The following is a 55,808-nucleotide window of genomic DNA, read 5'->3' as shown; positions in this document are numbered from 1 at the left end:
CGCGCAGGTGCGCGCGGTCAACGTGATTGCCCGAGAAGGCAAGATGTACTTCACGGTGATGCGCGAAGACGCGCCGTCGCTCGACATCGTGCTGAATCTGCCGGGCACGCACAACGTGCAGAACGCGCTCGCCGCGATCGCGATCGCGACCGAACTCGAAGTGAAGGACGCCGATATTCAACGCGCGCTCGCGGAATTCAACGGCGTAGGCCGTCGTTTTCAGCGCTATGGCGAGATTCCCGTCAACGGCGGCGGCGCCTGGACGTTGATCGACGACTATGGCCATCACCCGGTGGAAATGGCCGCGACGATCGCAGCGGCGCGCGGCGCGTTTCCCGAGCGCCGTCTCGTGCTGGCGTTCCAGCCGCACCGCTATACGCGTACGCGCGACTGTTTCGAAGACTTCGTGCGCGTGCTGTCGACCGTCGATGCGCTCGTGCTGACCGATGTCTATGCGGCCGGCGAAGCGCCGATCGTCGCAGCCGATGGCCGCGCACTCGCACGCGCGATTCGCGTGGCGGGCAAGGTCGAGCCGGTGTTCGTCGAGACCGTGGATGAAGTGCCGGAGGCGCTCGCAGCTGTCGTGCGCGACGGCGATGTGGTGATTACGATGGGCGCGGGTTCGATCGGCGGCGTGCCGGGTCGAATCGCCCAACAGGAACAGAAGGCGTGAGTGACATGAGCAGTATCGATCCGAAACAATTTGGCAAGGTCGCGGTGCTGTACGGCGGCGTGTCCGCTGAGCGCGAGGTATCGCTCAAGTCGGGCACGCTGGTGCTGCAGGCGCTGCAGAGCGCCGGCATCGACGCGCATCCATTCGACCCGTCCGAGCGCCCGCTTTCCGCGCTCAAGGACGAAGGTTTCGTGCGCGCGTTCAACGCGCTGCACGGCGGCTACGGCGAGAACGGCCAGATCCAGGGCGCGCTCGACTTTTACGGCATTCGCTATACGGGCACGGGTGTGCTCGGCTCCGCGCTCGGGCTCGACAAGTTCCGCAGCAAGCTCGTGTGGCAGCAGCTCGGCATTCCCACGCCGCCGTTCGAAGCGGTGTTGCGCGGCGACGACTACGCGGCGCGCGCGCCGCAGATCGTCGCGAAGCTCGGCCTGCCGCTCTTCGTGAAGCCCGCGAGCGAAGGCTCGAGCGTGGCCGTGATCAAGGTGAAGGCGGAAAGCCAACTCGTGCCGGCGCTCGAAGAAGCCGCGAAGTTCGACAAGATCGTGCTGGTGGAAAAGAGCATCGAAGGCGGCGGCGAGTACACCGCGTGCATCGCGGGCGACCTCGATCTGCCGATCATCAAGATCGTGCCGGCGGGTGAGTTCTACGACTACGACGCGAAGTACATCCTCGACACGACGCAGTATCTGATTCCCTGCGGCGTCGCGCCGGAGAAAGAGGCGGAACTGAAGAAGCTCGCGCGCCGCGCGTTCGACGTGCTCGGCTGCACCGACTGGGGCCGCGCCGATTTCATGATGGACGGTGCAGGCAACGCGTACTTCCTCGAAGTGAACACGGCGCCGGGCATGACCGATCACTCGCTGCCGCCGAAGGCCGCGCGCTCGGTAGGCATCGAGTATCGCGATCTGGTGGTGCGCGTGCTGGCACAGACGCTAAAAGATTGAACCCCTGATTAATCTCTGACTGACGAATTGCCGAACCGGAAGTGAACCGACAATCTCGAAATGTGGAATAACGTACGCCAGCTCAACCTTGCCGCCAACGCGTTGCACGCGCTGCTCGCGCTCGCGCTGCTGGCGGCGGGCTGCTACTGGCTCGTGCAGCGTCCGAACTTCGCGCTGCGAGAGATCCGCATCGAGGGCGATACCGAGCACATCAACTCGCCCACCGTGCGTGCGAGCGTGGTCGGCCGGCTGAAGGGCAACTTCTTCACGGTCGATCTCGATACGGCGCGCGCCGCGTTCGAGCAGATGCCGTGGGTGCGTCATGCGAGCGTGCGCCGCGTGTGGCCCAACGCATTGGCTGTCACGCTCGAAGAGTACAAACCGCTGGGCACGTGGGGCAGCGATCAGCTCGTGAGCACGGACGGCGAGCTGTTCACGGCGAACCAGGGCGAACTCGACGAAGAGTTGCCCGCGTTCGACGGCCCCGACGGCACCGCGCCCGAGGTGGTTGCGCGCTACCGCGACCTGGAGAAGTGGTTCGCGCCGCTCGGGCTCACGCCCGACGAAGTGACGCTCTCGCCGCGTTACGCATGGACGGTGAAGCTCTCGAACGGCATGCAGGTGGAGCTGGGCCGCGAGCGCAACGCCGACACACTGAGCGAGCGTTCGCACCGCCTCATCGCGGCATGGTCGGCGGTGACGCAACGTTGGGGCAAAGCAATCGAATACGCGGACTTGCGTTATCCGAACGGGTTTGCGATAAGGGCGGCCGGTATGCGCTTCATCAGTGACACGCCCGCTCCGGGCAAGAAGTAACAGGACATCACACGCAACGAGCACGATATGAGTAAAGACTATAAGGATCTGCTGGTCAGCCTCGACATCGGGACGTCGAAGGTGGTGGCCGTCGTCGCCGAATTGAAGGGCGAAGGCCACTACGAAGTGATCGGTCTCGGCCAGAGCGAATCGAAAGGTCTCAAGAAGGGCGTGGTGGTGAACATCGAGGCCACTGTGCAGTCTATCCAGCGAGCGCTCGAAGAAGCGGAACTCATGGCCGACTGCAAGATCACTAACGTATTCACCGGCATTGCGGGCAGCCATATTCGCAGCTTCAACTCGAGCGGCATGGTTGCCATCAAGGAGAAGGAAGTCACGCAGGCGGACGTCGCGCGCGTGATCGAAACGGCGAAGGCGATCAACATCCCGACCGACCAGCAGGTGCTGCATATCCTCACGCAGGAATTCATCATCGACGGCCAGGAAGATGTGCGCGAGCCGATCGGCATGAGCGGCATCCGTCTGGAAGTGAAGGTGCATATCGTGACGGGCGCGGTGAGCGCGGCGCAGAACATCGTGAAGTGCGTGCGCCGCTGCGGTCTCGAAGTGAACGACCTCATCCTGCAGCCGCTCGCTTCGTCGCTGGCGGTGCTGACCGAGGACGAGAAGGAACTGGGCGTGGTGCTCGTCGACGTCGGCGGCGGCACGACCGACATCGCGATCTTCAGCGAAGGCGCGATTCGCCATACCGCGGTGATTCCGATCGCGGGCGACCAGGTGACGAGCGACATCGCCATGGCGCTGCGCACGCCCACGCCCGACGCGGAAGACATCAAGGTGAGCTACGGCATCGCGAAGCAGGCGCTCGCCGATCCGGACGAGATGATCGAAGTGCCGGGGCTGGGCGAGCGCGGTCCGCGCACGCTGTCGCGCCAGGCGCTTGCCGCCGTGATCGAGCCGCGCGTGGAAGAGCTTTTTTCGCTCGTGCAGCAGGTGGTGCGCGAGTCGGGCTACGAAGAACTGTTGAGCTCGGGCGTCGTGCTGACGGGCGGCGCCGCGATGATGCCGGGCATGGTGGAGCTGGGCGAGGACATTTTCCTGAAGCCGGTGCGCATCGGCGTGCCGGAATACGCAGGCGGTCTGGCCGACGTGGTGCGCAATCCGCGCTACTCGACGGCGATGGGCCTGCTCGTCGAAGGCCGCTCGCAGCGTATGCGCGGGCGCAAGGTTGCAGTGCAGTCGGGGTCGATGGGCCAGGTCTTTTCACGCATGAAGGACTGGTTCCTCGGCAACTTCTGACGACAGAAGTCGCAGGACAGAAGGCGAAGTACAAGCTTCGAAAATCGCGCTGGTGACGGCGGCTAGCGCGCAGTGGAAGGTTGCCCGATCTTCCACTGGATAACGGCCGAGGAGCGGAATCTTTTTCTTGACGGAGGCAACATGGAATTCCAGATGCTGGAAACCGAAACCAACGGCACCATCATCAAGGTGGTAGGCGTTGGTGGTGCGGGCGGCAATGCCGTGCAGCACATGATCAACCGCGGCGTGCAAGGCGTCGATTTCATCGTGATGAACACGGACGCACAGGCGCTCTCGCGCTCGCGTGCATCGGCCGTGATTCAACTCGGCAACACGGGCCTCGGCGCCGGTGCGAAGCCGGAGATGGGCCGCGCAGCAGCAGAAGAAGCCCGTGAGCGCATCGCCGACGCACTGCGCGGCGCGCACATGGTGTTCATCACCGCCGGCATGGGCGGCGGCACCGGCACGGGCGCAGCCCCGGTCGTTGCTCAGATCGCCAAGGAGATGGGCATTCTCACCGTTGGCGTGGTGAGCAAGCCGTTCGAGTTCGAAGGCGGCAAGCGTATGCGCGTGGCGGAAGCCGGCTCGCAGCAACTGGAGGATCACGTCGACTCGCTGATCGTCGTCCTGAACGACAAGCTGTTCGACGTGATGGGCGATGACGCCGAGATGGACAAGTGCTTCCAGTGCGCGGACGACGTTCTGAACAACGCAGTCGCAGGCATCGCCGAAATCATCAACGTCGACGGTCTCGTGAACGTCGACTTCGAAGACGTGAAGACGGTGATGGGCGAGCAGGGCAAGGCGATGATGGGCACGGCGACGGTCGCCGGCGTCGATCGCGCACGCCTCGCGGCGGAACAGGCCGTGGCGAGCCCGCTGCTCGAAGGCGTCGATCTGTCGGGCGCGCGCGGCGTGCTGGTCAACATCACGTCGAGCCGTTCGCTGCGTCTGTCGGAAACGCGCGAAGTGATGAACACCATCAAGAGCTATGCTGCAGAAGACGCGACGGTGATCTTCGGTGCGGTGTACGACGACGCGATGGGCGACGCACTGCGCGTGACGGTGGTGGCAACGGGCCTCGGCCGTGCTGCGAAGAAGCAGCAAGCCGCGCCGATGCAACTGCTGCGCACGGGCACGGACAACCAGCCGATCCCGGCTCCGGCGGGTTCGTACGCACCGCAGCACAGCGGCCACGGCAACACGGCCGACTACGGCGCGCTCGACACGCCGGCAGTGTGGCGCACGTCGCGCGACACCGCGGCTTCGCACGTGCAGGCGCTGCAGGAAAAGGGCGTCGACACGTACGATATCCCGGCGTTCCTGCGCAAGCAGGCGGACTGACACGCGAGCCGATCTGACTGCGGCAGGGCACGTGTTGCCCTCGCCCGCAGACAGACAGCGCGCTGCGAAGCAATGAAGGCGAGCAAGACCAGCAAGGCCGCATCCGCGAGGATGCGCGGCAGGGACGGTTGCCCGCCACGCGTTGAGCGTGGGGGACAGGCGCGGTGTCGCCAGGCGTTCCTGTGTAACCTTGGAGTACATCGTTGCCCAACATTGCACGACGCCAGCGCGACACGCTTGCGCATCGTTGCGAAGGACGAGTCATGATCAAACAGGGTGAAACGCTGCCCGAAGCGACCCTCTTCGAGTTCGTCGAAGACGCGCGCGAGGGTTGCACGCTGGGGCCGAACAGCTTCGACGTGCAAAAGGAAGCGGCGGGCAAGCGCGTGGTGATCTTCGGATTGCCGGGCGCATTCACGCCAACGTGCTCCGCGAAGCACGTGCCGGGTTACGTCGAACACTTCGACGCGCTGCGCGCGGCGGGTGTCGACGAGGTCTGGTGCGTGTCCGTCAACGACGCGTTCGTCATGGGCGCGTGGGGACGCGATCAGCGTACCTCGGGCAAGGTACGCATGATGGCCGACGGCAGCGCAGCGTTGACTCGTGCACTCGGACTGGAGCAGGATTTGTCGGCGCGTGGCATGGGAGTCCGCTCCCAGCGCTATGCGATGGTGGTCGACGACGGCGTGGTCAAGACGCTGCACGTCGAAGCACCCGGCAAGTTCGAAGTGAGCGATGCTGCGAGCATACTCGCCACGTTGACCCGCGCATGAGCGCGTTCGCGGGCGCGGCGTTGCCCCGAAGCAACTGCACCTGCGGCGTAAATGTGACAGGCCATTACGTGAGCCCAGCGGGCCGATTACCCCGGGAACGCCTCCGTTCCGGGCATCGGCCCGCGCTCCATCCCCATTGGGTAACACGGGGAAACAGTTTGTCACGCCGGTGAAAACGACGGACTCGGCGCAACTGGAGTATAATTCGTGCTATGAATTAAAAAGTCCCGATTGGGATTTTCAATGAGCAAGAAGACCATGTTGAAGCAGCGAACCATCAAATCAATCGTGAAGACAGTCGGCATCGGCCTGCATTCGGGGCGCAAGGTCGACCTGACGCTCCGTCCGGCGGCGCCGAACACGGGCATCGTGTTTTCGCGCGTGGATTTGCCGACGCCGGTGGACATCCCCGCATCGGCGATGGCGATTGGCGATACCCGCCTCGCCTCGGTGCTGCAGAAAGACGGCGCACGTGTCTCGACGATCGAGCACCTCATGTCCGCCTGCGCAGGCCTTGGCATCGACAACCTCTACGTGGATGTGACCGCCGAGGAAATTCCGATCATGGACGGCAGCGCGGCTTCGTTCGTGTTCCTGATCCAGTCGGCGGGTATCGAGGAGCAGAACGCTCCGAAGAAGTTCATCAAGGTCAAGAAGCCCGTGGAGATCCGCGACGGCGACAAGTTCGCACGTCTCGAGCCTTACTTCGGCTTCAAGCTCAAGTTCACGATCGACTTCCGCCATCCGGCTGTCGACAAGACGGGCCAGGCGCTCGAAGTGGACTTCGCGAATACCTCGTACGTGCGTGAAATCGCGCGCGCCCGCACGTTCGGCTTTGCGCACGAAGTCGAGATGATGCGCGAGCTCGGCCTCGCGCGCGGCGGCAGCATGGACAACGCCATCGTGCTGGACGAGTACCGCATTCTGAACAACGACGGCCTGCGCTACGACGACGAGTTCGTGAAGCACAAGATGCTCGACGCGATCGGCGATCTGTACGTGGTCGGCCATCCGCTGCTGGCAGCGTACGACGCGTACAAGTCGGGCCACGGCCTCAATAACGCGCTGCTGCGCGAGCTGCTCGCGAATGAGGACGCTTACGAGATCGTCACGTTCGACGATCCGCAGAAGGCGCCGCGCGGCTTCGGCTACGAGGCGCAGACCGCATTCGCCTGAGTTTCGAGCGTATAGGCAGTAAAAAGGGCAGCGATATGCTGCCCTTTTTCTTTTTGCGCGGCTTCGTGAGCGCGGTCGCGAGACCTGGGCGCACCGGATCAGCGCTTTTTCATGTGGCGCGCCGCCATCTTCGCGAGGGCTGCCTGCAGCGGCGAGGCCTCGAGCGTTTCGCTCAGCGCCTGAAGCGCTGCCGCGCCAACCGGCGTCATGCGAGCCTGCTTGGGCGGTGCCGGATCTTTCACGGCCTGAGGACGCACGCGGATGCGCACGCTGTTCAACGCCCAGCCGCGCGCCTGCAGATCGGCCACGAGCCGCGGCTCCAGATGCCGCAACCGCGCGGCGAGCGCGTTGTGCGCAGTGAAGAGGGCCAGCGTGCCGTCCTTGATGAAGCCGGGCTCGACGCTCGCCGCGAGATAGTCGGGCAGCAGCGCATTCAGGTCGCGCTGGATCGCCGCGATCTGCTCCACGCCGGCGCGCAGCGGCGCGAACGCGTCCGTGCGGCTCAGCACTTCGGCGAGCGGCTGGGGGGCGCGTGGTCCCCTGGACCTTGAAAACGGCGAGAAACGGCTCATGTGGCGTAAGGATGGGCGAGCGCGCAGGCGGCACTGCGATGTCGTCATTGTAGCCTGCGCACCGCTCATTCAAGCGCCTTCAGGCCATTCGGCCAGGGCCGCATCGCGGCCCTTCGCCGCCCGGCGGGAAGGCCGTCCGTGCGGGCACCGCGCGCGCCAGAGCCGTCTTCGCGCTGACACAGGCGGGTGAGAGGGCGCGTGCTAAAATGCCCGATTCGAATCCACCATTTTGGGCTAAAGCCGCCGAGGTCCCGCCGGTCCGGATGCGTAGTGCACACCCTGCACAACCCGCTGAACCCACCCTCAGGAATCCCGGCCGAAGCCGCGACGCAGACACCGATCCGATGACCACCGGTTTCTTACAGAAAATCTTTGGCAGCCGCAATCAGCGCCTGATCAAGCAATATCAGAAGACGGTCGCGGCGATCAACGCGCTCGAACCGAAGATCGAGCAGTACACCGACGAGCAGCTGCGCGCGAAAACGGCCGAGTTCCGCGAGCGCGTGGCCAAAGGTACATCGCTCGACGAACTGCTGCCCGAGGCGTTCGCCGTTTGCCGCGAGGCGAGCAAGCGCGTGCTGAAAATGCGCCACTTCGACGTGCAGCTGATCGGCGGCATGGTGCTGCATTACGGCAAGATCGCTGAAATGCGCACCGGCGAAGGCAAGACGCTCGTCGCCACGCTGCCCGTCTACCTGAATGCGCTGTCGGGCCGCGGCGTGCACGTCGTGACGGTGAACGACTACCTCGCGCAGCGCGACGCCGAATGGATGGCGCGCCTCTACAACTTCCTCGGTTTGTCCGTCGGCATCAACCTGTCGCAGATGGACCACGCGACGAAGCAGGAAGCGTACGCCGCGGACATCACCTACGGCACGAACAACGAGTTCGGCTTCGACTACCTGCGCGACAACATGGTCTACGAGACCGAGGCGCGCGTGCAGCGTACGCTGAACTTCGCGGTGGTCGACGAGGTGGACTCGATCCTGATCGACGAAGCGCGTACGCCGCTCATCATCTCGGGCCAGGCCGAAGACCACACCGAACTCTACGTGCGCATGAACGCGCTGCCGCCGCTGCTCGAGCAGCAGATCGGCGAAGAGAAGGCCGACGGCACGGGCGTGGAAAAGCCGGGCGACTACACGCTCGACGAAAAGGCGCGCCAGGTGTTCCTCACGGAATCGGGCCACGAGAAGGCCGAGCGCATGCTCTCCGAGTGGGGCCTGATCGGCCAGGGCGAAAGCCTCTATGCGCCGCAGAACATCACGCTGATGCACCATGTGTACGCCGCGCTGCGTGCCCACACGCTATTCCACAAGGACCAGCACTACGTGGTGCAGAACGGCGAAGTCATCATCGTCGACGAATTCACCGGCCGTCTGATGGCCGGCCGCCGCTGGTCGGACGGCCTGCACCAGGCCGTGGAAGCGAAGGAACACGTGAAGATCCAGAGCGAGAACCAGACGCTCGCTTCGATCACGTTCCAGAACTACTTCCGCATGTACGCGAAGCTCTCGGGCATGACGGGTACGGCCGACACCGAAGCGTACGAATTCAACGAGATCTACGGCCTCGAAACGGTGGTGGTCCCGACGAACCGGACACCCAAGCGGATCGACAAGCAGGATCAGATCTACAAGACGGCGAACGAACGCTACGACGCCGTGATTCGCGATATCCGCGAATGCTACGAGCGTGGTCAGCCGGTGTTGGTCGGCACGACGTCGATCGAAAACTCGGAGCTGCTTTCGAACCTGCTCACGAAGGCCGGTCTGCCTCACGAAGTGCTCAACGCGAAGCAGCACGCGCGTGAAGCCGCGATCGTCGCTGAAGCCGGTCGTCCGCAGCGCGTCACCATCGCCACCAACATGGCAGGCCGCGGTACCGACATCGTGCTGGGCGGCAATGCGGAGAAGCAGGCAGCGTTTATCGAAGCCGACGAAGCGATTCCCGCCGACGAAAAGGCGCGCCGCATCCAGCAACTGCACGACGAGTGGCAAACGCTGCACGATCGGGTAAAGGCCGCGGGCGGTCTCCACATCATCGGCACCGAGCGTCACGAGTCGCGCCGGATCGACAACCAGCTGCGCGGTCGTGCGGGCCGACAGGGCGACCCGGGCTCGTCGCGTTTCTATCTCTCGCTCGAAGACCCGCTGCTGCGCATTTTCGCGGGCGACCGCGTGCGCGCGATCATGGACCGCCTGAAAATGCCGGAAGGCGAGGCGATCGAGGCGGGTATCGTCACGCGTTCGATCGAGTCGGCGCAGCGCAAGGTCGAAGCGCGCAACTTCGACATCCGCAAGCAGTTGCTCGAATACGACGACGTCTCGAACGATCAGCGCAAGGTGATCTACCAGCAGCGCAACGAACTGCTCGAAGCGCATGACATCACCGAAACGATCGGCGCGATGCGTCATGGCGTGATCACCGACATCGTGCGCCAGTTCGTGCCGCACGGCAGTATCGAAGAGCAGTGGGACGTGCCCGAGCTCGAAGAAGTGCTGCGCAATGAGTGGCAGCTCGACCTCGCGATCCAGGAGATGATCAACGAGTCGTCGTCGATCGACGCCGATGAGATTCTCGAAGCCGTGCTCGCGGCCGGCGATGAAGCGTACGAGCAGAAGGTCGCGCTCGTGGGCCGCGAATCGTTCAGCGCGTTCGAACGCTCGGTCATGCTGCAAACGCTCGACCGCAGCTGGCGCGAACACCTCGCGGCGCTCGACCACCTGCGTCAGGGCATCCATCTGCGCGGCTATGCGCAGAAGAACCCGAAGCAGGAGTACAAGCGCGAGGCGTTCGAACTGTTCGCCGCGATGCTCGAAGCCGTGAAGCTCGAAGTCACGCGTATCGTGATGAACGTGCAGATCCAGTCGCCGGAGCAGCTCGAACAGGCGGCCGAGCAGATCGAAGAGCAGGGTCATCATGTCGAGAACGTCGAGTTCCGCCATGCCGAATTCGCCGAAGCCGACGCGGCGCCGGCTCCGGCGGCTGCCGCACCGGTGGCTGCCGACGCCGCCGCCGCAATGGTGGGCGCGGCCATGAGCCATACGCCGCCGGTGGGCAGCGAAATGCCGAAGGTGGGCCGCAACGATCCGTGCCCGTGCGGCAGCGGCAAGAAGTACAAGCAGTGTCACGGCAAGATCGCGTGACGCAGGCTTGAACGTAGATTCCGGTGGCCCGCTTCCCATGGCGGGCCTTGCGTTTTGATTCCCGATGCCGGCCAGGCTCCAGCGCCCTGGCCGGCATCGCCATTTCGACAGGTCGCCACCATGGCTGTCAATTTTCCCTCGATTGATCCCGCACAACTTCATCCGGTCGCCGGCGTGACGCTCGGCTGGGCGGAAGCCAACATTCGCAAGCCCAATCGTAAGGACGTCCTGGTGATCTCCGTCGACGAAGGCGCGAGCGTGGCCGGCGTGTTCACGCTGAATCGCTTCTGTGCCGCGCCGGTGACGGTGTGCCGCGAACATTTCGCGAAGGTGCGCGCGGGCGGCAAGGGCATTCGTGCACTGGTGGTGAACACCGGCAACGCGAACGCGGGCACCGGCGAGCCGGGCATGAAGCACGCCCGCGAGACCTGCGATGAACTCGCGCGCCTGGCCGGCCTCGAGTCCTCGCAGGTGCTGCCGTTCTCGACCGGCGTGATCCTCGAGCCGCTGCCGATCGACCGTTTGAAGGCGGGCCTGCCCGCCGCTCTGGCGAATCGCCGGGCCGCGAACTGGTACGACGCCGCGCAGGCCATCATGACGACCGACACGCTGCCGAAGGCCGTGTCGCGCCAGGTCACGGTCGACGGCCACACCATCACGTTCACGGGCATCAGCAAGGGCGCGGGCATGATCAAGCCGAACATGGCGACCATGCTCGGCTTCCTCGCTTTCGACGCGAACGTTGCGCAGCCCGTGCTCGACGAACTCGTGAAGTACGTGGCCGACCGCTCGTTCAACTGCGTCACCATCGACGGCGATACCTCGACCAACGACTCGTTCATCATGATCGCCTCGGGCAAGTCGAGCCTGCCCGCGATCACGTCGACGGACACGCCCGCTTACGCCGCGCTGCGCGACGCCGTGACGGCCGTCGCCCAGGAACTCTCGCAGCTCATCGTGCGCGACGGCGAAGGCGCAACCAAGTTCATGACCGTGCAGGTGGAAGGCGGCAAGGACGTGGCCGAGTGCCGCCAGATCGCTTATGCGATCGGCCATTCGCCGCTCGTGAAGACGGCGTTCTACGCATCGGACCCCAACCTCGGCCGTATCCTCGCCGCGATCGGCTATGCCGGCGTGACGGACCTCGACGTCGACAAGATCGACCTGTATCTCGACGACGTGCTCGTGGCGAAAGCGGGCGGTCGCAACCCGGACTACCGCGAAGAAGACGGTCAGCGCGTCATGAAGAAGAGCGAGATCCTGATCCGCGTGCTGCTCGGCCGCGGCGACGCGCAGGCCACGATCTGGACCTGCGACCTCTCGCACGACTACGTGAGCATCAACGCGGATTACCGCTCCTGATTTCAAGCGCGCTCACCACATGGACAAGCTCGAACAGTTTCTGACCCGCGCCGAAGCGCTGCTCGGCCGCCTCGAAGCCGTGTTGCCGCCGTCGGCACCCGATGTCGACTGGAACGCGGCCGTCGCGTTTCGCTGGCGCAAGCGCCAGGGGCGCGGCTTCCTGCAGCCGGTGCCCGCGATCTCGCTGATCTCGCTCGACGACCTGCAGAACATCGACCGGCAGAAAGATCTCATCGACCGCAACACGCGCCAGTTCGTGCAGAAGAAGCCCGCGAACAACGTGCTGCTCACCGGCGCGCGCGGCACCGGCAAGTCGTCGCTGATCAAGGCCTGCCTGAACGCGTACGCGCAACAGGGCCTGCGCCTGATCGAAGTCGACAAGGACGATCTGCATGATCTCGGCGATATCGTCGATCTCATCTCGACGCGCCCCGAGCGCTTCATCGTGTTCTGCGACGACCTCTCGTTCGAGGAAGGCGAATCGGGCTACAAGGCGCTGAAGGTGGCGCTGGACGGTTCGGTGGCCGCGCAGTCGGACAACGTGCTGATCTACGCGACCTCGAACCGGCGTCATCTGCTGCCCGAGTACATGAGCGACAACGAGACGTACAAGCACATGCCCGACGGCGAGATTCATCCGGGCGAAGTGGTGGAAGAAAAGATCTCGCTGTCCGAGCGCTTCGGGCTTTGGGTGAGCTTCTATCCGTTCAAGCAGGACGACTATCTGACGATCGTCGCCCACTGGCTGCGCCATTTCGGCTGCGACGACGCCGAAGTCGAATCGGCGCGCGGCGACGCACTCGTCTGGGCGCTGGAGCGCGGCTCGCGTTCGGGCCGCGTGGCGTGGCAATTCGCACGCGACTGGTCGGGCAAGAAGGCGCAAGAGGCATGAGCGCCGAGGCCAACAGCGCAAACGACGCTTCCGCAACGACGCGCCCCGTGACGGAAGTCGCGGTGGGCGTGCTGGTGCAGCCCGATGGCCGCTACCTGCTCGCCCAGCGCCCCGAAGGCAAGCCTTATGCAGGCTACTGGGAGTTTCCGGGCGGCAAGCTGGAAGCGGGCGAGAGCGTCGAAGCGGCGCTCGCGCGCGAGTTGCACGAGGAACTGGGCATCGACGTGAAGGCGTGCCACCTGTGGCACACGCTCGAACACGACTACCCGCACGCCTACGTACGGCTCTACTTCTGCAAGGTGACCGAGTGGACCGGCGAGCCGCACGGTCGCGAAGGTCAGGCGTTCGTCTGGCAGTCGCTGCCGGCGAGCGTCGAGCCGCTCTTGCCTGCGACGATTCCTGTGCTGGAGTGGCTTGCGGCGGAATAACGGCCTACGAGGCCGCCACGATGCAAAAGGCCGCTGTGCATCACGCACAGCGGCCTTTTTTTCGCCTGGCGCAAGCGCGTCGCGGCGCTTTAATCGTTATTGGCGCGTATCCGTGGGCGGCGCGTCTTCCGGCGGCGTTTCATCGTCGGCGCCGCCAATACGGTACTTTTCGGCTGCCCATGCACCGAGATCCATTTGCTTGCAACGCTCGGAGCAGAACGGCCGGAAGCGGTTCTCCGGCACCCAGCGGACTTCCTTGCCGCAGCTCGGACATTTGACGACAGTGGTCATGCGATAGAACTTGGTTTGCGTTGAGTCTGGCCTGGCGACGCGTTTGCTTTCACAGGCTGCACAGCGTGAGCTGGAACGGCACGTCCTGATCGACGGCTCGCGGACGCAGATCGCCGTCCTGCACGGTGAAGCGCACCCACAGCATGTACTTGTTGGCGCTCGCTTCGGGAATCATGCGCAATTCCGGTGCCACGCGTACCTGCATGAGCTGATACGCACGGCCCGACAGCATCTGCTGATAGCTGCCCTGCATCGCCATCACCTTCGACGCCTGGCCCGACTCGCGCGCGAGACGCAGCACGATGGCGGCGGCGTCTCGCAGCGGCAGCAGCGGCGTGACCCATTTCGCGATGTCCTGACGGCGTTGATCGGGATGCAACTGTTGCCAGGCGTAATACGACGGCAAATCGAACTTGCAGGTGCCACCGGGAATGATCGCGCGGCTGCGGATGCTCGTGAGCCACTCGTTGTCCATCAGATGCTGGCCCGTCTTGCCTTGCATCTGCGTGAGGCCGGCGAGCGTTTGCTCGATTTCGCCCAGCACGGTTTCGAGCGCATTCTGCTCGATGCCGGGATTGCCGCGGAACGGCGCGAGCGTTTGGCGCTGCCGCTCGAGTTCCTTCATGAGATCCGACTTCAGATCGGCGCGGCCTGCGACTTCGGCGATTTCGAAGAGCGTCGTGAGCGCGACGTGATGTTCCCTCGGATCCTCCTGGGTCAGGAAAAACGTGAAGCGCTCGAACAGGTCTTCGAGGCGCAGCAGCGTTCGGATTCGCTCGTTGAAGGGATACTCGTAAAGAATCAAGCGCGCTCGCCTCGGGCGTGGTGGGTGACGGATTGCAGGACATTCTAATGCCGTGGGACCACGGTCGCAATCGCGCCGGCCCGGCGCTATGCCGATGTGACCCGCTAATCGCGCGCCGATGGCGCGTTTTACGTCTTGCCGGCCTTTTCGGCCGCGAGCCTGAGATACGTCTGATGCAATGCGTCGACGTCCTGATCGAGCGATTCGAGCGTCGCGCCGTTGTCGTTTACCACCACGTTGTCGGCGGCCGCGAGGCGTGCCTCGCGCGTGGCCTGCCGCGCGATGATCGCGAGCACTTGCTCACGTGCGAAGCCGTTACGGCGCATGACGCGCTCGATCTGCGTTTCCACGCTGCAATCGACGGCGAGCACGCGATCGACACGCGTCTTCCAGGTGCCCGACTCTACGAGCAGGGGCACGACCACGATGACGTAAGGCCCGCTGGCCTCTCGCGTTTCGCGTTCGGTCTCGGAGCGGATCAGCGGGTGCGTGATGGCCTCGAGCCGCTTGCGCGCGGACTCGTCGCCGAACACGAGCGCGCGCATGCGCGCGCGGTCCATCGAGCCGTCGGGCGCGACGAATTCAGGGCCGAATTCCGCAACGATCTGCGCCATCGCGACGCCGTGCGGCGCGGTAATGCGATGCGCGATGAGATCGGTGTCGACGATCGTTACGCCGCGCGCGGCAAAGCCATCAGCAACCGTGGACTTGCCGCTACCGATGCCACCCGTCAATCCGACCGCGAACATTTGATCAGTTCCCCCACGCAAATACGCCATACAGCGGTGTGCCCGCAAACAATGTGACGAGCGCGCCAGCGGCCAGATACGGGCCGAACGGCAACGGTTCTTCGAAACGCATGCGTCCCGTCAACGTAGCGATGATGCCGACGAGCGCGCCGGCCACTGCGGCGATCACGACGATCTGCGGCAGCGCGCTCCAGCCGAGCCATGCGCCGAGCGCGGCGAGCAGTTTGAAGTCGCCGTGGCCCATGCCTTCCACGCCACGCAACAGCCTGAAGACCCAATAGACGCACCAGAGCGCCAGATAACCCGCGACCGCACCGATCACCGCTTCGCGCAGCGTGACGAAGGTGCCGGCAAAATTGACCAGCAACCCGGCCCACAGCAGCGGCTGCGTGATCTCGTCATGCAACATCTGGTGTTCGAGGTCGATGGCGCTTGCGGCGATGAGCGTGGCGCACAGCGCGAAGGCGGCGAGCGCCTTGCCTGTGGGCCCGAAGGCGAGCAATGCGCCGACCGCGCAGGCCCCGCTCGCGATTTCGATGAGCGGGTAGCGCACGCTCACGCGCGCATGACAGTGCGAGCAGCGCCCGCGCAGCGCGAGCCAACTGAGCACAGGGATGTTCTCCCAGGCGCGCAAGACGTGGCCGCAGTGCGGGCACGCGCTGCGTGGGAGCCAGAGGTTGTAGCGCGCGGGCAACCCGTCTTCTTCGAAGAGCGGACCGGGCGTGCCGGTCGCTTCGGCCACATCGGCGCGCCACGCGCGCTCCAGCATGATCGGCAGCCGGTGCACGACGACGTTGAGAAAGCTGCCGATGACGAGCCCGAACGCAATGGCGAAAACCATGAGCACGCCGAATGGCAGACCGGCGAGAGCGGCTGCGAGCGGCGTTGCGGTATCGGGCGCGGACAGGAGTTGGGCGGGCATGAGACGGAACCGGAATCTGGCAGCGATGCTACACCACGTTGCCCAGTTGAATGATGGGAAGATACATCGCGACGACGAGGCCGCCGACCAGCGCACCAAGCACGACGATCACGAGCGGCTCGCACAGGCTCGATACGAGCGCGATCTTTTCGTCGACCTGACGGTCGGCGAGCGAGGCCACATCGAGCAACATCGCGTCGAGCGCGCCCGATTCTTCCGCAACCGCAACGGGCTGAACCACATCGGCCGGAAAGCATCCCGCCGCGCGCATGGCTGCGGCGAGCCGCTCGCCGTGCCGCAGGCGCTCGCTGATACCTGCGCTCGCGCGATCGAAGAATGCGTTGCCGCTTGCGTGCGCGAGCGAATCGAAGGCGTCGGCGAGTGGCGTGCCGGCGGCGAGGAGCGTGCCGAGCGCGCGGCTCCAGCGGGCGGCGCACAGCGTGGTGAGCAGCGTGCCGCAAAGCGGGAGCTTCAGCAGCGTGCGTCCGAAAGCGATGCGCGCGGTTTCCGAGCGGCGCAAGGCCGCTTGCATGGCGAGCGCGCCGGTGGCTGCAGCTACGGCGGCCGGCACGCTCCAGCGCGCGGCGCCCGCCGACAGCATCAGCACGATTTGCGTGGGCGCGGGCAGTGCGGCGCCGAAGCCGTCGAAGATCTGCTTGAACGTGGGTACGACCCAGACCAGCAACGCCGCGGTAATGACAAGCGCGAGCAGCAGCACCGCGACGGGGTAGGTGAGCGCGGCGCGCACTTTGGCGCGCTGCGCAGCGGCACGCTCGCGGTCGTCGGCGAGGCGGGCAAGTACGGCGGCGAGCGCTCCCGAGGCTTCGCCTACGGCAACGAGCTGGCAATACAGCGCGTTGAAACGCGCCGGATGTTGCGCGAGTGAGTCGGCGAAGCGCAGTCCGCCGGCGATGTCGCGCGCGAGCGCCGCGGCAATGCGCGGCATGCCGTTTGGCCCGGGCGAGAGCGCGAGCAGTTCGAGCGCGTTCGCAAGTGGCAGGCCGGCGCGCAGGAGGCTCGCTAGCTGGCGTGTAAAGCACGTGACGTCCGCGTGGCGTGCTTTAGGCGCGCCCGCGCTCGACCTGCGCTCGATGGCGAGCACAGTGATGCGCTCGCGCTTGAGTGCGTCGCGCACCGCCGCGGCGTCGAGCGCGATCAGCGTGCCACGCCTCGTCGCGCCCGATGCATCGAGACCGCGCCACGCGAAGCGCCACTCGGATGGGCCTTGAGGGGCGTGCGCGGCGCTCATGGCGCATCCGTTGCGACAAGCGCTTCGGCGAGGCTCGTGGTGCCGTCGCGCACGCGCGCGAGCGCCGCGTCGCGCAAGGTTGCGACACCGCTTCTGCGTGCTTCCCGAGCGATTTCGTGCGCGCCGCGCCTTGTGACGATCAGGTCGCGTATGGTTTCCGAGATCGGCAAGACCTCGTGGATTCCCACGCGGCCGCGATAGCCGATGCCGTGGCAAGCCTCGCAGCCGCGCGCGACATAAGGCTGCATCATGTTACCGCCGTGCGTGGTCAGGCCTGCCGCGACGAGCGCCGCCGGCGAAGCCTCGCCGCGCACGCGGCATTGCGGACATAGCCGCCGCACGAGGCGTTGCGCCGTGACGAGCCGCAGCGAGCCCGCCAGGTTGTATGGCTCTACGCCGATGTCGACGAGCCGTGCGCAAGCCGCGCTGGCGTCGTTCGTGTGCACGGTCGAGAGGACGAGGTGGCCGGTCTGCGCGGCCTTGACGGCCACGCTGGCGGTTTCTTCGTCGCGAATCTCGCCGATCATGATGACGTCGGGATCCTGGCGCAGCAGCGCACGCAGTGCCACCGCAAAGGTGAGCCCGGCCTTCTCGCGCACGTTGACCTGATTGATGCCCGCAAGCTGGATTTCGGCGGGATCTTCCACCGAGCAGAGATTGTGTGCCGTGCCGTTGAGCCTTTGCAGGAAACAGTAGAGCGAGAGCGTCTTGCCGCTGCCGGTAGGGCCCGTGACGAGGACAAGACCATGCGGCGCGCCGATCGCTTCGGCTACGGCGTGCTGTTGCGCTTCATCGAGCCCGAGTTCGGCTAGCGACAGTTCGGCGGGAAGCGCTTCGAGCCTGCGCAAGACGAGCTTTTCGCCATGAAGTGTGGGCAGCGAATTCACGCGATAGTCCTCGGCGGCTTGCGACGCCCCCGAGAGTGCGAGCCGCAGCCTGCCGTCCTGCGGAATGCGCCGTTCGGCGATGTCCATGCGGGCGAGCACCTTGATGCGCGTGACGAACGCATCGCGCAGATGCGCGGGCGGCCGCGCCATTTCGTGCAGTACGCCGTCGATGCGCAGACGCACGCGCCAGCCGTGTTCCATCGGCTCGATGTGCAGATCGGAGGCGTTGCGCCGCGCGGCTTCGCGCAGCGTTTCGGAGAGCAGCCGAACGGCGGGTGCGTCGTCTAGCTGCGGTACAGAGACAGGCGCAGATGTGCGCGCCGTCGAGCCACCACCCGTACCGCCTTCGGCAACCGCGGCGGCGAAAGGGCGCGCACGATAAGGAGTAGAAAGCATCGACATGCCGGCGCGAAGCCGCCTCGAACAGATGACGCCTTCATCATGGCGCGAGGCGCACTGCGCCGCCACCCGGCCGAACGGCTAACGTCCCGGCAGCAGCTTCTTCGCCTTTTGCAGCGTGCCCTGGCGCGGCTTGGCGCCGGGTTTGAAGAGCTTGACCGTGCGTACGGCCTGGTCGTCGCTGCGTAGCACTTCGAGCTTCACGTCGCCGATCTGCAGGCACACGTCGCCTTCGGGAATCTCTTCGAGCACTTCGAGGATCAGGCCGTTGAGCGTCTTGGGCCCATCCGTGGGCAGCTTGATATGAAGCCAGCGATTGAGTTCGCGCAAAGGCATGCTGCCCGGCACGATACATTCGCCTTCGTCGTTCCAGCCGCCGCGTCCGGTGCCGCTGCGCGGCATCGAGGTGGTGAATTCGCCGATCAGCTCCTCGATGATGTCTTCGGGTGTCACGAGTCCTTCCATCTCACCGTACTCGTTCACGACGAGCGCGATGCGATGGCGGCTTTCCTGGAAGTACTGAAGTTGCTGGAATCCAGGCGTGCCCGTGGGCACGAAGTACGGCTCGGCGAGCAGTTCGCGCAGCGTCTCGCGCTCGAATTCCTGGTTGTGCAGCGCGGCCAACGTCTTGCGCACATGCAGCACGCCGAGCACCCGGTCGATGTCGCCTTGATAGACGATCAGCTTGTTGTGATAGCAGGTCTCGAGCTGATGCAGGATGTCTTCGAGCGGGGCGTCGTAGTCGAGCGCCTCGATGCGCCGGCGCGGAATCATCACGTCGTCGACGGTGATGTTCTCCAGGTCGAACAGGTTGAGCAGGATGCTGCGGTGTTTGGTCGGCATGAAGCTGCCCGACTCGAGCACGATGGTGCGCAACTCCTCGGTGGAAAGCCGCTGGTCATGCGCCTTGTGCGTATTGATGTGCAGGATGCGCAGGATGGTGTTCGCAAACATGTTGACGAACCAGATGAGTGGCTTCGTCACACGCATGAGCGGCGCGATCAGGAGGCTCGCGGGCAGCGCGATTTTTTCCGGAAACGTTGCGCCCACAATCTTCGGCGTGATTTCCGCGAACACGATGATGAGGAACGCGACGATGCCCGTCGCGATCGAGAGCACGAGGTTATTGCGGCCGAACGTATGGAGCGCGATCGAGGTCGTGAGGACCGGGATGATGGTGTTGAAGAGATTGTTGCCGATCAGGATCACCGAAAGCAGCAGGTCGGTGCGCGCGAGCAGCTTCTGGGTGGTCTTCGCGCCGAGCGTGCCGTGATTGGCGAGGTATTTGAGCCGATGGCGATTGAGCGCCATCATCGCCGTTTCGGAGATGGAGAAGAAGCTGGAGCAGATGAGCAGGACGAAGACGGCGCAAATCTGCGCCCATAAGGGAAGGTGGTCCACGCGTCGAGACAATGAGGGGGGCGGATGGGGAAACTATAACAGAGGGGTACCGCAGTTCCAGGGCGGTTGGCCGAACGGACAAGGCGGTTGCCGGTTACGCGCCGCGAGTTGCCGGACAGGATGGAAGTGCGGGAGATACAGGCGAAAAAAAACCGCGCAATGCATGCGCGGTTTTTCTCGAATTCTGGTCGGGGTGAGAGGATTCGAACCTCCGGCCTCTACGTCCCGAACGTAGCGCTCTACCAGGCTAAGCTACACCCCGAATTGACTGCTGGACTCCACAACTCGCTTCGTCTGTTTCAAGACTGGCGCGTCGTTGAGTAAGAACATAATTCTAGCAGGCTATCTTTGTAAATGGAAGGGGGGAACGCTGAAATCGCGTCGGCGGCGGCCTGGGCCTCGGTGCGCGCGCATTGCAGCGTGTGCTCGAGCGCGCCCGAGCGCGTGATTGCCGCGAAGATTTCGTCGAAGCGCGTCGTGCCGCCTTGCTCGATCGCTTCGCGTGCAAGCGCGGCTTCCGCGGCCGTGCCGTGCTCGATCAGCCAGATGAGCGGCAGAGTGGGCTTGCCTTCGCGCAGGTCGTCGCCCGCGTTCTTGCCCATCGATTCAGGCGTGCCCGTGTAGTCGAGCCAGTCGTCCATGATCTGGAATGCCGTGCCGATGCGCCGCCCGTATTCGGCGGCCGCTTCCTCGGTGCGCGCATCCGCTCCCGAAAGCACCGCGCCGAGCTGCGCCGCGGCTTCGAAAAGCTTGGCGGTCTTGTAGCGGATCACCTGCATGTAGCGGTCGGTGTCCACGTCGGCGTCGTGCATGTTCAGCAGCTGCAGGACTTCACCCTCGGAGATGATCGTCGTGGCGGCGGACAGGATTTCCATCACGCGCATCTTGCCGACGCCCACCATCATCTCGAACGAGCGCGAATACAGGTAATCGCCCACCAGCACGCTGGCGGCGTTGCCGAACAGCGCGTTGGCCGTCTGGCGGCCGCGCCGCAGGTCCGATTCGTCGACGACGTCGTCGTGCAGGAGCGTGGCCGTGTGAATGAACTCGACGACCGCTGCGAGCACATGGCGCTCCGTGCCGTGGTCGCCGAGCGCGCCGGCCACCATCAGCAGGAGCGCCGGACGCAGCCGCTTGCCGCCCGCGCCGATGATGTACTCGGAGATCTGGTTGATCAGCATCACCTCGGACGCCAGGCTCTGCCGGATGACACGATTCACCTGCTCCATGTCACTGGCGATGGGGGCAAGCAGGGTGGCTGCGCTGGGGGATGGGGTGGCGGTGGACGACATGATGGCAAATAGGGGTAGTGCCGCGGATTATAAGGCGAATCGACTGCATGCCGGACGCTCCGCTACCGTCCTGCCGATGGCTCCCTCTATTTTCTCGCGGGCCCGACGGCCGCATGGATGCTGGCGCTATGCCGTACGGATAGCCCTGGCGCCCGTCCGACGGGCGCCAGATCCCTCGCGCGCACCCGCGCAATGGACTTGCACACCTTTTGACCACGCAGCTAACTCTATGTATAATCTAAGGTTTCGGGCGCGCAGTGTGTCCCGAAATTATTGAAGAGTGAGGTTCTCAATGTACGCGGTCATAAAAACCGGCGGCAAGCAGTACAAGGTTGCCGTTGGCGAAAAACTTAAAGTAGAACAGATACCGGCTGACATTGACGCAGAAATCACGCTCGACCAGGTTCTCGCAGTGGGCGAAGGCGAATCGATTAAGTTCGGTACGCCGCTGGTGAGTGGGGCTTCCGTCAAGGCCACCGTTGTGTCGCAAGGTCGGCATGCCAAAGTGACCATCTTCAAGATGCGTCGCCGGAAGCACTACCAGAAGCATGGCGGCCACCGCCAGAACTACACCGAACTGCGCATCGACGCGATCAACGCGTAAGCGCACGCAGGTAAAGGAGCAAACAAATGGCACACAAAAAGGCAGGCGGGTCGTCACGTAACGGCCGCGACTCAGAGTCGAAACGACTTGGTGTGAAGGTGTACGGCGGCCAGGCCATCCTCGCCGGCGGCATCATCGTTCGCCAGCGCGGTACGCGCATGCACCCGGGCAACAACGTCGGCATCGGCAAGGACCACACGCTCTACGCGCTGGTCGACGGCCATGTCTCGTTCACGACCAAGGGCGCAGCCAACAAGCACACGGTCAACGTCGTCCCCGCAGCGGCCTGAGCTTTCAAGCTTTAGACCGCTCGCGAGCGGGCTGCACGCGACGCAAGGAAGGCCCCGCGAAGTTTGCGGGGCCTTTTTATTTATCCGCAGTCTTTCGGGGTCGTAACGGGCTTGCGTTCACTTGCGGTGCGTTGTTGGCCAGTTTTGGCCATGGCGGGCAAAATATCGATATCCACGGGACGGAGTAACTCATGAAGTTCATTGACGAAGCGAAGATCGAAGTCATCGCCGGCGATGGGGGCGATGGCAGCGCGTCGATGCGACGCGAGAAGTTCGTCCCGTTCGGCGGGCCGGACGGCGGTGACGGCGGGCGCGGCGGCAGCGTCTACGCTGTCGGCGACCGCAACATCAACACCCTCATCGACTACCGCTACACCAAGAAGCACCAGGCGCGCAACGGCGAGAACGGCCGCGGCTCCGACTGCTACGGCAAGGGCGGCGACGACATCACGCTGCGTATGCCGGTGGGCACGGTCATCACCGACCAGGACACGGGCGAGCTGATCGCCGACCTGACCGAGCACGAGCAGCAGGTGATGGTCGCGAAGGGCGGCGCAGGTGGCCTCGGCAACCTGCATTTCAAGTCGTCAACGAACCGCGCGCCGCGTCAGAAGACCGACGGCAAGCCCGGCGAGCGCCGCATGCTCAAGCTGGAACTGAAGGTGCTGGCCGACGTCGGCCTGCTCGGCATGCCGAACGCGGGCAAGTCCACGTTCATCGCCTCGGTGTCGAATGCGAAGCCCAAGATCGCCGACTACCCGTTCACGACGCTTGCGCCGAATCTGGGCGTGGTGCGCGTGGGGCCGAGCAAGAGCTTCGTGATCGCCGATATTCCGGGCCTGATCGAAGGCGCCGCCGAAGGCGCGGGCCTCGGTCACCAGTTCCTGCGCCACCTGCAGCGCACGAACTTGCTGCTGCATCTGGTCGACCTCGCGCCGTTCGATGAAAGCGTCGATCCGGTTGCGGAGGCAAAAGCGATCGTCGGCGAGCTGCGCAAGTACGATGAGACGCTCTACGACAAGCCGCGCTGGCTCGTGCTGAACAAGCTCGACATGGTGCCGGAGGAGGAGCGCGCCGAGCGTATTGCCGACTTCGTGAAGCGCTTCGAGTGGGACGGTCCCGTGTTCGAGATTTCCGCGCTCACGGGGCAGGGCTGCGAAAACCTGTGTTACGCGGTGTACGACTACGTCTCCTCGCACTCGGACGCGCGCCGTGCGGCCGAAGCCGAAGACCTCGCCTCGGACGTGCGCTTCCGCGAGGGGCAGGGCGGGAACGCGCAGCAGCCGCAGGAGTAATTCGCCGCACCGGCCGGTGCGCGAGCCGCGCCGGTCGCGCCAAGGAATCTTCACGCGTCATCAGTCATTTGGGAGACCGCGCAGCATGCGTTCCGTCATCGCCGATTCACGGCGTCTGGTAGTGAAAGTCGGTTCGAGCCTCGTCACCAACGACGGCCGCGGGCTCGATCATGCGGCAATCGGCCGCTGGGCCGAGCAGATTGCGGCGCTGCGTGCGCAGGGTAAGGAAGTCGTGCTCGTGAGTTCGGGCGCGATCGCGGAAGGCATGCAACGGCTCGGCTGGACGAAGCGGCCGCGCGAGATCGACGAGCTTCAGGCTGCCGCGGCAGTCGGGCAGATGGGGCTCGCGCAGGTCTACGAGAGCCGCTTTGCCGAGCACGATATCCGCACTGCGCAGATCCTGCTCACGCATGCCGACCTGGCTGACCGCGAACGCTATCTCAATGCGCGCTCGACGTTGCTCACGCTGCTGCGCCTGGGCGTCGTGCCGATCATCAACGAGAACGACACCGTGGTCACCGACGAGATCAAGTTCGGCGACAACGACACGCTCGGCGCGCTCGTCGCGAACCTGATCGAAGGCGACGCGCTCATCATCCTCACCGACCAGAGCGGCCTCTATACGGCCGATCCGCGCAAGGACCCGGGTGCGACGCTCGTGCAGGAAGCCGATGCAGGCAAGCCGGAACTCGAGGCAATGGCGGGCGGCGCGGGGTCGAGCATCGGCCGCGGCGGCATGCTCACCAAGATTCTCGCGGCCAAGCGCGCCGCGCATAGCGGCGCGAATACGGTGATCGCAAGCGGGCGCGAAGCGCAAGTGCTCGTGCGTCTGGCTGCGGGCGAGGCGATCGGCACGCAGCTCATCGCGCGTACGGCGCGCATGGCGGCGCGCAAGCAGTGGATGGCCGACCATCTGCAGGTGCGCGGCCACGTCGTGATCGACGACGGCGCGGTGCAGAAGCTCACGGCGGATGGCAAGAGCCTGCTGCCCATCGGCGTGACCGGCGTGCAGGGTGCGTTCGCGCGCGGCGAAGTGATCGCTTGCCTGAACGGCGCGGGCGTGGAAGTGGCGCGCGGACTCACCAACTACAGCAGCGCGGAAACCAAGCTGATCCAGCGTCATCCGAGCGGCGAGATCGAGGGCATCCTGGGCTATATGCTCGAGCCGGAACTGATTCACCGCGACAATCTCGTGCTGGTTTGACGAGCGTTCCCGCGCAGCGCCAAAAGTCAAAAAGCCGCTGTGGCCAAAGGCCGCAGCGGCTTTTTCATGCCCATCACAGCATGTCGGGGCGCGGCTTAACGCACCAGCGTCGACTGCGTGCGGCCGTAGCGCAGGTTCTCGATAAGGGTCGACGCCTTCGCGATCGGCATCTTGTTGGCGCAGAAGTAGTCCTGATAGAGCCTCGACTGGTACGCATTGAGCGTGCCGTTCTCGATGCGCGACCAGTTGTTCGCGACGGTCTGGTCCCAGCCGTTGTGATCGGCGTCGAGGCTCGCGTAGAGGCGCCACTCGTAGGTGTCGCAACGAATCCCTTCGTAGTTCACGTTACGCGCGCCGCTCGGGCTCGAGATGACGATGGTGTAGCGCACGACGCCATCCGTGCCGACCGTGAGCGATGCGGGGTCGATGGCGAACTTGAGCGGCGAGTTGTTCGAGACATCGAACGGCAGCAGCGTCGCGCCGGCCTGCGGCAGCGGCGGCAGGCCTTCGAGCTTGTTCTCCTGCCATTCGCCCTTGCGGTCCAGAAGGTAGACGAACGCGCTGTCGTCCTTGTTCGTGGGACCGGAACTGGAGCACGCGGCCAGTCCCGACAGAAGCAGCACACCGCCTGCGGCGCATGCCGCAGCAAGAGCAAATCGTTTCAAATTGGTTTTCCTCGAAGCACGGGCGTCAGTTACGAACGAACTGCGCCGCGAATGCGAACCGGCGGGGCCCGGCGCGTGATGCGCCGGACCCCGCCGGTTCGGGCGTTCTTTGCGTTGGCTCAAGCCCCTTGATCCTGCTCGTCCTGCGCAGGCTCGATGATACTCTGCGCCGACTCGCAATCGCTTTCGATCGGCGTACGCGCTGTCCGTGCGGCTACGCCTTCCGGCATGGCCTCATACGGCTCGGCGTGCACCGCGTCTGCGTGCGCCGACGTCACGATGCGCGGGTAGCGCACCTCGTGAGCCTGCACGCCCAGACGCTCCTGACGCGGCGCGGGCCGGCGCAGGAAGCGCGAGAGTTCGGTCAGCGCGAGTTGATAGACGTCACGCTTGAACTCGATGACCGCCTCGAGCGGCACCCAGTATTCATTCCAGCGCCACGCATCGAACTCAGGATGCTCCGTTGCCCGCAGGCAGATATCGCAGTCGCGCCCGACCATACGCAGCAGAAACCAGATCTGTTTCTGGCCGCGATAATGGCCGCGCACTTCGCGCTTGATGAACTTGTCCGGCACCTCATAACGCAACCAGTCGCGTGTGCGACCGACGATCTTGACGTGCTCCGGATGCAAACCGGTTTCTTCGTGCAACTCCCGAAACATTGCCTGCATGGGGGTTTCACCATACTTGATGCCCCCTTGCGGAAACTGCCAGGAATGTTCGCGAACCCGCTTGCCCCAAAACACCTCGTTTCGCGCGTTCAAGAGGATGATGCCGACGTTCGGGCGAAACCCCTCACGATCCAGCATACAACCACCTTCGAATCCTTTAAAATTGCTTTGATTATAAACAGATAACGGCCCTCACGCACCCGCCGTCCGTGACCCGCCGTCCGGAAAGTTGAGCGAATGGCCGCGGCCGCGCAAAACGGTCTCGGGGCGCGATCGGTCTGGCATCTGGCCCGCGTCATCGGCGCGGCATGCGGCACGTTGTCATAATGGCGGGTTCGTGAACTCCTCCGTTGGTCACTTCTTCGGGCGGTCTGCACCGGGCCGCCGCTTTTGGATAATTTGAATGAAAGCCTCCCGTTTCTTTATCGGCACCCTGAAGGAAGCGCCCGCTGACGCGGAAATCGTCAGCCACAAGCTGATGGTTCGCGCGGGCATGATCCGTCGCATCGCTGGCGGCATTTACAACTATCTGCCGATCGGTCTGCGTTCGATTCGCAAGGTCGAGCAGATCGTGCGCGAAGAAATGAACCGCGCCGGCGCCATCGAGCTGCTCATGCCGGCCGTGCAGCCGGCCGAGCTGTGGCAGGAGTCGGGTCGCTGGGAACAATACGGGCCGGAACTGCTGCGCTTCAAGGATCGCAAGCAGAGCGACTTCGTGATGGGCCCGACGCACGAAGAGGTCGTCACCGACATCGCGCGCGGCCAGATCAAGAGCTATCGCCAACTGCCGGTGAACTTCTATCAGGTGCAGACGAAGTTCCGCGACGAAATCCGTCCCCGTTTCGGCGTGATGCGCGGGCGCGAATTCATCATGAAGGACGCGTATTCGTTCGATAAGGACGTCGAAGGTCTCAAGCTCTCGTACCAGAAAATGTACGACGCCTACGTGCGCATCTTCACGCGTCTCGGCCTGCAGTTCCGCGCAGTCGCGGCCGACAACGGCTCGATCGGCGGCAGCGGCTCGCACGAATTCCACGTGATCGCGGAAACGGGCGAGGACGACATCGCCTACTGCCCGACCTCGGACTTCGCGGCCAACGTCGAAGCCGCCGAAGCGTTGCCGCTCATCGCGCAGCGCGGCGCCCCCACGCAAGCGCTCACGAAGACGCCCACGCCGGGCGCGGCGAAATGCGAGGCTGTGGCTGAACTTCTCGGCATCCCGCTCGAAAGCACGATCAAGTCGATCATCCTCGCGACGGACAACGAAGGCGCCGAGCCCACGATCTGGCTGCTGATGCTGCGCGGCGACCACGATCTGAACGAGATCAAGGTCGGCAAGCTCGAAGGTCTGAGCGGCTTCCGCTTCGCGACCGAAGCGGAAATCGTCGAGTGGTTCGGCACGCCGCCGGGCTACCTCGGTCCGCTGGGCACGAAGAAGCCGGTCAAGGTGATCGCCGATCGCACGGTCGCGAACATGAGCGATTTCGTCGTGGGCACGAACGAAGTCGATTTCCACACCACGGGCGTGAACTGGGGCCGCGATCTGCCGGAGCCGGTCGTTGCCGACATCCGCAACGTGAAGAAGGGCGACCCCTCGCCGGACGGCAAGGGTGTGATCGACATCTGCCGCGGCATCGAAGTGGGCCACGTGTTCCAGCTCGGCACGAAGTACTCGGAAGCGATGAACGCCACGTTCCTCGCCGAGAACGGCAAACCTGCGCCGATGCAGATGGGCTGCTACGGCATTGGCGTCACGCGTATCCTCGGTGCAGCCATCGAGCAGAACTTCGACGAGAAGGGCATCATCTGGCCTGAGTCGATCGCGCCGTTCCAGGTCGTCGTGTGCCCGATGGGCATGGACCGCAGCGAGCTCGTGCGCGAGCACGCCGAGCGCGTCTACAACGAACTGCTCGAAGCGGGCGTCGACGTGATTCTCGACGACCGCGGCGAGCGCCCGGGCGTGATGTTCGCCGACTGGGAGCTGATCGGTGTGCCGCATCGTCTCGTGATCGGCGAGCGCGGCCTGAAGGACGGCAAGATCGAGTACCAGGGCCGCCGCGATACCGAAGCGACGCTGCTCGCGGCCGATGAGGCCGCGCAGACGGTGGCGCAGAAGATCCGCGCGGCACTCGCGGTTTAACGACGATCCATCCCGGTTAAAGGAGCGCTGCGAGCGTGGAGTACAGTTTTTTGTCCGCTACGGTCCTGCTGCTCCTCATCACCGACCCGCTCGGGAATATTCCGCTCTTCATCAGTTGCCTGCGCGGCGTTGCCAAGCAGCGCCGCGCGGTCGTGATCCTGCGCGAGGTCGCGATTGCGTTCGTGATCCTGCTGATCTTCATGGTCGCCGGCAACAGCTTCCTGCGCATGATGGGGCTCACCGATACCTCGCTGCGCATCGGCGGCGGCATCGTACTGTTCCTCATCGCGCTGCGGATGATCTTTCCGCATCCGGGCGGCCCGTTCGGTGGCGGCGACAAGGGCGGCGAGCCGCTCATCGTGCCGCTCGCCATTCCTGCGCTGGCCGGGCCTTCGGCGCTTGCCACGGTCATGCTGCTCACCTCTCAGGCGCCGGGCAAACTCTACGAATGGATGACCGCGCTCGTCGTGACGATGGTGATCTGCGCGGTCGTGCTGGTGATGGCGGAGCGCATCCAGCAGTGGCTCGGCGAGCGCGTAGTGACGGCCTTCGAGCGGCTGATGGGCCTCGTGCTCGTGGCGATATCGGTGGAGATGATCCTCGCGGGCATCGCGACCTTCGTGCATCACCTCTGACGCCGCGTGCAGCGCGCGTCGCAGGCAACAAAAAAGCAGCCCGCGGGCTGCTTCTTTCATGGTGCGTCAGACAGTCGATGCGCGCTTCACGCGCCTTCGGTCAGCGCACGGATAGTCGGCAGATTACGCCAGTAACCCTTGGCGTCCATGCCGCAGCCGAACACGTAGCGGTCCGGCACCGAAAAGCCGCAGTAGTCGGGATGCAGCGGCTTGGCCTTCGTGAGCGTCTTCTCGCACAGCACGGCCGAAAGGAAACGTTTCGCGCCCATGTCCATGATGCGGTCGCGAATCGCGGCCATGGTCTCGCCTTCGTCGAGGATGTCGTCGAGCACGAGCACCACACGGTCCTTCACCGACTCGCGCGGCGCCACGCGCCACTGCATCTCGGCGCTGCCCTTGATCGCGTTGCGGTAGCGCGTGAGGTGGATGTAGTCGAACTCGAGCGGGAAGTCGAGGTGCGGCAGCAGCATGCCGGTGAACACGGCGGCGCCGCCCATCACCGACAGCACGAGCGGGAAGTCCTCGCTGATTTCGGCGCGGATGGCTTCGGCCATCCGGCCGATCGACGCATTGACGTCGCCCTCCGAAACGATCTCTTCGGAGTGGCGGAAAATGTGCAGGGCTTCTTCGCGATTCATGACTCTGGCGGGAAGGTAGCTGTAGCTATTGAAGTGTGGAAAATAACGGCGGCGCGCGCTACAGCATAAACCCGCGCATTCGGTCCGTCGCGCGCCGCGTCGAATGGGGCCGCCGTGCGCGCGATGTGCGCCGCGCGGCCCGCAGGATCAGCGCATGCCGGGCATCATGCCCTTCATGCCGCGCATCATCTTTTGCAGATTGCCGCCCTTGAGCTTCTTCATCATGGTGCGCATCTGCTCGTACTGGTTGAGCATGCGGTTCACTTCCTGAACCTGCACGCCAGCGCCCGCCGCAATGCGGCGCTTGCGCGTGGCCTTGATGAGCTCGGGCTTGGCGCGTTCGGCGGGCGTCATCGAATTGATGATGCCTTCCATGCGGCGCATCTGCTTCTCGGCCTGGCCCATGTTGGCGCCCGAGGCGGCCTGCTGGAACTGCGCGGGCAGCTTGTCCATGAGCGACGACAGGCCGCCCATGCTCTTCATCTGCGAGAGCTGCGCGCGGAAGTCGTTGAGGTCGAAGTCGCCGCCTTTCTTGACCTTGTCGGCGAGCTTTTGCGCGGCCTGGACGTCCACGCCGCGCTGCGCTTCCTCGACGAGCGCGAGAATGTCGCCCATGCCGAGAATACGGTTCGCCATGCGGTCCGGGTGGAACACCTCGAGGCCATCGAGCTTTTCCGCGACGCCGACGAACTTGATCGGCTTGCCCGTGATGTGGCGCACGGAGAGCGCCGCGCCGCCGCGCGAGTCGCCGTCGAGCTTGGTGAGCACGACGCCGGTGAGCGGCAGGGCGTCGTTGAACGCCTTCGCGGTGTTGACCGCGTCCTGACCGAGCATGGCGTCGACCACGAACAGTGTTTCGGCGGGCTTGAGCGAGGCGTGCAGCGCGGTGATCTCGTTCATCATCGCCTCGTCGATACCGAGGCGGCCGGCCGTGTCGACGAGCAGCACGTCGTGATAGTGGCGCTTGGCCCAGTCGACCGCGGCGGCGGCGATCTCGACGGGCTTCTGGTCCGGCTGCGAGGGGAAGAAGTCGGCGCCGACCTGTTCCGTCACCGTCTTCAACTGCGCGATAGCGGCAGGGCGGTAGACGTCGCACGAAACGGTGAGGACCTTCTTCTTGTACTTCTCGCGCAGGAGCTTGGCGAGCTTGCCGGTGGTGGTGGTCTTACCGGCGCCCTGCAGACCCGCCATGAGGATGACGGCAGGCGGCGTGACGGCGAGATCGAGTTCGGCGGCACGGCCTTCGTAGTCGCCGCCGATCACGGCGGTCAGCTCGCGCTGCACCACGCCGACGAGCGCCTGGCCCGGCGAGAGGCTGGAGATCACTTCTTCGCCGAGCGCCTTCTCCTTCACCTTGGCGATGAATTCGCGCACGACGGGCAGCGCCACGTCCGCTTCGAGCAGGGCGAGACGCACCTCGCGCAGCATTTCCTGCGTATTGGCTTCGGTCAGCCGGGCTTCGCCGCGCAGCGTCTTGACGACGCGCGCCATCCGTTGAGTGAGATTGTCGAGCATGGGGAGGCGGTGAGCAGTGCGGCCCGGCCCGCGCGCGCAAAACGGGAATGCGCCGCGTTTCGTCGCCGATTCGTTAGGTGAGCGCGCGGCCAGGGGGCCTATAGTAAACTTCGAACATGGATATTGTACTGTATGCCCTCACCGTGCTCCTGTACGGCGGATTGTGCGCCGCCGACTGGCGCGCGCTGCGCCGCGCGGGCACCGCGCCGCTGCTCGGCAGCGTGCCTCCCGTTCCGGTGACGCTCGGCGCGGGCGGCGACGCCCTGCGCGCGCGGACCTTCGGCCCGCTTTCGCGCGCGCTGCTGTTCGCCGCGCTCGCCGCGCACGGCGTGCTCCTGCACATGACGATCTTCCCCGCCAACGAAATGGTGTTCGGCTTCGCCTTCGCGTTGTCGGCCATGTTCTGGCTCGGCGCGGGCATCTACTGGATCGAGAGCTTTTTCTTTTCGCTCGACGGCCTGCGTCTGTTGCTGCTGCCGTTGGCGGCCGTCGCGTCGATCCTGCCGCTCGTGTTCGGCGGCGTGCGCGTGCTGCCCTACGCGGCCGCGCCGATGTTCAAGCTGCACTTCGTCATCGCGAACATCGCCTACGGGCTCTTCGCGATCGCCGCGCTGCATGCGGTGCTGATGCTCGCCGTCGAGCGCCGGCTGCATGCCCTGAAGGGCGCCGGCTTCCAGCGCAACGCGGGCAATCGCGGCGGTGGCTGGCTCTCGAACTGGATCGAGACGCTGCCGCCGCTACTCACGATGGAAAAGCTGCTGTTCCGCCTGATCGGCGCGGGCTTCGTGCTGCTCACGGCCACGCTCGTCTCGGGCATCGTGTTCAGCGAGCAGTTGATCGACCGGCCGCTTTCGCTCGATCACAAGACCGTCTTCGCGATTCTTTCGTGGCTGATGTTCGGCGCGCTGCTCACCGCGCGCAAGATTTCCGGCTGGCGCGGCCGCGCTGCGCTGCGCTGGGTGATCGCATCGTTCATCGCCTTGCTGCTCGCTTATGTGGGCAGCCGTTTCGTCTTCGAGGTGCTGCTGCACCGCCCTGTGGTTTGAGTCGTGTGAGTCGCGTGTTCCGATGAGACAGATTCTTCTCCTCGTCCTGCTGTTCGTGGTCGGACAGTGGTTCGTCAAGGCGCTGCGCCGTGCGCAGACGCAGACGCGCGCCGGTGCGCAACCGGGACAGGGCGCGCAGCCGGGGCAGAGCGCCGCGCAAAGCGCCACTGGCGGCGCGAGCACGAGCGGCAAGGCTGCGCTGCCCGAGCCGATGGTGCGCTGCGCCGAGTGTGGCGTGCATGCGCCGCGCAGTGAATCGGTGAATGTCGGCGCGCGCTCGTTCTGCAGTTCCGAGCACGCGCGTGCCTGGGACGCGCGCACCACGGCCCAGGATCGCCCCGCACGATGAGCGCTGCTGGATCGCCAGGACTGCCAGGATCGCGCGCGTACGCAGTCGATGCGCAGGGCTGGGTGCCCGGCGCACGCCAACTGCCTTCGCCCAACTTCGAGGCCCGCCCGCCAGGCGCCGTGCCGACGCTCATCGTCGTCCACAACATCAGCCTGCCGCCCAACGTCTTCGGCGGCCCCGAGATCGCCGATCTCTTTCTCAACCGCCTCGACTGCGACGCGCATCCGTACTTCGACGCCAACCTGCGCGGCGTGCGCGTCTCGGCGCACTTCGTCATTCATCGCGATGGCACGCTCGAGCAGTTCGTGTCGTGTGACGAGCGCGCGTGGCACGCGGGCGCGTCGAGCTTCTTCGGGCGCGAGCGCTGTAACGATTTCGCCATCGGCATCGAACTGGAAGGCAGCGACACGACGGCCTTCGAGGCGCCGCAATACGCGACGCTCGCGGCGCTCGTGAAGGCGCTCGTCGCGCACTATCCGATCGAGGCGCTGGCGGGCCATTCGGACATCGCGCCCGGGCGCAAGACCGATCCCGGCCCGCACTTCGACTGGGCGCGCCTCAAACACGATACGCAGCTCGCCGATGCCAGCTTCCCCTATATCCAGGGGCACGGCGCGCAGGACGCGGCGTCGTGACACGTTCGATCGCCTGCTGAACCCTCTCAAACTGCGCAAGAAATAAGCACCGCTCGCGCGCAAACGCAAGGTCTTCGCGCGCGCCTCGCAGACCACTCGAAGGGGCATTCGCCGCCAGGCCCCGCGCCGCTTGGCTTGTGGTCTTGTCAAGATAGGACCAGCAAAAAAAGCCATTTGATCGTACTGTTTCTTCCACTATACTTGGTACCCGAAACAAGGCTTCACACCATATGTTGTGTTGTACCGCGGCGCCCCGCTTCACTCGCAAGGCGCCGCGCGCGTTACCGGCATAGAAAAAACAGAAACTTTGTACGGTGCCGCCGGCCGAGAGAACCGGCGCACCGGCTGTAATCGAGAGAGAAGGTACAGCCAATGATCGCGACATCCACGATGAAGACCGAAGCAGTCCGTGATTCATCTGCCTTGTCGCATCCGGCAGCCTCGCCAGGCTGGACTTTTTTCTCTGCCCGATCGAGCGTGCACACGGGGGCACGACGTCGGCGTCCGTCTTAATCCGCGAACTCTCTTCGCACCTTTCCAGGACCCAGGAGCTTTGCACATGCAAACGACCGATAACGTCTCGACCCGGTATGAAGGCGCGCCCGCCGCGCACACGCTGGGTGGCCAACCGCAAGACGGCCAGACGAGCGCGCAGCAGTTCGCCGACCACAAGGTGATTCGCCGCAACGGTAGCGTGGTGTCGTTCGAACCTTCGAAAGTCGCGATCGCGATGACGAAGGCCTTCCTCGCCGTGAACGGCGGCCAGGGCGCGGCGTCTGCGCGCATTCGCGAGCTCGTCGAACAGCTCACGCAGAACGTCGTGCGCGCACTCGTGCGCAGCCGTCCGAACGGCGGCACGTTCCACATCGAAGACATCCAGGATCAGGTCGAACTCGCGCTGATGCGCGGCGGCGAGCACAACGTCGCGCGCGCCTACGTGCTGTATCGCGAGAAGCGCAACCAGGAGCGCGCCAACGCGCCGGAAACGGCAGCGAGCGCAGCGCCCGGCATCAACGTCACGGACAACGGCGTGACGCGCCCGCTCGACATGCAGGCGCTGCGCGCGCTGATCGACTCGTCGTGCGACGGTCTCGGCGACGCGGTCAACGCCGACCCGATCGTCGCGGAGACGGTCAAGAATCTGTACGACGGCGTGCCGATGAGCCAGGTCTACGACTCGGCCATCCTCGCTGCGCGCACGATGATCGAAAAGGACCCGGCGTATAGCCAGGTGACCTCGCGCATCCTGCTACACACGATCCGTCGCGAAATTCTCGAAGAGGAAGTGACGCAAGCCGAAATGGCCGTGCGTTACGCCGACTACTTCCCGCAGTTCATCAAGCGCGGCGTGGAAGCGGGCCTGCTCGACGACAAGCTCCAGCAGTTCGACCTCAAGCGTCTCGGCAACGCGCTCGACGCGAGCCGCGACCTGCAGTTCGGCTACCTCGGTCTGCAGACGCTGTACGACCGCTACTTCCTGCACGTCGGCGGCACGCGCATCGAAATGCCCCAGGCATTCTTCATGCGCGTCGCGATGGGCCTCTCGCTCAACGAGATCGACCGCGAAGCGCGCGCGATCGAGTTCTACAACGTGCTCTCGTCGTTCGACTTCATGTCGTCCACGCCCACGCTGTTCAACTCGGGCACGCATCGCTCGCAGCTCTCGTCGTGCTACCTCACGACGGTTGCCGACGACCTCGACGGCATCTACGAAGCGCTCAAGGACAACGCGCTGCTCTCGAAGTTTGCCGGCGGTCTGGGCAACGACTGGACGCGCGTGCGCGCGCTCGGCTCGCACATCAAGGGCACCAACGGCAAGTCGCAAGGCGTCGTGCCGTTCCTGAAGGTCGTGAACGACACGGCTGTCGCCGTGAACCAGGGCGGCAAGCGCAAGGGCGCGGTGTGCGCCTACCTGGAATCGTGGCACCTCGACATCGAAGAATTCCTCGAGTTGCGCAAGAACACGGGTGACGACCGCCGCCGCACCCACGACATGAACACGGCGAACTGGATTCCCGACCTGTTCATGAAGCGCGTGATGGAAGGCGGCGACTGGACGCTCTTCTCGCCCTCGACCTGCCCGGATCTGCACGACAAGTTCGGCGCCGAGTTCGAACAGGCTTACACGGCTTACGAAGAAAAGGTCGCGCGCGGCGAGATCAAGCTGTTCAAGAAGCTGCCGGCCGCGCAACTGTGGCGCAAGATGCTCGGCATGCTGTTCGAAACGGGTCACCCGTGGATCACGTTCAAGGATCCGTGCAACATCCGTTCGCCGCAGCAGCACGTGGGCGTCGTCCACTCGTCGAACCTGTGTACGGAAATCACGCTGAACACCAGCGACAGCGAAATCGCCGTGTGTAACCTGGGCTCGGTGAACCTCGTCGCGCACATGGTGGAACAGGCCGACGGCACGTTCGCGCTCGACCACGACAAGCTCAAGCGCACCATCAGCGTGGCGATGCGCATGCTCGATAACGTCATCGACATCAACTACTACGCGGTGTCGAAGGCGCGCAACTCGAACCTGAAGCACCGTCCGGTGGGCATGGGCATCATGGGCTTCCAGGACTGCCTGCACGTTCTGCGCACGCCGTTTGCTTCGCAGGAAGCCGTGGAGTTCGCCGACCGCTCGATGGAAGCCGTCTGCTACTACGCGTACTGGGCGTCGACGGAGCTGGCAGCCGAGCGCGGCCGCTACTCGACCTACCGCGGCTCGCTGTGGGATCGCGGCATCCTCCCGCAGGACACGCTCAAGCTGCTCGCCGAAGCACGCGGCGGCTACGTCGAAGTCGACTCGAGCGAATCGATGGACTGGACGTCGCTGCGCGAGCGCATCGCGACGCACGGCATGCGCAATTCGAACTGCATCGCGATCGCCCCGACCGCGACCATCTCGAACATCATCGGCGTGTCGCCTTGCATCGAGCCGACGTTCCAGAACCTCTATGTGAAGTCGAACCTCTCGGGCGAATTCACGGTGGTGAACGACTACCTGGTGCGCGACCTGAAGGCGCGCGGCCTGTGGGACGAAGTCATGGTCGCCGACCTGAAGTACTTCGACGGCATGCTCTCGCGCATCGACCGCGTGCCGGCCGATCTACGCGCTGTGTATGCAACGGCGTTCGAAGTCGACCCGACGTGGCTCGTCGAAGCCGCATCGCGTCGCCAGAAGTGGATCGACCAGGCGCAGTCGCTGAACATCTTCATGGCGGGCGCATCGGGCAAGAAGCTCGACGAGATCTACAAGCTCGCTTGGGTGCGCGGTCTGAAGACCACGTACTACCTGCGCACGATGGGGGCGACGCACGTCGAGAAGTCGACGGTTGCGCACGGCGCGCTCAACGCCGTGCCGACGGGCGGCGAGGGCGGCGGCAATGCAGGCGGCGCGTTCGGCGGTGCAACGGGCGGCGCATTCGGCGGTGCAGCAGGGTCGACCACGATGCAGGCCGCACCGCAAGCCGCGGTTGAGGCGGCGCCGGAAGCCGATGGCCCGGTGTGCATGATGCGTCCGGGCGACCCCGGCTTCGAAGAGTGCGAGGCTTGCCAGTAAAGCTGGCTGCGCATGATGCGTGCGGTGCAACGCCGCTCGCATCATGCGAGGACCGCAGCATCAGTAGTAAACAGTAGTCGAAGCAGTCGTAGCGAGATGTAACAACGAACGAGGCGCGCGCAATGCGCGCCGGCTCTCCCGGCAACTCGCACCACGCGCGTTGCGGTACGCGAAAGAGGCAACAGGAAGGAATCCCTGGAGTTTCTCGCAGGGACAAGACTCAAGGCCGCGCGAGCTACCAGCGCCGCGCGCGGCAGGCAGTGAGCGGCGAGTGAAAACGCGCTCGCAGCGCGAGCGAAAAGCGCGCGGCGAACCCCGTCTTTCACACACGCTCTCGATGTCGCGAAGACCTTCGAAGCACATCGCACATGCGAAGTGAGCACGACGAATCAGTGCTCTCTACACAGTGCTCACGCGATGCAATCGACACGATGCGATAACAAAGTGTTGTATCGAGGTCGCAACGCGAATCGAAAACAGGATTTTTCGTGTGCGAACCCTTTTATCGCTCACGAAAAGATGGTACAAACCGATCTAAATTGATGGTGACATTTATGCTCAACTGGGATGACGAGATCACGGCCGTAACTCCGTCGAGCGGTGCGCAGCAAAACGCAATGCGCAACCCCGCGGGTCAGGCTGTCCAGGCTGCCGAGGTGCAGTTTGGTCTGCGTTCCGCTCCTCAGGCTTCCACGGCGACCAACATCTTCGCCAGCGACTTCGCCGTTGCACCGCCGCCGCAAGCGCCGGTCTCGACCGAAGCGCGCGTGAATGTCGCCGACAAGCGCATCATCAACGGCCAGACCGACGTGAATCAGTTGGTCCCGTTCAAGTACAAGTGGGCTTGGGAAAAATACCTGGCAGGCTGCGCGAACCACTGGATGCCGCAGGAAATCAACATGTCCCGCGACATCGCCCTGTGGAAGGACCCGAACGGGCTGACCGAGGACGAGCGCCGCATCGTCAAGCGCAACCTCGGCTTCTTCGTGACCGCCGACTCGCTCGCCGCGAACAACATCGTGCTCGGCACCTACCGGCACATCACGGCGCCCGAATGCCGCCAGTTCCTGCTGCGCCAGGCGTTCGAAGAGGCGATCCACACGCACGCCTACCAGTACATCGTCGAGTCGCTGGGTCTGGACGAGAGCGAGATCTTCAACGCGTACCACGAGGTCAAGTCGATCCGCGACAAGGACGAGTTCCTGATCCCGTTCATCCAGACGCTGACTGATCCGTCGTTCAAGACCGGCACGCTCGAAGCCGACCAGAATCTGCTCAAGTCGCTCATCGTGTTCGCCTGCATCATGGAAGGCCTGTTCTTCTATGTAGGCTTCACGCAAATTCTCGCGCTCGGCCGCCAGAACAAGATGACCGGCGCCGCTGAGCAGTACCAGTACATCCTGCGTGACGAGTCGATGCACTGCAACTTCGGCATCGACCTCATCAACCAGATCAAGCTTGAAAACCCGCACCTGTGGACCCCGGCGTTCCGTGCGGAAATCACCGAACTGTTCAAGCATGCGGTCGACCTCGAGTACCGCTACGCCGAGGACACCATGCCTCGCGGCGTGCTCGGTCTGAACGCATCGATGTTCAAGAGCTATCTGCGCTTCATCTGCAACCGCCGTTGCCAGCAGATCGGTCTCGATCAGCTGTTCCCGAACGAAGAGAATCCGTTCCCGTGGATGAGCGAGATGATCGACTTGAAGAAGGAACGCAACTTCTTCGAGACGCGCGTGATCGAATATCAGACGGGTGGTGCGCTGTCCTGGGAATAACCCGGGCGCACTGCGGTGCAAGTCTTTTGGGGTTGCCGCGAGGCGCCGTGCAGGCGCCTCGACCGGCATGATGATTAGGAGCAGGAACGCCTGATGCAAAGCATGCCCGGAGCCAGGCTGGCTCACCGACGTGACAGGCACTTTGCGAACCCTTCAGAGGGATGGGCAAACTTCCCCCCGGAAAAGCGCGCAGGCTTCGCGTGTCGTGAGGCCGCCGCTTTCAACGAACGTTGCCCGGTGTCGGTAGCCGACGCCGGAATGACTTGGCGCGCTGTGCCTCGTGGCACGGCGCGCCTTACCGCATTCATTAGCGTAAGCGCGCGGGATCAGCGTACGCCGATGAATAGCCCGCTTCGCAGCGTGCGCCGTGAGAAGCGTTCGCGGGAAGCGGGTTTTGACGAAGGGTGTAGTTTGAACTGACTCTCATCTGAACCTGAAGGAGAAAAAAATGGCTACTGCCAAGAAGAAACCGGCGGCTAAGAAGGCCGCAGTGAAGAAGGTTGCAGCGAAGAAGGCAGCTCCGGCGAAGAAGGCCGCAGCGAAGAAGGTCGCGGTCAAGAAGGTCGCAGCCAAGAAAGTCGCCGTGAAGAAGGTTGCTGCGAAGAAGGCAGCACCGGCGAAGAAGGCCGCAGCGAAGAAGGTTGCAGCCAAGAAAGTCGCCGTGAAGAAGGTCGCTGCGAAGAAGGCAGCACCGGCGAAGAAGGCCGCAGCGAAGAAGGTTGCAGCCAAGAAAGTCGCCGTGAAGAAGGTTGCTGCGAAGAAGGCAGCACCGGCGAAGAAGGCCGCCGCCAAGAAGGTCGCTGCGAAGAAGGTTGCAGCCAAGAAGGCGCCTGCGAAGAAGGCTGCTGCCAAGAAGGCTGCGCCTGCGAAGAAGGCTGCCGCCAAGAAGGCTGCCAAGAAGGCGCCTGCGAAGGCCGCTGCCGCACCTGCTGCCCCTGCTGCGCAACCGTCCGCGCCCGCAGCAACGGTCAAGACTGCCCTGAATCCGGCCGCAGCATGGCCGTTCCCGACCGGCAGCCGTCCGTAAGCAGTCCGAGACGAAGCGCGCAGGCTGCATCGTACGCGCGCTTCGTTGGCCGGGCCGGGCGGCATGGCGCGCCAGGCTCGATCCCGATCCCGTCGCTGGGTTGTCCGCGGCGGGATTTTTTTCGTCTGGAGTTCGTAATAGTCGGGGTGAGGGCGCCTGCATGCCGCGTGCGGGCATGAAAAAAGGCGCATGCACAGGGGAGCACATGCGCCTGAGGTTCCGCATCCGGCGCGAGGCGCCGCTGCGGTACAGGGGAAAGCTTTAGTGGGTGACGCGCGTCACACCGCCGCTCGAGAGCAGCCGCACGCGCTCGCCCGCGTTGAACACTTCGCCGGTCGCCGATTGCGTGATGGCGCGGTAGTCGCCGTTGTCGAGGCGCACCGTGATCTCGAGTCCGTCGCGCATGGCCACGCCGTTCTCGACCGCGTTGCCGGCCACGGCGCCCGCAATGCCGCCGATGATGCCGGTGACGATCGAGCCCGTGCCGCCGCCGATCCGGCTGCCGGCGACCGCGCCGAGCGCGCCGCCACCGACCGCGCCAAGGCCGCTAGGCTGGCCGTTGTTGGAGCTGATCTTCACCGCGCGCACGCTTTCGACCGTGGCCATGCGCACCGATTGCTCGCGCTGCGCCTGCGAGGCCGTGTACACATCGGCGGAACTGCTGTTATAGGCGCAGCCCGACATCGCGAGCGACCCCGCGAGCATGGCTGCAACAATCAGACGACTTGTTATTTTCATTCCCGTAGCTCCAATGGGCGCCGTTCGTGTGCGGCTCCCGCGTTCAGTTCGGCAGTTCGTAGCCGAATGCCTCCTTGAACCGTTCGTTGATCTGCGCTCGCGTAGGCGCATAGTTTTGCGGACCGAGATGCTCGATCTTGAGCGCGCCCATCAGGCTCGCGAGACGCCCCGTGGTTGCCCAGTCGAGGCCGTTCTCGATGCCGTAGAGCAGGCCGCCGCGGAAAGCGTCGCCGCAGCCGGTCGGATCGAGCACCTGAGCGGCCTTGACCGGAGGAATTTCCTCGATCTTGCCGCTGTGGTAGATCTGCGAGCCGTGCTCGCCGCGCGTGATGATCAGCGCGTCGACATGGCCGGCGATTTCATCGAACGACCAGCCGGTGCGATGGCTGACAAGATTGGCTTCGTAGTCGTTGACCGCTACGTAGGTCGCAAGTTCAATCGCGCGGCGCAAAGAAGCGCCGTCGAAGAGCGGCAGGCCCTGGCCCGGATCGAAGATAAACGGCACGCCGGCCTTCGCGAACTGCTCGACGTGCTGGACCATGCCGTCGAAGCCGTCCGGCGCGACGATGCCGAGCTTGATGCCGGGCGCTTCGTCGGCGCGGTTCAAATGCGATTGCATCATCGCGCCCGGGTGGAACGCGGTGATCTGGTTGTTCTCGAGGTCAGTCGTGATCATCGCCTGCGCGGACCACGTATCCTCCAGCACGCGCACGTGCGCCTTCGAGAGGCCGAGCGTGTCGAGGCGTTCGAGGTACGGGCGCGCGTCGGCGGCGCCGAGCGTCGCCATGATGCGGGCGTCGCCGCCGAGCAGATTGAGCGCGTACGCGATGTTGCCGGCACAGCCGCCGAACTCGCGGCGCATCGTCGGCACGAGAAAGCTCACGTTCAGGATGTGCACCTGCTCGGGCAGGATGTGCTCCCGAAAGCGACCCTCGAAGGTCATGATGTTGTCGTAGGCGAGCGAGCCGCAGATCAGCGTAGCCAAGGCGGAAATTCCTGTAGGGCGTGGTAGGGAAAGGGGGCGGCGCACCGGCCTGCGCGTCGCCTGCGCATTGATCTGAAAGCGCAGGCGCGAGGCGCGTGTGCGCCGCCGCCGGTTACTTCAGCGCGGCGAGTGCGGCGTCGTAGTTCGGTTCGTTCTTGATTTCGCTCACGCGCTCGGCGTGCAGGACGTTGTCGTTTTCGTCGAGCACGACGACGGCGCGCGCGGTCAGACCGGTGAGCGGGCCGCTCGTCACGTCCACGCCATAGGCTTGCGCGAATTCATGGCCGCGGAAGGTCGAGGCCGTGACGACGTTGGCGATGCCTTCGGTCGTGCAGAAGCGCGCGGCGGCGAACGGCAGGTCGCCCGAGATCACGACGACAGCCGTGTTGCTCAGGCCGGCGGCGGCTTCGTTGAATTTGCGCGTGGAGGTGGCGCAGGTCGGCGTGTCGAGGCTCGGCACGATGTTCAGCACCTTGCGCTTGCCGGCGAAATCGGCGAGCGAGACAGGCTTCAGATCCTTGCCGACGAGCGAGAACGCCGGGGCCTTCTGGCCGACGCTCGGGAACGTGCCGGCGACGTCGATCGGGTTACCGCCTAGCGTGACTTGACTCATGATGTGCTCTCCGGGAATGCATGGTGTGGTGAATGGCGCACCCGCGCGATACGGGACGCCGGGAAATGCGCGGGGCACGCCAGTGCACCCGCGTACAGACGGAAAATCAGGGGTAGAAAATCTCGATGCGGAAGTTCGACGCCACCACGTCGCCCGTGTCGAGCCGCACGATCATGGTCTGCGTGGTGCGTGCGGGCAAACCGGCTTCGATGGACGTGCCGGGCGTGACGTAGTCCTGCGGCCACAGCACGCGCCGCACGACGATGTTGTTCTGCCGGTCGAGCAGCGACAGCTCGATGGCGGGGTACGCGAGCGCCACGTTGAAGCGGTTGCGCAGCGGCACCTTCAGTTCGAGGTGATGCGGCTCGTTGTCGACCTGGCGCAGATCGGACGGCTCGACCAGCAGACCGTCGATGTCGCGCGGCGGCAGCACGCGGCAGCCAAGCTGCTCGCACGCCTGCTGATAGAGCGACTGCGAGTCGGGCCAGTAGACCATGACCGTTTCACGCTGCCACCACGCGAGCTGCACCACGAGCAGCGCAAACAGCAGGATGGCGATGAGCGTGCCGAGAATGCGCCAGACGAGGCCGCGCGAACCGCGCGGGCGGGCGGGCGCTTCGCGGGTGACGGCGAAGGGTGAGGCGCCGTCGTTGGGCGAGAGCGCGCTGAACGCGGGCTCTGGCGCGGCTTCGCGGGTGCGGGGACCGAGCGCGGGCTCGGGGTCGTTCATGCGAGTCGCAGCCGATGCTTCGTTGGCCGAAAAGGTCGGCTCTTTCGGGCCGCTCGTGCCCAGGTTCGGCTCGCTGCGCGTCCAGCGCGCGGCGGGCGGGAAGGGTTCGGCGGCTGCGGGCTGCTGGGGGGGCGGTACCGGTTCTGCTGCAGGTGCCGCCGGCGCTCGCGGCGCATCTTGTGGAGCGCGTCCAGGCGTCGGTTCGTCGTCGAAGGCGACCCGCGACTCGGCTCCGGGCGTAATTTCAGGCGAGGCGCCGCGGGCAACGCTTGCCCCAGGCAGTTTGTCGGCGTCGTATTTCAGGCGCGGATCGCGCTGGCTGTCCTGCGGCGGCGCCCACGGGTCCCACGTGCGATTCGTGAAACTGGGTGTGGCGCCCAGCGTGGGGGGCGGCTCTTGCGATGGCGTTGCTGCTGCGGGTTGATACGCCTGATCATCGGGCTGCTGCGATGTGGCTTGTGATGCAGACTGCGATGCGAATTGTGAGGCGGGTTCCGAAGCGGGCTGCGCGGCAAAGCGCGAAGGGGGCTCCGATGGCGGCGAGGTCAGGCTGGCCGCGATTTCGGCTGCAAGGGGCACCGCGCGCGTGAAGTCGCCCCCTTCGGGCATCTCGTACAAACTGCCCGACGCGTCGAACGCTTCCTGACAATGTCCGCAACGCACGAGGCCTCGCCGCACGGCGAGCTGCGTTGGCTGGATGCGGAATACGGTTTCACAGAAGGGGCAGCGCGTTGCCAGAAGCATGTGGGCCGAAGATCTGGGTAGACCGGAGGATTGGTGATACCCGCATTCTACTGGCAATTCACCGCAGTCTACGACTTCGGTCTTGCCGCTTGGGGCGCGATCAGGCTCGTGCGAGCCCGATCGGAACGGGAAGGGACTAGGCGCGCCGCGTGCCCGCGAGGCAGACCCAGCCTTCGTGTTCGCGCCAGACCGAGATCTCGATCCACTGCGCGTACACCTGCGCGACTTCCTCGGCCTGGCGCGCGAGAATGCCCGAAAGTGCGATGTGCCCACCCGGTTTCACGCGCGACGAGAGCATCGAGGCCATCAGCTTGAGCGGATTCGACAGAATATTGGCGACGACGATGTCGAACTCGCCGGCGGGGCAATCGTCGGGCAGGCCGTAGGTAACCTCCGCGCGATTGCGCTCGCTGTTGTGGCGCGCCGACTCGACTGCCTGCGGGTCGATGTCGATGCCGATCACCGGATTCGCTCCGCACTTCTTCGCGAGGATCGCGAGGATGCCCGAGCCGCAGCCGTAGTCGAGCAGCGAATTGCCCGGCTGCACGTGCTGTTCGAGCCATTCCATGCACAGACGCGTGGTGGGATGGCTGCCTGTGCCGAACGCGAGGCCCGGGTCCAGCTCGAGCACGAGCGCGTTCGGGTCCGGGGCATCGTGCCACGACGGCACGACCCAGATGCGCTCGCCGATCTGGATCGGGTCGAACTGCGATTGCGTCAGACGCACCCAGTCCTGCTCCTCGACTTCGCGCAGCGAGAACTTCGGCGTTTGCGTGAGACCCAGCTCGTTCGAAGCGGCCATGAGCAGCACGGCCGGATCCTGATCGGCGCCGATCAGCGCAATCACGCGCGAATGCTGCCACGCGGTGCGCTCGGGCGTTAAGCCCGGCTCGCCGAAGAGCGGCTGCTCGTCGGGCGTGTCGGCGTCGGCGTCTTCCACCGACACCGAGAGGGCGCCAAGCTCGATCAACGCGTCGGAAAGTTCTTCCGCGCGGTCACGCTCGAGCTCGACGATCAGTTCCCGGTAGCTCATGAATTACGCTTCGTCCTTCTTCACTGCCTGACGTTCGGCCAGACGGCTTTCGAGGTAGTGAATGCTCGTGCCGCCCTCGACGAACTTCGCGTCCAGCATCAGCTCGCGGTGCAGCGGGATGTTGGTCTGGATGCCTTCGACCACCATTTCCGAGAGCGCGATGCGCATGCGCTGAATAGCCTGCTCGCGCGTGGCGCCGTAGGTGATCAGCTTGCCGATCATCGAATCATAGTTCGGCGGCACGAAATAGCCATTGTAGGCATGCGAGTCGACGCGCACGCCAGGGCCACCCGGCATGTGCCACGACGTGAGACGGCCCGGCGACGGCGTGAACTTGAACGGATCTTCCGCGTTGATACGGCACTCGATCGCGTGACCCTTCAACTGGATGTCGCGCTGGCGGAACGAGAGCTTTTCGCCCGCAGCAATGCGGATCTGCTCCTGCACGATGTCGATGCCCGTGATCAGCTCGGTGACCGGGTGCTCGACCTGCACGCGCGTGTTCATCTCGATGAAGTAGAACTCGCCGTTTTCATACAGGAACTCGAACGTGCCCGCACCGAGGTAGCCCATCTTCTTGCAGGCGTCGGCGCAGCGATCGCCGATGCGATCGAGCAGGCGGCGCGCGATGCCCGGCGCCGGCGCTTCCTCGATCACCTTCTGGTGGCGGCGCTGCATGGAGCAGTCGCGCTCGCCGAGCCACACGGCATTCTTGAACGAGTCCGCGAGAATCTGGATTTCGATGTGACGCGGGTTCTCGAGGTACTTCTCCATGTAGACCTGCGGGTTGCCGAACGCACGGCCGGCTTCCTCGCGGGTCATGTTGACCGCGTTCACGAGCGCCGCTTCCGTATGTACGACGCGCATGCCGCGCCCGCCGCCGCCGCCCGCCGCCTTGATGATGACGGGGTAGCCGATCGCGCGCGCGATCTTCACGATTTCCTTCGGATCGTCGGGCAGCGCGCCTTCCGAGCCCGGCACGCAGGGCACGCCGGTCTTGATCATGGTCTGCTTCGCCGTGACCTTGTCGCCCATCATGCGGATCGTTTCCGGGCGCGGGCCGATGAACGTGAAGCCCGACTGCTCGACACGCTCGGCGAAATCGGCGTTCTCGGAGAGGAAGCCGTAACCGGGGTGGATCGCTTCTGCGTCGGTGACTTCGGCCGCGCTGATGAGCGCCGGCATGTTCAGATAGGAGAGGTTCGAAGGCGCCGGGCCGATACAGACCGCCTCGTCCGCGAGCTTCACGTACTTGGCTTCCTTATCGGCTTCCGAATAGACGACGACCGTCTTGACGCCGAGTTCGCGGCATGCGCGCTGGATGCGGAGCGCGATTTCGCCACGATTGGCAATGAGGATTTTTTCAAACATGGTGGGTATTCGACTCATCAAAGGGCGTCGCAAGTCGTATGTGCGTACGCCTCAGAGGATCGGTCGCGTGCGTCGCCGTCATGGGGCGCCAAACGCGACAAACGCGGCGACGGCCAAAAAAGAAGGCCGCCGCCGCGCGCAGAAAAGCTTAGGCGATCACGTAGAGCGGCTGGCCGTATTCGACTGCCTGACCGTTCTCGACGAGGATTTCCTTGACCACGCCGGCCGTGTCCGACTCGATTTCGTTGAGCAGCTTCATCGCTTCGATGATGCAAAGCGTCTGGCCTTCCTTGACCGTGTCGCCAACCTGGACGAACGGGTCGGCGCCCGGCGACGGCGCGCGGTAGAACGTGCCCACCATCGGCGAGGTCACGACGTGGCCTTGCGGCACGGGGGGCGCGGCGGGAGCCGCAGCGGCAGCTTCGCCCACATGGGCGGGCGCTGCGAGCGGGGCACCCATGGCCGGCGCCGCGTATTGCGCGGGGCCAGGCTGCACGTAAACGGGCGGCGCGTTCTTCACGATGCGCACCTTGCCTTCACCCTCGGTCACTTCGAGCTCCGAGATGCCCGATTCGGAGACGAGGTCGATCAGAGTCTTCAGCTTACGTAGATCCATGGTGCAGCCCCTTTTACTTTGAATACGTGAAGTGCCGGGGCGCGCGCGTCCCGACACGGGTTGTTGTTCAGGTATTGACGGTCATCCGACGCAGGAATCAGGCCGCCGACCGGGCAGCGAGCCGGTCGAGCGCGTATTCGAGCGCGTAGAGATAACCCTTCCAGCCGAGGCCGCAAATCACACCTTCGGCCTGGTCGGAAAAATACGAATGGTGCCGGAAGGACTCGCGGCGATGCACGTTCGACAGGTGAATCTCGACGAACGGGATGCCGACGCCTGCCAGCGCATCCCGGATCGCAACGCTCGTATGCGTGTACGCGGCCGGGTTGATCAGGATGAAGTCGGTCTGCTCGGTGCGGGCCGACTGAATGCGGTCGACCAGTGCGCCTTCGTGATTGCTCTGGAAGGTCGCGAGTTCGACGCCGGCGTCCCCTGCACGGTCCGAGAGCGCTTGATCGATCTGCGGCAGCGTCACGCGCCCATACACCTCCGGTTCCCGGGTGCCGAGAAGATTGAGGTTGGGGCCGTGCAGAACCAGCAGTCGCGTCATGGTCGCTTCTTTTTCCGTGGAATTGCGCGAACTTTAGCGCCGATTAGAGAAATTTGTCTAGTTTTCCGATAAGGGGATATGGCCCCGACTACCCGCTGCGGCGAGGGTTTGGGTCGATCTTCGGTCAAATGACAGGATTTTCACGGCAAAAGCCCATTTATGGCGCCTAAGATCTTGTCAGACGATCTGCTGCGTCAAAGCGCGTCGAGGGTGCGCCGAAGCTCGTCCGGCTTGATTTGCCCTAATTTTGTCGCACGAACGGCGCCGTTCGCGTCGATTACGACCGTGTAAGGTAAGCCGCCCGCGCTGTTGCCGAATGCGCGTGCGACATCCGCGCCGCCGAAACCGGCGATGTAGATCGGGTAATCGACGGGCACCTTCTTGAGGAACGTCTTGATGTTCGCGGCCGAATCCACGCCGACGCCGACGAACTGAATTCCCTTCTTCGCGTACTCGCGCTGGAGCGCGGAAAGCTCCGGCATTTCCTCCACACACGGGCCGCACCAGGAAGCCCAGAAGTTGACCACGATCGGCCGGCCCTTGTAGATGGCGAGCGATTGCGCCTTGCCGTCCGGGTTCGTGACTGCTGCCGACCAGAGCTGGGTGAGCGCATTCTGCTTGCCGCTCGCCGACGCCGCGCTTACCGAGGTCGCGTCGGCCGCGTCGGCGCTGCCGCTCGTTGCCCAGTGCCCAGCCAGTAGGCCGCCGCCTGCGGCGATTGCCGCCACTGCCACGCCGGCCAGAATCCGCTTCGTATTCATCGCTGCCGTTATCAGGTTGTGGAAGAAGTGGCGCCGCTCTCGTCGATCAGCGCCTGGAGGGCCTGCGCATTGGCGCGCGGCAGCCTGCCACGCGCGTCGGCGCGCACGGCGCCGCGCAAGTCGTCCGTATTGTAGAGCGCAACGTGGATGCCCACCGGCTCCTCGGCGCGTGACGGGCGCCACATGAAGCTGAGAGTTTCCACGAGGCCGCGCGCCGCGAAATGGCGCGTCTCCGACACGTCGTACTGCACGTTCGCATTCAGGAGCCAGATCGCGACATCCTTCGCGTTGTCACAGAAAATCTGCAGATGGATGTCGGAGTGCTCGCCCGCCGTGCCGTTGAGCACCGCGCCGGTCAGAAACGGATTGAACGCATCGAGCCGCTGCATCCATTCGAGCGCGATCTCGCGCAGGCGGCGCAGCACCGCAGGCTGGCTGTCGCTTTGAAAGAGGGCCTGATATTCGCGGATCTCTTCCTCGATCTGATCGTTGTCGGGCAACCAGGTGCCTTCGATACGCGTTTCCCCCACTACCTGCCGGGCAGCCTTGCGTTTGGCGGTGGCGTAGTCGAGGCCGTCCTCGGCGATCATCCTTGCTGCCGCGATGGCGATTTCCTCGCGCACGCGCTGGGGATCGAAATGTGATCTGCGAACCATCTTTTAATGATACTAGAGATCGCCCTGGCTCCTGCACGCAGCCACTGCGCCGCGTCCGCTGCCGGGTGCGCAGGGATTTTCCGTCGCTGCGGGGACCGAGGTCGAGCCAATAGGGCTCGGGGCCTCGGGTACAATACCCCTCTTTGCTGAGGCGGCGCAGGACTGCCGACGTTCCAGCTTCTCCGTCCTTTTCAACCTGATCAATCCGATCAACGCGTTCACGACGCCCGCGCGGCGCGACAGGCTTATGCACATCCATATCCTCGGCATCTGCGGCACGTTCATGGGCGGACTCGCGGTGCTCGCGCGCAGCGCGGGCCACACGGTGACCGGCTGCGACGCCGGCGTGTACCCGCCGATGAGCACCCAGCTCGAAGCGCAGGGCATCCGCCTCATCGAGGGTTACGACGCGAGCCAGACCGAACTCAATCCCGATCTCTACGTGATCGGCAACGTGGTCACGCGCGGCAACCCGCTGATGGAGGAGATCCTCAATCGCGGCTTGCCGTACACGTCGGGACCGCAGTGGCTCGGCGACCACGTGCTGCGCGACAAGTGGGTGCTCGCGGTGGCGGGCACGCACGGCAAGACCACCACGAGCTCGATGCTCACGTGGCTGCTCGAAGACGCGGGCCTGAATCCCGGCTTCCTGATCGGCGGCGTGCCGCTGAACTTCGGCGTGTCGGCGCGCCTGACCGATTCGAGCTTCTTCGTGATCGAAGCCGACGAGTACGACACGGCGTTCTTCGACAAGCGCTCGAAGTTCGTTCATTACCGTCCGCGCACGGCGCTGCTCAACAACCTCGAATTCGATCACGCCGACATCTTCCCCGATCTCGCGGCGATCGAAACGCAGTTCCATCATCTCGTGCGCACGATTCCGGGCGTTGGCCGCATCGTCACGAACGGCCGCTCGGACGCGCTCGAACGCGTGCTCACGCGCGGCGTATGGAGCGACGTGGAGCGCTTCGGCGTAGATGGCGGCTGGCAGGCGCTGCCGGCGGAAGACGGCGTGGCCGTGGACGAGCGCTTCGCCGTCTATCACAACAGCGAACGTGCAGGCGTGGTGGACTGGCAGATCCAGGGTGAACACAACCGCCTGAACGCGCTCGCGGCGATCGCCGCCGCGCGCAGCGTGGGCGTGCCGCCTACGCAGGCCGCGGCCTCGCTCGCCACGTTCCGCAACGTGAAGCGCCGCATGGAAGTGCGCGGCAGCGTTGACGGCGTGACCGTCTACGACGATTTCGCGCACCATCCCACGGCCATCGAAACTACGATCGCCGGCCTGCGCACGCGCGTCGGTCACGAAAACACGCGCATCCTCGCAGTGCTCGAGCCGCGCTCGAACACGATGAAGCTCGGCGTGATGAAGGCGCAACTGCCCGCCAGTCTCGCCGACGCCGACCTCGTGTTCGGCTACGGCGCACCGAGCGGCAAGGACGCGCTCGGCTGGGATCTCGCCGGTGCGCTTGCGCCGCTCGGTGAGAAGGCCCGCGCTTTCCACGATATCGAGGCGCTCGTGAAGGCGGTCGTCGCAGCCGCCCGCCCCGGCGACCAGGTGCTCGTGATGAGCAACGGCGGCTTCGGCGGCGTGCATCAAAAGCTGCTCGATGCGCTCTCGGCACGGAGCGCGGCGTGATCGTCTATCTGCACGGCTTTCGCTCGTCGCCCCAGTCGTTCAAGGCGCGCCTCCTCGCGGCGCGCATGGCCGAGCTGGGACGCAGCGGCGAATGGCTGTGCCCGACGCTGCCGGTTTCGCCGCGCGAGGCGATTGCGCTCGCCGAGCAGGAGATCGGCGCGCAAATGAAGCCGGGCGAGCGCGTCACGCTCATCGGCAGTTCGCTTGGCGGCTATTTCGCCACGCATCTCGCGGAAAAGCACGGCTGGCGCGCCGCGCTGCTGAACCCGGCGGTGGTGCCTGACCGCGATCTGTCGAAGTATCTCGGCGAGCAGCCGCTCTGGCACGGCGGCGGCAGCATCGTCGTCGAACCGCGTCACCTGGACGAGTTGCGCGCGCTGGCCGTTACGTCGGTGACGCAACCCGCGCGCTACTATCTGATCGCCGCGACCGGCGACGAAGTGCTCGATTACCGCGAGATGCTCGCGCACTATCCGGGTGTGCCCACACACCTGATCGAAGGCAGCGATCATGGCATCAGCGAGTTCGCAGATTACGTCGACGAAGTGATCCGTTTCTGCGACGCCGCTTGATGCGTGCGAACGCCTATATGTATACAGCACCGCCCGCGCGCCGCGCCGGCGGTCGAAGCAAGTCTGAACGAGAGTATTGAGTGAACGTTTTCTTTGAGGAATCGGGCAGTTTCAAGGCCGGCAGCGTGCTGTCGCGCCAGGGCGATGCATTTCAGGTCGAGCTGCCGGGCGGCCGGCGCGCCAAGGTGCGCGCAAAAGACGTGCTGATCGAGTTCGAGAAGCCGGCTGCGAGCGAACTGCTGGAGCAGGCGGACGCCGCCGCCCAGGAGATCGATCTCGACTTCCTGTGGGAATGCGCGCCTGCCGACGAATTTGCGTACACGGCGCTTGCAAGCGAGTACTTCGGCGAGACCTACGGTCCGGTCGAGCGCGCCGCGCTCGTGCTGCGCCTGCATGGCTCGCCCGTGTACTTTCGCCGCAAGGGGCGCGGCCAGTATCAGCGCGCGCCCGAAGAGCAGCTCAAGATGGCGCTGGCCTCGCTCGAGCGCAAGCGTCAGCAGGCGCTGGTGCAGGCCGGCTACGAGGAGGAGCTGAAGGCGGGTGGACTGCCCGAGGCGTTCAAGGGTAAGGCGCTCGGACTCCTCACGAAGCCGGACAAGAACTCGATCGAATACAAGGCGCTCGAAGCGGCGGCCGCTGCGCGCGGCATTTCGATGCCGCGCCTCATGCTCGAAAACGGCGGCATCGCTTCGCCGCGCGCGCTGCACGAGGCACGCTTCCTCGCGGACTTTTTCCCGCACGGCACCGGCTTCCCGCCGGTCGAAGTGGGCACGCTGCCCGAGGATCTGCCCGATGCCGCCGAGCACGTGCAGGCGTTCTCGATCGACGACGTCACCACGACCGAAATCGACGACGCATTCTCGATCGAGCATCTGGCCGACGGGCGCGTGCGCATCGGCATTCACATCGCGGCACCCGCACTTGGCATCCAGCGCGGCGACACGGCGGATACGATCGCGCGTACGCGTCTTTCGACGGTCTACATGCCCGGCGACAAGATCACGATGCTGCCCGACGATTTCGTCGACGCCTTCACGCTCAAGGAAGGCGGTCTGCGCCCGGCGCTTTCGCTCTACTGCATCGTGAACCGCGAGACACAAGAGATCGTCGCGACCGAAACGCGCGCCGAGCGCGTGTTCGTGAAGAGCAATCTGCGTCACAACACGCTCGACGAAGTCGTCACCGAAGCGACGCTCGCCGCGGGCACGGGCGAGTATCCGCACAAGGACGACATCGCCGTGCTGTGGCCGTTCGCGCAGGCCCTGTTCGAGAAGCGCCAGCAGGCGCGCGCCGGTTACGGCCTGCGCCGCGAGGTCCAGCGCAACACCGACTTCAACTTCTACGTGGAAGGCGAGCATGTCACCATCTCGCCGCGCCGCCGCGGCTCGCCGCTCGACCTGATCGTCGCGGAGCTGGCGATTCTCGCGAACTCCACGTGGGGCGCTTTCCTGCACGACCATGGCGTGCCGGGCATCTATCGCTCGCAGCGCGCGTTCGGCGCGCCGACCGGCCCCAAGCGCACGCGCATGCAGACCAACGCCGCGCCGCACGAAGGCCTCGGCGTCGCGCAGTATGCGTGGAGCACCTCGCCGCTGCGCCGCTACGTGGACCTCGTGAACCAGTGGCAGCTGCTCGCCTGTGTGGAGCACGGCGTGGCCGCCAAGCTCGTCGCGCCGTTCAAGCCCAAGGACGCCGATCTGTTCGCCGTCGTGCAGGGCTTCGACGAGACTTACACCGCTTACGCCGACCATCAGCGCCGCATGGAGTACTTCTGGTGCCTGCGCTGGTTGCAGCAGGAAATGCGCGGTGAAGCGGGGCGCGAGCCGCGCCGCGAGTTCCCGGCGAGCGTGGTGAAGGACGACCTGGTGCGCTTCGAAGAAGTGCCGCTGCTCATGCACGTGCCTGCACTCGGCGTGCACGCGCGCGGCACGCGCCTGATGATGGAAGTGCTGTCGATCGACGAGCTGACCATCGAGGCTTCGGTGCGCATGCTGCGCGTGCTAGATGCGCCCGTCGTGACGAGCGGCGAGCAGGCCGAAGAGGATGCGGGCGAAGACGAAGAGCTGATCGAGGCCGCCGACGAATCCGCACAAAGCGAAGCAGAAGCTGTCGCAGAAGCGGGCGACGCCGACGGCGAGGCGGCAAGCGATGCGCCCGCGGCAGAAGAGCAATCGAGCGAACAGCACGCCACGGAGCCGCGCGAATGAGCGTCAGGGAGTCGAAGCCTGTTGTGCACGCCGACCGCTACGCCGTAGTCGGCAATCCGGTGGCGCACAGCAAGTCGCCGTACATCCACGCGCAGTTCGCGCTGCAAACGGGCGAGCGCGTTGAATACGACCGCCTGCTCGCGCCGCTCGACGGCTTCGTCCAGCACGTGCAGGCTTTTCACGCGGCCGGCGGGCGCGGCCTGAACGTGACCGTGCCGTTCAAGCTGGAAGCGCACGCGCTTGCGCACAAGCTCTCGCCGCGAGCGGCGGCGGCGGGCGCGGTGAACACGCTGCGCTTCGATGCGGACGGCATCTTCGGCGACAACACCGACGGCTTCGGCCTCGTGCGCGACATCGAGGTGAACCTCGGCGTTGCGCTCGAAGGCGCGCGCGTGCTGCTGCTCGGTGCGGGCGGCGCGGCGCGCGGCGTCGTGCTGCCGATGCTCGAGCGCCGGCCCCGCGAGATCACCATCGTGAACCGCACGGCGCCCAAGGCGCACGCGCTCATCGAACAGTTCGCAGGCGCGGCGGGCGAGTTCGGCTGCATTCTCAACGGTGGCGGTCCTCAAGACGTCGATCCCAAGCCTTACGACGTGATCGTGAACGCGACGGCGGGCAGCCTCGATGCGGCGTTGCCCGAGTGTGACGAGCGCGCGTTCGGCACCGGTACGCTCGCCTACGACATGATGTACGGCGCGCAGCCCACCGTGTTCATGCGCCACGCGCAGGCACTCGGCGCGCGCGCGGCCGACGGCCTCGGCATGCTGGTCGAGCAAGCCGCCGAGTCGTTCTTCGTGTGGCGCGGCGTGCGGCCCGAGGGCGCGCCGGTGCTGGCGGCGTTGCGCGCGCAGCTCGCTGCGCAGGCCGCGTAACGCCCCGCGCCTCTCGCACAAAACGGAGACGACGCCATGCGCAGGCAAGCCATCGGTGCGCAGGCCGCGGCGGTCGCGAGCGGCAGCGGGCGGCGCGCGCAGTCGCGCAAACGTCCTGGCGCGCTGCGCTGGCTGACCTGGGTCGTCTCGGTGTGCGCGATTGCGTGGATCGCCACGCAACTCTTCTACTTCGCGCAAATCGCGCTCTGGAACTTCGTCGATCCGCAAACCACGGCGTTCATGCGCACCGACGCCGCGCGTCTTTCCACCGACCGCCCCGGTCTCTCGATCCAGCACGAATGGGTCCCGTACGAACAGATCTCGCGCAACCTGAAGCGCGCGATCATCGCGTCCGAGGACGCGAACTTCGTCAACAACAACGGCTACGAAACCGACGCCATCCTCCAGGCTTGGGAAAGGAACAAGCAGCGCGGCCATATCGTGCGCGGCGGCTCGACCATCACGCAGCAGCTCGCGCGCAACCTGTTCCTCTCGCGCGAGCAGAGCTACATCCGCAAGGGCCAGGAGTTCATCATCACGTGGATGCTGCAGACGCTGCTCGACAAGGAACGCATCTTCGAGATCTATCTGAATTCGGTGGAGTGGGGCAATGGCGTGTACGGTGCGCAAGCCGCCGCGCGCTACTACTACCGCACGAGCGCCGCGAAGCTCACGCCGTGGCAGTCGGCGCGGCTCGCGGTGATGCTGCCGCGTCCCAGGTACTTCGACGAGCATCGCAACTCGGCCTATCTCGCGCAGCGCACCGCCGTGATTGCGCGGCGCATGGGGGCGGCCGAGTTGCCGCATTGAAGCGCCGTCGCATCGCCACGCCAATGAAAAACGCGCCGTCTTTGCGGCGCGTTTTCCTTTGATTGTCTGCGTTTCTTCGGCTTACTGGCGAGCGAGCCGCGCGTTATCCGGCATCGGCATGTTGAAGTTGGTGCGAAACGGATTGATGTCGAGGCCGCCGCGCCGCGTGTAGCGCGCGTAGACAGCGAGCCGGTCCGGTTTGCACTCGCGCAGGATGTCCATGAAGATGCGCTCGGCGCACTGCTCGTGAAAGCCCGTGTGATTGCGGTACGAGATGATGTAGCGCAACAGGCCCGCCTGGTCGATCTGCGGCCCGACGTAGTGGATCTGCACGCTGCCCCAGTCGGGCTGGCCCGTCACCGGGCAGTTCGACTTGAGCAGGTTCGAGATCAGCGTTTCTTCTACCGGGGCTTCGTCGAAGGCCGCCTTGAGCAGCGTCGGCTCCGGGTGATAGATTTCCGTGTTGAGATCGAGGCGATCGAGCGAGAGCCCTTCGAATTCCTCGAACGGGATCTTGCCGAACGCGCCCGGCTGCTCGAGCCGCACCGATACCGACGCGCCGCAGGCCGCCGTCACATCGCGCTTGATCGTCTCGCGCACCACCTCGGCGGATTCGAACGGCGTTTGCGCGAACGAGCCCAGATAGAGCTTGAACGACTTCGATTCGATGATGTTCGGCGAGTCGGCGGGAATGAAGAACGTGGCGATCGCGATCTGCGGCTTGCCGCGCGCGTTGAGCCACGAAAGCTCGTAAGCGTTCCAGATATCGCTGCCGAAGAAGGGCAGTTGCGCGCCAATGGCGATCTGCTCGCGCGCGCCCGCGCGCGGGATGGGGAAGAGGAGCGAAGCGTCGTATTGCTCGGTGTAGGTGGAGGCCTTGCCGAGCGGAGATTGATCGGGAGTCATGATGCGTTGGCTTCGGTTGCGAGATTGGTCACGCCGCTTGCCACGTGCCCGGTGGCCGTGACCGAGCGCGCGGATTCGCAATGGCGGATCTGGTCGTCGAAGAAAAAATCGGGTTCGAACTCGCGCAGGAACGGGCCTTTGTCGAGTCCGCCAAGGAACATCGCTTCGTCGATCTCGATGTTCCAGGCCATCAGCGTACGGATTGCGCGCTCGTGCGCGGGCGCCGAACGTGCGGTGACGAGGGCGGTGCGGATGCGCATTTGCGCGTTCGCGTCGGCGAGCTTCTGCAGACGGTTCAGCGCTGCGAGCAGCGGCTGCAACGGGCCTTGCGCGAGCGGCAGTTCGCGGTTGTCGCGCTCGTGGCTCACGAAGGCGGAAAGCCCCTTGCTCTGGAAAATCTGCTCGGCTTCGTCGGAAAACAGCACCGCATCGCCGTCGAAGGCAATGCGAATCTCGTGCGCGTTGCGTTCCGCCATTGTCGCCGATTCTGGAAAGACGCGTGCAGCGGGGAATCCAGCGTCGAGCGCGCTCTTCACATCGGCCGGATTCGCGGAGAGAAATAGCGACGCGTTTAGC

At 64.9% G+C, this 55,808-nt stretch carries 54 protein-coding genes and 1 tRNA gene (2 of these 55 running past the window's edge); 29 read left to right on the top strand and 26 right to left on the bottom strand.

The window, feature by feature from the left end:
• The 7 genes from murC to lpxC form a co-directional block, all read left to right on the top strand.
• Positions 1-673, top strand: partial view of a UDP-N-acetylmuramate--L-alanine ligase gene (murC, locus tag AB3X98_RS09225; protein WP_069268489.1) — the 3' end only. It extends 722 nt beyond the left edge of the window; the window shows 673 of its 1,395 coding nt (coding positions 723-1,395); the start codon falls outside the window, past its left edge; the stop codon is at positions 671-673.
• A 5-nt stretch (positions 674-678) separates the two neighbouring features.
• Entirely contained in the window at positions 679-1,620 is a 942-nt protein-coding gene (locus AB3X98_RS09220) for a D-alanine--D-alanine ligase (RefSeq protein ID WP_324158721.1), read from the top strand.
• A gap of 60 nt (positions 1,621-1,680) precedes the next feature.
• Positions 1,681-2,436 (top strand): cell division protein FtsQ/DivIB, encoded by a 756-nt coding sequence (locus tag AB3X98_RS09215; RefSeq protein ID WP_069268491.1) that lies wholly within the window; start codon positions 1,681-1,683, stop codon positions 2,434-2,436.
• A gap of 27 nt (positions 2,437-2,463) precedes the next feature.
• Positions 2,464-3,696 carry a cell division protein FtsA gene (gene ftsA, locus AB3X98_RS09210; RefSeq protein ID WP_042270315.1) on the top strand — a complete coding sequence of 411 codons (1,233 nt, stop codon included), beginning with the start codon at positions 2,464-2,466 and terminating at the stop codon, positions 3,694-3,696.
• Between the two features lie 141 nt (positions 3,697-3,837).
• Entirely contained in the window at positions 3,838-5,040 is a 1,203-nt protein-coding gene (gene ftsZ / locus AB3X98_RS09205; RefSeq protein WP_028207795.1) for a cell division protein FtsZ, read from the top strand.
• A 263-nt stretch (positions 5,041-5,303) separates the two neighbouring features.
• Entirely contained in the window at positions 5,304-5,813 is a 510-nt protein-coding gene (locus AB3X98_RS09200) for a peroxiredoxin (protein WP_368605971.1), read from the top strand.
• A gap of 258 nt (positions 5,814-6,071) precedes the next feature.
• Positions 6,072-6,989, top strand: coding sequence for a UDP-3-O-acyl-N-acetylglucosamine deacetylase (gene lpxC, locus AB3X98_RS09195; protein ID WP_028207797.1), 918 nt, complete (start codon positions 6,072-6,074; stop codon positions 6,987-6,989).
• A gap of 98 nt (positions 6,990-7,087) precedes the next feature.
• Here lpxC and AB3X98_RS09190 read toward each other — a convergent pair whose 3' ends face one another.
• A complete protein-coding gene (locus AB3X98_RS09190) occupies positions 7,088-7,561 on the bottom strand; it encodes a DUF721 domain-containing protein (RefSeq protein WP_069268493.1) in 474 nt (157 codons plus the stop codon).
• Between the two features lie 344 nt (positions 7,562-7,905).
• Here AB3X98_RS09190 and secA point away from each other — a divergent pair, with 344 nt between their 5' ends.
• From secA to mutT, 4 genes are all read left to right on the top strand, one after another.
• A complete protein-coding gene (gene secA, locus AB3X98_RS09185) occupies positions 7,906-10,710 on the top strand; it encodes a preprotein translocase subunit SecA (protein WP_069268494.1) in 2,805 nt (934 codons plus the stop codon).
• Between the two features lie 120 nt (positions 10,711-10,830).
• On the top strand, positions 10,831-12,072 hold the full coding sequence (gene argJ / locus AB3X98_RS09180) for a bifunctional glutamate N-acetyltransferase/amino-acid acetyltransferase ArgJ (protein WP_368605972.1): 1,242 nt from the start codon (positions 10,831-10,833) through the stop codon (positions 12,070-12,072).
• A 19-nt stretch (positions 12,073-12,091) separates the two neighbouring features.
• The gene (locus AB3X98_RS09175) at positions 12,092-12,964 is read left to right on the top strand and encodes an ATP-binding protein (protein WP_069268496.1); all 873 of its coding nucleotides are present in this window, start codon (positions 12,092-12,094) and stop codon (positions 12,962-12,964) included.
• Positions 12,961-13,392, top strand: a complete 432-nt coding sequence (mutT, locus tag AB3X98_RS09170; protein ID WP_069268497.1) for an 8-oxo-dGTP diphosphatase MutT — start codon at positions 12,961-12,963, stop codon at positions 13,390-13,392. The genes AB3X98_RS09175 and mutT overlap by 4 nt, the downstream gene beginning before the upstream one ends.
• Before the next feature lie 96 nt (positions 13,393-13,488).
• On the opposite strand, the gene AB3X98_RS09165 is transcribed toward mutT, so the two are convergent.
• From AB3X98_RS09165 to AB3X98_RS09125, 9 genes are all read right to left on the bottom strand, one after another.
• A complete protein-coding gene (locus AB3X98_RS09165) occupies positions 13,489-13,683 on the bottom strand; it encodes a DNA gyrase inhibitor YacG (protein WP_069268498.1) in 195 nt (64 codons plus the stop codon).
• A gap of 49 nt (positions 13,684-13,732) precedes the next feature.
• The gene (zapD, locus tag AB3X98_RS09160; RefSeq protein ID WP_028207804.1) at positions 13,733-14,488 is read right to left on the bottom strand and encodes a cell division protein ZapD; all 756 of its coding nucleotides are present in this window, start codon (positions 14,486-14,488) and stop codon (positions 13,733-13,735) included.
• A gap of 128 nt (positions 14,489-14,616) precedes the next feature.
• Positions 14,617-15,237, bottom strand: coding sequence for a dephospho-CoA kinase (gene coaE / locus AB3X98_RS09155; RefSeq protein WP_069268499.1), 621 nt, complete (start codon positions 15,235-15,237; stop codon positions 14,617-14,619).
• A 4-nt stretch (positions 15,238-15,241) separates the two neighbouring features.
• A complete protein-coding gene (locus tag AB3X98_RS09150; RefSeq protein WP_368605973.1) occupies positions 15,242-16,159 on the bottom strand; it encodes an A24 family peptidase in 918 nt (305 codons plus the stop codon).
• 28 nt (positions 16,160-16,187) lie between these two features.
• A complete protein-coding gene (locus AB3X98_RS09145) occupies positions 16,188-17,408 on the bottom strand; it encodes a type II secretion system F family protein (RefSeq protein ID WP_368605974.1) in 1,221 nt (406 codons plus the stop codon).
• Positions 17,405-18,691 carry a GspE/PulE family protein gene (locus AB3X98_RS09140; protein ID WP_342948385.1) on the bottom strand — a complete coding sequence of 429 codons (1,287 nt, stop codon included), beginning with the start codon at positions 18,689-18,691 and terminating at the stop codon, positions 17,405-17,407. Before AB3X98_RS09140 ends, AB3X98_RS09145 begins: the two co-directional genes overlap by 4 nt.
• Before the next feature lie 84 nt (positions 18,692-18,775).
• The gene (locus AB3X98_RS09135; protein ID WP_083245610.1) at positions 18,776-20,095 is read right to left on the bottom strand and encodes an HlyC/CorC family transporter; all 1,320 of its coding nucleotides are present in this window, start codon (positions 20,093-20,095) and stop codon (positions 18,776-18,778) included.
• A 185-nt stretch (positions 20,096-20,280) separates the two neighbouring features.
• Positions 20,281-20,357 (bottom strand) — tRNA-Pro (locus AB3X98_RS09130).
• 37 nt (positions 20,358-20,394) lie between these two features.
• Positions 20,395-21,387, bottom strand: a complete 993-nt coding sequence (locus tag AB3X98_RS09125) for a polyprenyl synthetase family protein (RefSeq protein WP_069268503.1) — start codon at positions 21,385-21,387, stop codon at positions 20,395-20,397.
• A 292-nt stretch (positions 21,388-21,679) separates the two neighbouring features.
• On the opposite strand from AB3X98_RS09125, the gene rplU reads away from it, so the two are divergent.
• From rplU to proB, 4 genes are all read left to right on the top strand, one after another.
• A complete protein-coding gene (rplU, locus tag AB3X98_RS09120) occupies positions 21,680-21,991 on the top strand; it encodes a 50S ribosomal protein L21 (protein ID WP_007180329.1) in 312 nt (103 codons plus the stop codon).
• 26 nt (positions 21,992-22,017) lie between these two features.
• Positions 22,018-22,281 carry a 50S ribosomal protein L27 gene (rpmA, locus tag AB3X98_RS09115; RefSeq protein ID WP_042270345.1) on the top strand — a complete coding sequence of 88 codons (264 nt, stop codon included), beginning with the start codon at positions 22,018-22,020 and terminating at the stop codon, positions 22,279-22,281.
• A gap of 191 nt (positions 22,282-22,472) precedes the next feature.
• Positions 22,473-23,576 carry an Obg family GTPase CgtA gene (gene cgtA, locus AB3X98_RS09110; protein WP_069268504.1) on the top strand — a complete coding sequence of 368 codons (1,104 nt, stop codon included), beginning with the start codon at positions 22,473-22,475 and terminating at the stop codon, positions 23,574-23,576.
• 85 nt (positions 23,577-23,661) lie between these two features.
• The gene (gene proB / locus AB3X98_RS09105; protein ID WP_069268505.1) at positions 23,662-24,780 is read left to right on the top strand and encodes a glutamate 5-kinase; all 1,119 of its coding nucleotides are present in this window, start codon (positions 23,662-23,664) and stop codon (positions 24,778-24,780) included.
• Between the two features lie 95 nt (positions 24,781-24,875).
• On the opposite strand, the gene AB3X98_RS09100 is transcribed toward proB, so the two are convergent.
• Both AB3X98_RS09100 and AB3X98_RS09095 read right to left on the bottom strand, forming a co-directional pair.
• Positions 24,876-25,445 carry a CNP1-like family protein gene (locus tag AB3X98_RS09100; RefSeq protein ID WP_368605975.1) on the bottom strand — a complete coding sequence of 190 codons (570 nt, stop codon included), beginning with the start codon at positions 25,443-25,445 and terminating at the stop codon, positions 24,876-24,878.
• Between the two features lie 119 nt (positions 25,446-25,564).
• Complete coding sequence (locus tag AB3X98_RS09095; RefSeq protein ID WP_069268507.1) at positions 25,565-26,254, bottom strand: RNA pyrophosphohydrolase; 690 nt, start codon at positions 26,252-26,254, stop codon at positions 25,565-25,567.
• Positions 26,255-26,519: 265 nt separating this feature from the next.
• Between AB3X98_RS09095 and AB3X98_RS09090 the strand changes: the two genes are divergently transcribed.
• Together AB3X98_RS09090 and AB3X98_RS09085 are read left to right on the top strand one after the other, a co-directional pair.
• Entirely contained in the window at positions 26,520-28,256 is a 1,737-nt protein-coding gene (locus tag AB3X98_RS09090) for a proline--tRNA ligase (RefSeq protein ID WP_342948387.1), read from the top strand.
• A 35-nt stretch (positions 28,257-28,291) separates the two neighbouring features.
• Positions 28,292-28,891 carry a MarC family protein gene (locus AB3X98_RS09085; RefSeq protein ID WP_069268509.1) on the top strand — a complete coding sequence of 200 codons (600 nt, stop codon included), beginning with the start codon at positions 28,292-28,294 and terminating at the stop codon, positions 28,889-28,891.
• An 86-nt stretch (positions 28,892-28,977) separates the two neighbouring features.
• On the opposite strand, the gene AB3X98_RS09080 is transcribed toward AB3X98_RS09085, so the two are convergent.
• The gene (locus tag AB3X98_RS09080; RefSeq protein ID WP_028207817.1) at positions 28,978-29,529 is read right to left on the bottom strand and encodes a hypoxanthine-guanine phosphoribosyltransferase; all 552 of its coding nucleotides are present in this window, start codon (positions 29,527-29,529) and stop codon (positions 28,978-28,980) included.
• Positions 29,530-29,676: 147 nt separating this feature from the next.
• Positions 29,677-31,044 (bottom strand): signal recognition particle protein, encoded by a 1,368-nt coding sequence (gene ffh / locus AB3X98_RS09075; protein ID WP_069268510.1) that lies wholly within the window; start codon positions 31,042-31,044, stop codon positions 29,677-29,679.
• 116 nt (positions 31,045-31,160) lie between these two features.
• On the opposite strand from ffh, the gene AB3X98_RS09070 reads away from it, so the two are divergent.
• The 7 genes from AB3X98_RS09070 (at position 31,161) to AB3X98_RS09040 (ending at position 39,429) form a co-directional block, all read left to right on the top strand.
• Positions 31,161-32,090 carry an inner membrane protein YpjD gene (locus AB3X98_RS09070; protein WP_368605976.1) on the top strand — a complete coding sequence of 310 codons (930 nt, stop codon included), beginning with the start codon at positions 31,161-31,163 and terminating at the stop codon, positions 32,088-32,090.
• A gap of 22 nt (positions 32,091-32,112) precedes the next feature.
• Positions 32,113-32,439 carry a PP0621 family protein gene (locus AB3X98_RS09065; protein WP_069268512.1) on the top strand — a complete coding sequence of 109 codons (327 nt, stop codon included), beginning with the start codon at positions 32,113-32,115 and terminating at the stop codon, positions 32,437-32,439.
• Complete coding sequence (gene ampD / locus AB3X98_RS09060; RefSeq protein ID WP_342948390.1) at positions 32,436-33,074, top strand: 1,6-anhydro-N-acetylmuramyl-L-alanine amidase AmpD; 639 nt, start codon at positions 32,436-32,438, stop codon at positions 33,072-33,074. Before AB3X98_RS09065 ends, ampD begins: the two co-directional genes overlap by 4 nt.
• Positions 33,075-33,633: 559 nt before the next feature.
• Positions 33,634-36,624 carry a ribonucleoside-diphosphate reductase subunit alpha gene (locus tag AB3X98_RS09055; RefSeq protein WP_342948391.1) on the top strand — a complete coding sequence of 997 codons (2,991 nt, stop codon included), beginning with the start codon at positions 33,634-33,636 and terminating at the stop codon, positions 36,622-36,624.
• A gap of 554 nt (positions 36,625-37,178) precedes the next feature.
• The gene (locus AB3X98_RS09050) at positions 37,179-38,402 is read left to right on the top strand and encodes a ribonucleotide-diphosphate reductase subunit beta (RefSeq protein ID WP_028207823.1); all 1,224 of its coding nucleotides are present in this window, start codon (positions 37,179-37,181) and stop codon (positions 38,400-38,402) included.
• A 93-nt stretch (positions 38,403-38,495) separates the two neighbouring features.
• Positions 38,496-38,822, top strand: a complete 327-nt coding sequence (locus AB3X98_RS09045; RefSeq protein ID WP_083245612.1) for a hypothetical protein — start codon at positions 38,496-38,498, stop codon at positions 38,820-38,822.
• A gap of 28 nt (positions 38,823-38,850) precedes the next feature.
• Positions 38,851-39,429 (top strand): histone H1-like DNA-binding protein, encoded by a 579-nt coding sequence (locus AB3X98_RS09040; protein WP_069268515.1) that lies wholly within the window; start codon positions 38,851-38,853, stop codon positions 39,427-39,429.
• Between the two features lie 261 nt (positions 39,430-39,690).
• On the opposite strand, the gene AB3X98_RS09035 is transcribed toward AB3X98_RS09040, so the two are convergent.
• The 10 genes from AB3X98_RS09035 to AB3X98_RS08990 form a co-directional block, all read right to left on the bottom strand.
• The gene (locus tag AB3X98_RS09035; protein ID WP_069268516.1) at positions 39,691-40,167 is read right to left on the bottom strand and encodes a glycine zipper 2TM domain-containing protein; all 477 of its coding nucleotides are present in this window, start codon (positions 40,165-40,167) and stop codon (positions 39,691-39,693) included.
• Positions 40,168-40,210: 43 nt separating this feature from the next.
• Positions 40,211-41,152, bottom strand: a complete 942-nt coding sequence (locus tag AB3X98_RS09030) for a carbohydrate kinase family protein (RefSeq protein ID WP_069268517.1) — start codon at positions 41,150-41,152, stop codon at positions 40,211-40,213.
• A gap of 112 nt (positions 41,153-41,264) precedes the next feature.
• The gene (gene tpx, locus AB3X98_RS09025) at positions 41,265-41,765 is read right to left on the bottom strand and encodes a thiol peroxidase (RefSeq protein WP_042270386.1); all 501 of its coding nucleotides are present in this window, start codon (positions 41,763-41,765) and stop codon (positions 41,265-41,267) included.
• Positions 41,766-41,871: 106 nt separating this feature from the next.
• Positions 41,872-43,239, bottom strand: a complete 1,368-nt coding sequence (locus AB3X98_RS09020; protein ID WP_342948393.1) for a DUF3426 domain-containing protein — start codon at positions 43,237-43,239, stop codon at positions 41,872-41,874.
• Positions 43,240-43,375: 136 nt separating this feature from the next.
• Positions 43,376-44,272, bottom strand: a complete 897-nt coding sequence (gene prmA, locus AB3X98_RS09015) for a 50S ribosomal protein L11 methyltransferase (RefSeq protein WP_368605977.1) — start codon at positions 44,270-44,272, stop codon at positions 43,376-43,378.
• A gap of 3 nt (positions 44,273-44,275) precedes the next feature.
• A complete protein-coding gene (accC, locus tag AB3X98_RS09010; protein ID WP_028214031.1) occupies positions 44,276-45,643 on the bottom strand; it encodes an acetyl-CoA carboxylase biotin carboxylase subunit in 1,368 nt (455 codons plus the stop codon).
• A gap of 148 nt (positions 45,644-45,791) precedes the next feature.
• Positions 45,792-46,259 carry an acetyl-CoA carboxylase biotin carboxyl carrier protein gene (accB, locus tag AB3X98_RS09005; RefSeq protein WP_069268520.1) on the bottom strand — a complete coding sequence of 156 codons (468 nt, stop codon included), beginning with the start codon at positions 46,257-46,259 and terminating at the stop codon, positions 45,792-45,794.
• A gap of 97 nt (positions 46,260-46,356) precedes the next feature.
• Entirely contained in the window at positions 46,357-46,809 is a 453-nt protein-coding gene (gene aroQ / locus AB3X98_RS09000; protein ID WP_069268521.1) for a type II 3-dehydroquinate dehydratase, read from the bottom strand.
• A gap of 194 nt (positions 46,810-47,003) precedes the next feature.
• A complete protein-coding gene (locus tag AB3X98_RS08995; protein ID WP_368605978.1) occupies positions 47,004-47,570 on the bottom strand; it encodes a TlpA family protein disulfide reductase in 567 nt (188 codons plus the stop codon).
• A gap of 11 nt (positions 47,571-47,581) precedes the next feature.
• Entirely contained in the window at positions 47,582-48,226 is a 645-nt protein-coding gene (locus AB3X98_RS08990) for a UDP-N-acetylmuramate--alanine ligase (RefSeq protein WP_069268523.1), read from the bottom strand.
• A 247-nt stretch (positions 48,227-48,473) separates the two neighbouring features.
• On the opposite strand from AB3X98_RS08990, the gene mpl reads away from it, so the two are divergent.
• From mpl to mtgA, 5 genes are all read left to right on the top strand, one after another.
• Positions 48,474-49,865, top strand: a complete 1,392-nt coding sequence (gene mpl / locus AB3X98_RS08985; protein ID WP_368605979.1) for a UDP-N-acetylmuramate:L-alanyl-gamma-D-glutamyl-meso-diaminopimelate ligase — start codon at positions 48,474-48,476, stop codon at positions 49,863-49,865.
• Positions 49,862-50,437 carry a YqiA/YcfP family alpha/beta fold hydrolase gene (locus AB3X98_RS08980; protein WP_368605980.1) on the top strand — a complete coding sequence of 192 codons (576 nt, stop codon included), beginning with the start codon at positions 49,862-49,864 and terminating at the stop codon, positions 50,435-50,437. Before mpl ends, AB3X98_RS08980 begins: the two co-directional genes overlap by 4 nt.
• Positions 50,438-50,517: 80 nt before the next feature.
• The gene (locus AB3X98_RS08975) at positions 50,518-52,644 is read left to right on the top strand and encodes an RNB domain-containing ribonuclease (protein ID WP_342948399.1); all 2,127 of its coding nucleotides are present in this window, start codon (positions 50,518-50,520) and stop codon (positions 52,642-52,644) included.
• On the top strand, positions 52,641-53,516 hold the full coding sequence (aroE, locus tag AB3X98_RS08970) for a shikimate dehydrogenase (protein WP_342948400.1): 876 nt from the start codon (positions 52,641-52,643) through the stop codon (positions 53,514-53,516). The genes AB3X98_RS08975 and aroE overlap by 4 nt, the downstream gene beginning before the upstream one ends.
• A 36-nt stretch (positions 53,517-53,552) precedes the next feature.
• Complete coding sequence (mtgA, locus tag AB3X98_RS08965; RefSeq protein ID WP_069268528.1) at positions 53,553-54,326, top strand: monofunctional biosynthetic peptidoglycan transglycosylase; 774 nt, start codon at positions 53,553-53,555, stop codon at positions 54,324-54,326.
• Between the two features lie 81 nt (positions 54,327-54,407).
• Here the strand turns inward: mtgA and queF are convergent, their stop codons facing one another.
• Both queF and AB3X98_RS08955 read right to left on the bottom strand, forming a co-directional pair.
• Positions 54,408-55,232, bottom strand: a complete 825-nt coding sequence (gene queF / locus AB3X98_RS08960; RefSeq protein WP_368605981.1) for an NADPH-dependent 7-cyano-7-deazaguanine reductase QueF — start codon at positions 55,230-55,232, stop codon at positions 54,408-54,410.
• Positions 55,229-55,808, bottom strand: partial view of a 5'-nucleotidase gene (locus AB3X98_RS08955; protein ID WP_368605982.1) — the 3' portion only. Its footprint extends 341 nt past the window's final position; the window shows 580 of its 921 coding nt (coding positions 342-921); its start codon lies beyond the right edge, outside the window; the stop codon is at positions 55,229-55,231. Before AB3X98_RS08955 ends, queF begins: the two co-directional genes overlap by 4 nt.

The sequence above is a fragment of the Paraburkholderia sp. BR14312 genome, assembly GCF_040948675.1.
Lineage (GTDB): Bacteria > Pseudomonadota > Gammaproteobacteria > Burkholderiales > Burkholderiaceae > Paraburkholderia > Paraburkholderia nodosa_A.
The sequence above is the reverse complement of the archived record's forward strand: the minus strand, read 5'-3'. Positions and strand labels throughout refer to the sequence as shown.

What these genes read in the sequence shown, in the direction of transcription:
- AB3X98_RS09220 (WP_324158721.1), top strand. Translation starts at nt 679, where the DNA reads ATGAGCAGTATCGATCCGAAACAATTTGGCAAGGTCGCGGTGCTGTAC.
- AB3X98_RS09215 (WP_069268491.1), top strand. Translation starts at nt 1,681, where the DNA reads ATGTGGAATAACGTACGCCAGCTCAACCTTGCCGCCAACGCGTTGCAC.
- ftsA (WP_042270315.1), top strand. Translation starts at nt 2,464, where the DNA reads ATGAGTAAAGACTATAAGGATCTGCTGGTCAGCCTCGACATCGGGACG.
- ftsZ (WP_028207795.1), top strand. Translation starts at nt 3,838, where the DNA reads ATGGAATTCCAGATGCTGGAAACCGAAACCAACGGCACCATCATCAAG.
- AB3X98_RS09200 (WP_368605971.1), top strand. Translation starts at nt 5,304, where the DNA reads ATGATCAAACAGGGTGAAACGCTGCCCGAAGCGACCCTCTTCGAGTTC.
- lpxC (WP_028207797.1), top strand. Translation starts at nt 6,072, where the DNA reads ATGTTGAAGCAGCGAACCATCAAATCAATCGTGAAGACAGTCGGCATC.
- AB3X98_RS09190 (WP_069268493.1), bottom strand. Translation starts at nt 7,561, where the DNA reads ATGAGCCGTTTCTCGCCGTTTTCAAGGTCCAGGGGACCACGCGCCCCC.
- secA (WP_069268494.1), top strand. Translation starts at nt 7,906, where the DNA reads ATGACCACCGGTTTCTTACAGAAAATCTTTGGCAGCCGCAATCAGCGC.
- argJ (WP_368605972.1), top strand. Translation starts at nt 10,831, where the DNA reads ATGGCTGTCAATTTTCCCTCGATTGATCCCGCACAACTTCATCCGGTC.
- AB3X98_RS09175 (WP_069268496.1), top strand. Translation starts at nt 12,092, where the DNA reads ATGGACAAGCTCGAACAGTTTCTGACCCGCGCCGAAGCGCTGCTCGGC.
- mutT (WP_069268497.1), top strand. Translation starts at nt 12,961, where the DNA reads ATGAGCGCCGAGGCCAACAGCGCAAACGACGCTTCCGCAACGACGCGC.
- AB3X98_RS09165 (WP_069268498.1), bottom strand. Translation starts at nt 13,683, where the DNA reads ATGACCACTGTCGTCAAATGTCCGAGCTGCGGCAAGGAAGTCCGCTGG.
- coaE (WP_069268499.1), bottom strand. Translation starts at nt 15,237, where the DNA reads ATGTTCGCGGTCGGATTGACGGGTGGCATCGGTAGCGGCAAGTCCACG.
- AB3X98_RS09150 (WP_368605973.1), bottom strand. Translation starts at nt 16,159, where the DNA reads ATGCCCGCCCAACTCCTGTCCGCGCCCGATACCGCAACGCCGCTCGCA.
- AB3X98_RS09145 (WP_368605974.1), bottom strand. Translation starts at nt 17,408, where the DNA reads ATGAGCGCCGCGCACGCCCCTCAAGGCCCATCCGAGTGGCGCTTCGCG.
- AB3X98_RS09140 (WP_342948385.1), bottom strand. Translation starts at nt 18,691, where the DNA reads ATGCTTTCTACTCCTTATCGTGCGCGCCCTTTCGCCGCCGCGGTTGCC.
- AB3X98_RS09125 (WP_069268503.1), bottom strand. Translation starts at nt 21,387, where the DNA reads ATGTCGTCCACCGCCACCCCATCCCCCAGCGCAGCCACCCTGCTTGCC.
- rplU (WP_007180329.1), top strand. Translation starts at nt 21,680, where the DNA reads ATGTACGCGGTCATAAAAACCGGCGGCAAGCAGTACAAGGTTGCCGTT.
- rpmA (WP_042270345.1), top strand. Translation starts at nt 22,018, where the DNA reads ATGGCACACAAAAAGGCAGGCGGGTCGTCACGTAACGGCCGCGACTCA.
- cgtA (WP_069268504.1), top strand. Translation starts at nt 22,473, where the DNA reads ATGAAGTTCATTGACGAAGCGAAGATCGAAGTCATCGCCGGCGATGGG.
- proB (WP_069268505.1), top strand. Translation starts at nt 23,662, where the DNA reads ATGCGTTCCGTCATCGCCGATTCACGGCGTCTGGTAGTGAAAGTCGGT.
- AB3X98_RS09095 (WP_069268507.1), bottom strand. Translation starts at nt 26,254, where the DNA reads ATGCTGGATCGTGAGGGGTTTCGCCCGAACGTCGGCATCATCCTCTTG.
- AB3X98_RS09090 (WP_342948387.1), top strand. Translation starts at nt 26,520, where the DNA reads ATGAAAGCCTCCCGTTTCTTTATCGGCACCCTGAAGGAAGCGCCCGCT.
- AB3X98_RS09080 (WP_028207817.1), bottom strand. Translation starts at nt 29,529, where the DNA reads ATGAATCGCGAAGAAGCCCTGCACATTTTCCGCCACTCCGAAGAGATC.
- ffh (WP_069268510.1), bottom strand. Translation starts at nt 31,044, where the DNA reads ATGCTCGACAATCTCACTCAACGGATGGCGCGCGTCGTCAAGACGCTG.
- AB3X98_RS09070 (WP_368605976.1), top strand. Translation starts at nt 31,161, where the DNA reads ATGGATATTGTACTGTATGCCCTCACCGTGCTCCTGTACGGCGGATTG.
- AB3X98_RS09065 (WP_069268512.1), top strand. Translation starts at nt 32,113, where the DNA reads ATGAGACAGATTCTTCTCCTCGTCCTGCTGTTCGTGGTCGGACAGTGG.
- ampD (WP_342948390.1), top strand. Translation starts at nt 32,436, where the DNA reads ATGAGCGCTGCTGGATCGCCAGGACTGCCAGGATCGCGCGCGTACGCA.
- AB3X98_RS09055 (WP_342948391.1), top strand. Translation starts at nt 33,634, where the DNA reads ATGCAAACGACCGATAACGTCTCGACCCGGTATGAAGGCGCGCCCGCC.
- AB3X98_RS09050 (WP_028207823.1), top strand. Translation starts at nt 37,179, where the DNA reads ATGCTCAACTGGGATGACGAGATCACGGCCGTAACTCCGTCGAGCGGT.
- AB3X98_RS09045 (WP_083245612.1), top strand. Translation starts at nt 38,496, where the DNA reads ATGCAAAGCATGCCCGGAGCCAGGCTGGCTCACCGACGTGACAGGCAC.
- AB3X98_RS09040 (WP_069268515.1), top strand. Translation starts at nt 38,851, where the DNA reads ATGGCTACTGCCAAGAAGAAACCGGCGGCTAAGAAGGCCGCAGTGAAG.
- AB3X98_RS09035 (WP_069268516.1), bottom strand. Translation starts at nt 40,167, where the DNA reads ATGAAAATAACAAGTCGTCTGATTGTTGCAGCCATGCTCGCGGGGTCG.
- tpx (WP_042270386.1), bottom strand. Translation starts at nt 41,765, where the DNA reads ATGAGTCAAGTCACGCTAGGCGGTAACCCGATCGACGTCGCCGGCACG.
- AB3X98_RS09020 (WP_342948393.1), bottom strand. Translation starts at nt 43,239, where the DNA reads ATGCTTCTGGCAACGCGCTGCCCCTTCTGTGAAACCGTATTCCGCATC.
- prmA (WP_368605977.1), bottom strand. Translation starts at nt 44,272, where the DNA reads ATGAGCTACCGGGAACTGATCGTCGAGCTCGAGCGTGACCGCGCGGAA.
- accC (WP_028214031.1), bottom strand. Translation starts at nt 45,643, where the DNA reads ATGTTTGAAAAAATCCTCATTGCCAATCGTGGCGAAATCGCGCTCCGC.
- accB (WP_069268520.1), bottom strand. Translation starts at nt 46,259, where the DNA reads ATGGATCTACGTAAGCTGAAGACTCTGATCGACCTCGTCTCCGAATCG.
- aroQ (WP_069268521.1), bottom strand. Translation starts at nt 46,809, where the DNA reads ATGACGCGACTGCTGGTTCTGCACGGCCCCAACCTCAATCTTCTCGGC.
- AB3X98_RS08995 (WP_368605978.1), bottom strand. Translation starts at nt 47,570, where the DNA reads ATGAATACGAAGCGGATTCTGGCCGGCGTGGCAGTGGCGGCAATCGCC.
- AB3X98_RS08990 (WP_069268523.1), bottom strand. Translation starts at nt 48,226, where the DNA reads ATGGTTCGCAGATCACATTTCGATCCCCAGCGCGTGCGCGAGGAAATC.
- mpl (WP_368605979.1), top strand. Translation starts at nt 48,474, where the DNA reads ATGCACATCCATATCCTCGGCATCTGCGGCACGTTCATGGGCGGACTC.
- aroE (WP_342948400.1), top strand. Translation starts at nt 52,641, where the DNA reads ATGAGCGTCAGGGAGTCGAAGCCTGTTGTGCACGCCGACCGCTACGCC.
- mtgA (WP_069268528.1), top strand. Translation starts at nt 53,553, where the DNA reads ATGCGCAGGCAAGCCATCGGTGCGCAGGCCGCGGCGGTCGCGAGCGGC.
- queF (WP_368605981.1), bottom strand. Translation starts at nt 55,232, where the DNA reads ATGACTCCCGATCAATCTCCGCTCGGCAAGGCCTCCACCTACACCGAG.